At 35.4% G+C, this 57,671-nt stretch carries 37 protein-coding genes, 3 tRNA genes and 1 pseudogene (1 of these 41 running past the window's edge); 12 read left to right on the top strand and 29 right to left on the bottom strand.

Annotated features, from left to right (window positions below; genetic code table 11):
- The 3 genes from WH267_RS20560 to WH267_RS20550 form a co-directional block, all read left to right on the top strand.
- A protein-coding gene (locus WH267_RS20560; protein WP_115973150.1) for an aspartate kinase crosses the window boundary here: on the top strand, positions 1-105 show its 3' portion. The gene continues 1,134 nt to the left of window position 1, outside the view; 105 of the gene's 1,239 nt are visible here — the last part of the coding sequence; its start codon lies beyond the left edge, outside the window; the stop codon is at positions 103-105.
- Positions 106-127: 22 nt separating this feature from the next.
- Positions 128-1,969 (top strand): lysophospholipid acyltransferase family protein, encoded by a 1,842-nt coding sequence (locus tag WH267_RS20555; protein ID WP_115973149.1) that lies wholly within the window; start codon positions 128-130, stop codon positions 1,967-1,969.
- A gap of 109 nt (positions 1,970-2,078) precedes the next feature.
- Positions 2,079-2,151, top strand: a tRNA-Phe gene (locus tag WH267_RS20550).
- A 173-nt stretch (positions 2,152-2,324) separates the two neighbouring features.
- Here the strand turns inward: WH267_RS20550 and WH267_RS20545 are convergent.
- A complete protein-coding gene (locus WH267_RS20545; protein WP_340010666.1) occupies positions 2,325-3,062 on the bottom strand; it encodes a hypothetical protein in 738 nt (245 codons plus the stop codon).
- Positions 3,063-3,323: 261 nt separating this feature from the next.
- Here WH267_RS20545 and WH267_RS20540 point away from each other — a divergent pair.
- From WH267_RS20540 to WH267_RS20530, 3 genes are all read left to right on the top strand, one after another.
- Positions 3,324-3,396 (top strand) — tRNA-Phe (locus WH267_RS20540).
- A 258-nt stretch (positions 3,397-3,654) separates the two neighbouring features.
- Positions 3,655-4,125 (top strand): hypothetical protein, encoded by a 471-nt coding sequence (locus WH267_RS20535; protein WP_123947287.1) that lies wholly within the window; start codon positions 3,655-3,657, stop codon positions 4,123-4,125.
- A gap of 706 nt (positions 4,126-4,831) precedes the next feature.
- Positions 4,832-4,904 (top strand) — tRNA-Phe (locus tag WH267_RS20530).
- 122 nt (positions 4,905-5,026) lie between these two features.
- On the opposite strand, the gene WH267_RS20525 is transcribed toward WH267_RS20530, so the two are convergent.
- The 23 genes from WH267_RS20525 to WH267_RS20415 form a co-directional block, all read right to left on the bottom strand.
- Complete coding sequence (locus tag WH267_RS20525) at positions 5,027-6,691, bottom strand: hypothetical protein (RefSeq protein WP_340010664.1); 1,665 nt, start codon at positions 6,689-6,691, stop codon at positions 5,027-5,029.
- Between the two features lie 2 nt (positions 6,692-6,693).
- A complete protein-coding gene (locus tag WH267_RS20520; RefSeq protein ID WP_340010663.1) occupies positions 6,694-8,043 on the bottom strand; it encodes a hypothetical protein in 1,350 nt (449 codons plus the stop codon).
- An 87-nt stretch (positions 8,044-8,130) separates the two neighbouring features.
- On the bottom strand, positions 8,131-14,385 hold the full coding sequence (locus WH267_RS20515; protein WP_340010661.1) for a hypothetical protein: 6,255 nt from the start codon (positions 14,383-14,385) through the stop codon (positions 8,131-8,133).
- Positions 14,386-14,396: 11 nt separating this feature from the next.
- Complete coding sequence (locus WH267_RS20510) at positions 14,397-21,290, bottom strand: hypothetical protein (RefSeq protein WP_340010660.1); 6,894 nt, start codon at positions 21,288-21,290, stop codon at positions 14,397-14,399.
- Positions 21,291-21,500: 210 nt separating this feature from the next.
- On the bottom strand, positions 21,501-21,989 hold the full coding sequence (locus tag WH267_RS20505; RefSeq protein WP_115969631.1) for a hypothetical protein: 489 nt from the start codon (positions 21,987-21,989) through the stop codon (positions 21,501-21,503).
- 11 nt (positions 21,990-22,000) lie between these two features.
- The gene (locus tag WH267_RS20500; RefSeq protein ID WP_340010658.1) at positions 22,001-25,684 is read right to left on the bottom strand and encodes a hypothetical protein; all 3,684 of its coding nucleotides are present in this window, start codon (positions 25,682-25,684) and stop codon (positions 22,001-22,003) included.
- Positions 25,681-27,870 carry a hypothetical protein gene (locus tag WH267_RS20495; protein ID WP_340010657.1) on the bottom strand — a complete coding sequence of 730 codons (2,190 nt, stop codon included), beginning with the start codon at positions 27,868-27,870 and terminating at the stop codon, positions 25,681-25,683. The genes WH267_RS20500 and WH267_RS20495 overlap by 4 nt, the downstream gene beginning before the upstream one ends.
- 327 nt (positions 27,871-28,197) lie before the next feature.
- Positions 28,198-28,704 carry a M15 family metallopeptidase gene (locus WH267_RS20490; RefSeq protein ID WP_115969625.1) on the bottom strand — a complete coding sequence of 169 codons (507 nt, stop codon included), beginning with the start codon at positions 28,702-28,704 and terminating at the stop codon, positions 28,198-28,200.
- Between the two features lie 626 nt (positions 28,705-29,330).
- Positions 29,331-29,741 (bottom strand): hypothetical protein, encoded by a 411-nt coding sequence (locus tag WH267_RS20485; RefSeq protein ID WP_340010655.1) that lies wholly within the window; start codon positions 29,739-29,741, stop codon positions 29,331-29,333.
- 21 nt (positions 29,742-29,762) lie between these two features.
- Entirely contained in the window at positions 29,763-30,239 is a 477-nt protein-coding gene (locus tag WH267_RS20480; RefSeq protein WP_340010653.1) for a hypothetical protein, read from the bottom strand.
- Between the two features lie 55 nt (positions 30,240-30,294).
- On the bottom strand, positions 30,295-30,870 hold the full coding sequence (locus tag WH267_RS20475) for a hypothetical protein (RefSeq protein WP_340010651.1): 576 nt from the start codon (positions 30,868-30,870) through the stop codon (positions 30,295-30,297).
- A gap of 56 nt (positions 30,871-30,926) precedes the next feature.
- The gene (locus tag WH267_RS20470) at positions 30,927-31,586 is read right to left on the bottom strand and encodes a hypothetical protein (RefSeq protein ID WP_340010649.1); all 660 of its coding nucleotides are present in this window, start codon (positions 31,584-31,586) and stop codon (positions 30,927-30,929) included.
- Between the two features lie 206 nt (positions 31,587-31,792).
- Positions 31,793-32,191 (bottom strand): hypothetical protein, encoded by a 399-nt coding sequence (locus WH267_RS20465; protein WP_340010648.1) that lies wholly within the window; start codon positions 32,189-32,191, stop codon positions 31,793-31,795.
- 352 nt (positions 32,192-32,543) lie between these two features.
- Complete coding sequence (locus WH267_RS20460; RefSeq protein ID WP_340010646.1) at positions 32,544-32,900, bottom strand: hypothetical protein; 357 nt, start codon at positions 32,898-32,900, stop codon at positions 32,544-32,546.
- 72 nt (positions 32,901-32,972) lie between these two features.
- Positions 32,973-33,593, bottom strand: a complete 621-nt coding sequence (locus WH267_RS20455; protein WP_340010645.1) for a hypothetical protein — start codon at positions 33,591-33,593, stop codon at positions 32,973-32,975.
- Between the two features lie 22 nt (positions 33,594-33,615).
- Positions 33,616-35,076 (bottom strand): hypothetical protein, encoded by a 1,461-nt coding sequence (locus tag WH267_RS20450; RefSeq protein WP_340010644.1) that lies wholly within the window; start codon positions 35,074-35,076, stop codon positions 33,616-33,618.
- Positions 35,077-35,729: 653 nt separating this feature from the next.
- Entirely contained in the window at positions 35,730-36,497 is a 768-nt protein-coding gene (locus WH267_RS20445; protein WP_340010642.1) for a LytR/AlgR family response regulator transcription factor, read from the bottom strand.
- 72 nt (positions 36,498-36,569) lie between these two features.
- Positions 36,570-37,892: a RagB/SusD family nutrient uptake outer membrane protein gene (locus WH267_RS20440; protein ID WP_340010640.1), complete on the bottom strand. Its 1,323-nt coding sequence runs from the start codon at positions 37,890-37,892 to the stop codon at positions 36,570-36,572.
- A 12-nt stretch (positions 37,893-37,904) separates the two neighbouring features.
- Entirely contained in the window at positions 37,905-41,234 is a 3,330-nt protein-coding gene (locus tag WH267_RS20435; protein ID WP_340010638.1) for a SusC/RagA family TonB-linked outer membrane protein, read from the bottom strand.
- Between the two features lie 6 nt (positions 41,235-41,240).
- Positions 41,241-43,826 (bottom strand): zinc-dependent metalloprotease, encoded by a 2,586-nt coding sequence (locus WH267_RS20430; RefSeq protein WP_445223281.1) that lies wholly within the window; start codon positions 43,824-43,826, stop codon positions 41,241-41,243.
- Positions 43,827-43,939: 113 nt separating this feature from the next.
- Entirely contained in the window at positions 43,940-45,523 is a 1,584-nt protein-coding gene (locus WH267_RS20425; RefSeq protein WP_340010637.1) for a histidine kinase, read from the bottom strand.
- 272 nt (positions 45,524-45,795) lie between these two features.
- The gene (locus tag WH267_RS20420; RefSeq protein WP_340010635.1) at positions 45,796-46,362 is read right to left on the bottom strand and encodes a cysteine hydrolase family protein; all 567 of its coding nucleotides are present in this window, start codon (positions 46,360-46,362) and stop codon (positions 45,796-45,798) included.
- A 6-nt stretch (positions 46,363-46,368) separates the two neighbouring features.
- Positions 46,369-47,313, bottom strand: a complete 945-nt coding sequence (locus WH267_RS20415) for an alpha/beta hydrolase (RefSeq protein WP_340010634.1) — start codon at positions 47,311-47,313, stop codon at positions 46,369-46,371.
- Between the two features lie 147 nt (positions 47,314-47,460).
- Here WH267_RS20415 and WH267_RS20410 point away from each other — a divergent pair, with 147 nt between their 5' ends.
- The 3 genes from WH267_RS20410 (at position 47,461) to WH267_RS20400 (ending at position 49,804) form a co-directional block, all read left to right on the top strand.
- A complete protein-coding gene (locus tag WH267_RS20410) occupies positions 47,461-47,823 on the top strand; it encodes a winged helix-turn-helix transcriptional regulator (protein ID WP_123318237.1) in 363 nt (120 codons plus the stop codon).
- A 170-nt stretch (positions 47,824-47,993) separates the two neighbouring features.
- Positions 47,994-49,169: a thioredoxin family protein gene (locus WH267_RS20405; protein ID WP_123318236.1), complete on the top strand. Its 1,176-nt coding sequence runs from the start codon at positions 47,994-47,996 to the stop codon at positions 49,167-49,169.
- A gap of 8 nt (positions 49,170-49,177) precedes the next feature.
- Entirely contained in the window at positions 49,178-49,804 is a 627-nt protein-coding gene (locus WH267_RS20400) for a DUF3575 domain-containing protein (protein WP_123318235.1), read from the top strand.
- Between the two features lie 326 nt (positions 49,805-50,130).
- Here the strand turns inward: WH267_RS20400 and WH267_RS20390 are convergent, their stop codons facing one another.
- Positions 50,131-51,327: an exo-beta-N-acetylmuramidase NamZ family protein gene (locus WH267_RS20390; RefSeq protein WP_340010629.1), complete on the bottom strand. Its 1,197-nt coding sequence runs from the start codon at positions 51,325-51,327 to the stop codon at positions 50,131-50,133.
- A gap of 4 nt (positions 51,328-51,331) precedes the next feature.
- On the opposite strand from WH267_RS20390, the gene WH267_RS20385 reads away from it, so the two are divergent.
- Positions 51,332-52,561 (top strand): ABC transporter permease, encoded by a 1,230-nt coding sequence (locus WH267_RS20385; protein ID WP_340010628.1) that lies wholly within the window; start codon positions 51,332-51,334, stop codon positions 52,559-52,561.
- A gap of 113 nt (positions 52,562-52,674) precedes the next feature.
- Positions 52,675-53,658, top strand: coding sequence for a PLP-dependent cysteine synthase family protein (locus WH267_RS20380; protein WP_089737281.1), 984 nt, complete (start codon positions 52,675-52,677; stop codon positions 53,656-53,658).
- A 52-nt stretch (positions 53,659-53,710) separates the two neighbouring features.
- On the opposite strand, the gene WH267_RS20375 is transcribed toward WH267_RS20380, so the two are convergent.
- From WH267_RS20375 to WH267_RS20365, 3 genes are read right to left on the bottom strand one after another with little or no spacing between them, the layout of a single operon-like run.
- Positions 53,711-54,238, bottom strand: a complete 528-nt coding sequence (locus WH267_RS20375; protein WP_340010626.1) for a hypothetical protein — start codon at positions 54,236-54,238, stop codon at positions 53,711-53,713.
- Positions 54,239-54,273: 35 nt separating this feature from the next.
- Positions 54,274-54,576 (bottom strand): chaperone modulator CbpM, encoded by a 303-nt coding sequence (locus tag WH267_RS20370; RefSeq protein WP_115969555.1) that lies wholly within the window; start codon positions 54,574-54,576, stop codon positions 54,274-54,276.
- Positions 54,577-54,579: 3 nt separating this feature from the next.
- Entirely contained in the window at positions 54,580-55,488 is a 909-nt protein-coding gene (locus WH267_RS20365; RefSeq protein ID WP_340010619.1) for a J domain-containing protein, read from the bottom strand.
- A 161-nt stretch (positions 55,489-55,649) separates the two neighbouring features.
- Here WH267_RS20365 and WH267_RS20360 point away from each other — a divergent pair.
- A pseudogene (locus tag WH267_RS20360) lies at positions 55,650-55,946 on the top strand (transposase); the annotation flags it as partial.
- A 180-nt stretch (positions 55,947-56,126) separates the two neighbouring features.
- Here the strand turns inward: WH267_RS20360 and WH267_RS20355 are convergent.
- Positions 56,127-57,485, bottom strand: a complete 1,359-nt coding sequence (locus WH267_RS20355; protein WP_115969551.1) for a S8 family serine peptidase — start codon at positions 57,483-57,485, stop codon at positions 56,127-56,129.
- Positions 57,486-57,671 lie beyond the last annotated feature (186 nt).

Here is a 57,671-nt window from a genome sequence, read left to right as displayed (position 1 = left end):
ACAGTAAGAAATGCGAAGATGGATCACATTGACAGATTTTACCACGAAAAAAATGTATTATTGGAGCAAATTTCCAAGAATACTCTTCAAATGGTAACACAATAATATTAATTGCGACTAAACACACATGAGTTTAATTTCGAAAAACGATCTGATCAAAGCTTCCGGCTTAAGTAAAATCGGGTTCCTTAAGAATCCGGTGGCATCTGCTGTGATGAGCATTGCCAAAATAAATGAAGTAAATAAATTATACGATAAATTAAAAGATAAGGAAGGCAAAGACTTTTTCGACTCATTTGTAAGAGAAAGAAACTTAAGCTATGTGGCTTTTGAAGAGGATCTGGCAAAGATTCCGAAAACGGGACCGTTTGTTCTGGTTTCCAATCACCCGCTGGGTGCTATTGACGGAATTCTGATGTGCAAGATCTTATCAGAGGTTCGTCCGGATTTTAAGGTAATGGGAAATTTCCTTCTGGAAAAGATCAAACCTATGGAACCATACGTAATCGCAGTAAACCCTTTTGAAAACAGAAAAGAAGCTTACAGCAGCTCTTCAGGAATGCGTGAGACCCTCAAGCATTTACAGAATGGAGGCTGTGTAGGTATTTTTCCGGCAGGAGAAGTGTCTAATAAGAACAATCCTTATGGAGAAATTTTAGATAAAGAATGGGAAAAAACGGCACTTAAGCTGATCAGAATGGCTAAAGTGCCGGTAGTTCCTATGTATTTCCATGCCAAGAACAGCCGTCTTTTTTATCAGGTAGCTAAACTTCATCCAAGCCTGCAAACGCTTATGCTTCCTTCAGAAATGATGAATGACAGGGAAAAACCTATCAGAATCAGGATTGGAAAACCAATCTCTGTAAAGGCAATGGATGAAATGGAAACTATTGAAGAATTGGGAGAGTTTCTAAAACGTAAGGTTTATATGATGAAATCTTACTATGAAAAAAGAAAATCTCTGGCTCAAAGTATCAACCTACAGAACCTTACTGTTAAGTTTCCTTTATTAAAAGAAGAAAACATCGTTCAGAACATTATTGATGAAACTCCTATAGAGGATATCGTCAAAGATGTTGATAAACTGAGAGGAACAGAAAAAATGCTGTTCAGCAACGGAAACTACGAGATCTATTTTACAACTTACGAGGAAATTCCTTCTATTATGAGGGAAATCGGGCGTCAGAGAGAGCTTACATTCCGTGCGGTAGGAGAAGGAAGCAATCTTCCTTTTGACCTGGATGAATATGATAAACATTACCATCACCTGTTCCTTTGGGATAATGGCGAGAAAAAACTTGCAGGAGCCTACAGAATGGCATTGGGTAGAGAGGTCATGAAGAAATATGGCATCAAAGGATTCTATACCAGCTCTTTATTTGAGTTTGAACAGGATATTCATCCTTTCTTTAAAAAGGTGATTGAAATGGGCCGTGCTTATATCTGTCAGGAATATCAGCAGAAACCGCTTCCACTTTTCCTTTTATGGAGAGGAATCGTGCATGTATGCCTGAGAAATCCGGATCATAAATTCCTGATGGGAGGGGTAAGTATTTCCAATAAGTTCTCAGAATTCTCAAAATCTCTGATGATTGAGTTTATGCGTTCGAATTATTTTGATTCTGCAGTAGCTCAGTACATTACTCCGAGAAATGAGTATAAAGTAAAGCTTCGCGACAGGGATAAAAACATTTTCTTTGAGGAAATGGAGTCTGATCTAAACAAACTGGATAAGATCATTGACGATCTTGAACCGGAATTGAGATTACCTGTGCTTATCAAGAAATATATAAAACAAAATGCAAAAGTAATCGCATTCAACGTTGATCCTAACTTCAATGATGCAATTGACGGATTAATGTATATCAGGATCAGTGATCTTCCGGAAAACACGATTAAACCGGTATTGGAAGAGATGAGTGAACAAATCCGAAAGGAGCAGGAAAATAATTCGTCTGATAATCAATAGTTTTTTAGGGTTAAGTAAAAAAAGTACGATGAATACTTGCTTTATATACCAAAACTTGCTACTTTTGCATCACTTTAAAACAACGAAGTAAGTCAAACAAAAATATAATGGTTTCTTAGCTCAGTTGGTAGAGCAATGGATTGAAAATCCATGTGTCCCTGGTTCGATTCCTGGAGAAACCACTTTAAAACCTCTGATTAGTCAGAGGTTTTTTTGTTTTCTTATCTGGTCACCAATTCACGGATTATTCATGGTATAGTTATACAGTTGTTCAATACTCTCAGGAAGCCTATTTAAAGGAGATATTTTGTTCATGGCTCTTACAGGACAAGTTTACAGAATAGGCTCATAAATGTCAATTATTACCATCGGCAGTTTTCAATATAATAAGATCCTTTGAAATATTTTGATTTTCGGGTTCCTTCTCTGGATCCCCTTCCCCATTTTCAAAAACATATTCTTTTCCATCTTTATCCAAAAGGCTTATGTGAAGTTTATTCTTTTTCCGAACAGCACGGAATTCATGGGGATTTGTCCATACATCTGCTGAAAGTGTTCTATTTAAAGTGACAACATTTACAAACTGAAGTGCGCTATTATTAAACTCATATACAAAGTAAGTCGCATATTCTTCGGTAAAACCTGGAAATAATAAAACGCCTGATGAATCTGTACCATTATAAAGTAAATGACAGTCCTCCTCCACTGTTTCCCAGGAACTGTCATAATAAAAATTAACATTACAGAACTTCCAATCAGCAATGATTTTATGATCTATTCTATATTGGATATAAGCTCTGTCTTCAATATATCTGATCTTAAAACTGTAATCTTTAAAACTAAAATCAAAGCTCTGCATCGATCCTTCTGCGTAATTGCTTACTTTTTTAACCTTCTTAATTTCATTATATATGATTGATCTATTCTCTTCCTCCATTAATCTTTTAAAAGCACTGCTATCTACGACAACAGCTCTGGTATCTACTGTGATGCTGCTACCTTTCTGAATCGCATCATTGGTTTCAGATTCTTTTTTGCAGGAATAAATAACGGTCACCAGACTGATTAATAAAAGGAATTTTACTTTTTTCATATCATTAGTTTTTTAGATCAATACATCACACTAAATATAGAGGTATTTATCTTATTTTCTGACTGTTCCAATAGAATGATAAAAAAGAGTGGACTTCTGCCATTGAGATTTATTACAACAGAACTCTTATTAGAAGGTTTAATAACACTGTCAAAAGACTTCTAACATTGAAAAAAAAGATACAAAAAGCTTGTATGGTATTATAAAATATTCTATTTTTGCACCACTTTAAAAACGACAAAGTAAATCAAACAATATAATGGTTTCTTAGCTCAGTTGGTAGAGCAATGGATTGAAAATCCATGTGTCCCTGGTTCGATTCCTGGAGAAACCACTTGAAAAGCCTCTGATTATTCGGAGGCTTTTTTGTTTTTATAGTAATCGTATCTGAATATAATAAGAATAGCTACATCCTCAACAGGTTTTTCCTTTTACCTGACATACCTTAAATGCAAATCACCTGGATTTGATTTCAAAAAGTGATCTTTCACTTTGCTTTTCTACCTTTGATTAATTATGTGTTTTTTATTAACTTTCTATTTAAAAACTTTGTTACATTTGGGAAATACGACAAAAAACAATTTTAACATTTATGAAAAATCTAATCTTCCTTTTTCTGCTATCTCCATTGGCATGCATGGCTCAATTAAATTATAAGGATCTTACTTTTTTAGCCAATAATAAAATCGATAAAAATATCAAATACATTCAAAATAAAGGTTATACTTTCAGGCAGGAAAAAGTCACCGGAGATGGTACAAAACAAGTTTATTATGAAAAGGGAAAACTAAGCCAAACAATGGTCGTAATGCGAATATTAAATAATCTAAGCGTTGTTGTATCTTATGTTCCTGAAAACAAAAATAATTTTGAAAATATACAGAATGAAGTCAATAAAACAGGATTTAATCTGATAGATTCTACGTCAAGCGACAGAGATTCCTGCACTTCTTATCAATCAAAAGAATATTTTACTAAGCTGTGTGAAGTACAATTTCCCGGAAGCTCTGAAAAATCTCACAATATTACTTTTTACAGAAATGATATTGCATCAAACAACTAAATGTCATTCCCAACGGATGATGCTGTATTGAAGTCGGTTTATCTTGCTTTAAAAGAATATAAAGTTACTATCGGCTCTGTATATTCATCATCATTAAGTTTCCTTTCTATCAATATTAAATCAATACTATTATCAAAAGAAAATTTTCTATAAACTCTAGATAATGAATTGGAATATTCATTCTTTTTAAAAGTATTATCATAGATATAATAACCGTTTTTGTCTTTATTATAAACAAATGATTTAGAATCAAATATTTAATCATGAATAGAGTTTCACAGCCCGGAATGCAAAGAATTATGCATATAAATGAGCCCGTTCAAAGCATACTATACTATTAGCAATTGCCCGATATAAGTATTATTTTCTTTTTGATACTTATCTTCATTCTTTTATATTATCCAGTACCTACTAAACAGTATCAAGAAAGATACAGCCATTACAATTGAAGATTATATTACGTTTAGTATTCTATTAGTTTCAATAAGATTCCAGATATATTAAATTCACTGATCTTGTCACTTTTGTGGTAAAAGCAAAAAAAATAAAATATAAGCAAATCACTGATGAACAAACGATTGGTATTAAAAGAAAGCCCTGAGCATCTATCTTTTCAAAAAAACATTAGAAAAACCTTGCATGGTATTACAAAATGTTATACTTTTGCATCACTTTAAAACAACGAAGTAATAAACAAAAACATAATGGTTTCTTAGCTCAGTTGGTAGAGCAATGGATTGAAAATCCATGTGTCCCTGGTTCGATTCCTGGAGAAACCACTTTAAAGCCTCTGATTTTTCAGAGGTTTTTTTGTTTTTATATAGATCAATATTTTAATAAAAAAACCTCCCTCAAATTAATTTGAGGGAGTTCTTATATTTAAAAGTTATATTGAATTGTATTATTTTTTAATAATAGCCTTCAGGTTTTCTATTTCTTTATTCTGAGAAATGGCATAGAGTGTTAGCTCTTCAATCTTTTGAAGTAATTTAATCTGAAAATCGCCTAAAGACAATCCGTTATCTGTCATTTCTTTTGCGGAAGGAATTTCAGGAAGATGGCTTTTTTCGGTGATAAATTTTTCAAGATCATGAATTCCTCTTAAGTTATAATCGGAAGCAAAAACATGATCTGCTGTAGGGGTGGCAGATACTAAAAATTCTTTAGCTTCCACCTTGCCCTGGATAGCAACATTGCCATTTTCTTTCCAACTCAAGACATTGAATTCGTTATTATCCTTCTTAATTCCTAAAGCACCACCTGTCCAGCCGTAAAGGAAAGGACCATCCAGCAATGAGTTATCACTATTGAATCTTTTATATTTCAAACCATGAGATGAAGAATGCCCACCTAGCTGGATCGGAGATCCTGCAGCAACATTGATACCTCCTGCGACGTCAAGTTTAGCCAAAGGGTTTGCTGTTCCCACACCTACATTTCCATCTTCTCTTACGGCTAAGAGAGCATTTTCATGAGTTCCTTTTGAAACCAGCCAATATTCAGTACCAAGATTTCCAAAAAACCAATTGTTAGTACCATCCAATAATCTGGATTGAATTCCTTGAGTAAATCCACCAAAATTTTCGCTTCTGTCTAAGTAAATAGTGGGTGAATAATCCGAAACTTTTTGGCTTCTGGATTTTGCTTCTCCATACACGTCAATATTTCCATTGAAAGAAGTCTGCCTATTTTCCGGATTAAATGAAACAATCTGATCTTCGTACTTTCCTATATAATATTTGTAGATCCGGTTCTGTTCTCCTACAGCACCAAAACCTCCTATATTTTGAGTTCCATTGGATGAAACAAAGTTATACCCTCTTGCCCACATTGTGTCATATCCTCGGATGGCGGTACCTCCAATAATAGGAGATTCACTATCAAATAATATTTTTCCCTGGATATCCAATGAGGCAAGTGGATTCTGGGTCTTAATTCCTACATTCCCCTCTTTATTGACTTTTAGTCCCACTTTTGCACTTTCGGTTGACACGAGATCTCCCACCCATAGATTCCACTCTTTGGTCATGGGCTGAAGAGGAATAGAAGCAGGATTATTTCCACGGATTTCCATGGCTGTCCATGCATTATTTTTATTAATAGACCGTATTTTTATAGAAACCTTCAATGGTTCATCTACAGAACCAACGGTATTAACGACTCTGATACGAAACCTTTTTAATCCGCCGTTAACATCAATTGTGAAATTATAATTTGAATCCCAGTCGAGATAATTATTTTTATTGATGGTACCACATTCTCTCCAGATATCCTTATTTGCGTGTGAAACGGAAGCGATATGTGTTGCTGCAGAAGCTATAAATCCTCTCGTATACACAATAGACACTTCAAAAAATCCACCTGCTCCAACCCCAGCTGGACTAAATTCTAAAAAATCTACATAATCTCCCACCTGAAAACCTACCGGAAATTCTACAGTTGTTGAATACTCTGATGATTCATCTTTGTGTACATAACTATCTATCAGATCTCCAAACTGACTTTCAGTTGGTCTTTTTGCTGCCCTGAAATATTCTTTTAATTCTGTATTCGTTTTTTTTGCCATGATTATTTTGATTTTAAAACATCAATCTCTTTTTTCATGGAGATCATGTATAGTGTCAATTCTTCAATTTTCTGAAGGAGTTTGATCTGAAAATCGCCTACTGAAACTCCATTTTCAGTCATTTCTTTTGCGGAAGGAATTTCCGGAAGGTGGCTTTTTTCAGAAATAAATTGTTCAAGCTCACTGATCTCTCTTAAGCTATAATCTTCTGCAAAAACATGATCTGCTGTAGGAGTAGCTGTGATCACTACATCTTTTGCTTCCAATTTACCATAGATAGCCACATTACCACTCTCTTTCCAGCTCAGAACATTGAATTCATTATCCCCTTTCTTAATTCCCAAAGCACCTCCTGTCCAGCCATAAAGAAAAGGGCCATCCAACAATGTGTTATCACTGTTATTCCTTTTATATTTCAGACCATGAGCTAAATCATTACCACCTAACTGTATAGGAAATCCAGCAGCAATATTGATTCCTCCGGCAACATCAAGTTTAGCCTGAGGACCGATGGTTCCAATCCCTACATTTCCAGTATCGGCAATAGTCATTCTAGAACCATAATTATTTCCGTCAGCAGAATAGCTCCAAAACTGTAGCCCGTCGCCATACTCCCCTGTCATATTATAGATTGTCCAGCGTTCAGCATTATTAGGTGCAGTTTTATTAGGATTCTGTAAAACGATAGCACCTCCCTCACTACTATTAACCTTAGATGTAATTGATCCCCTTACGTCAAGCTTCTCCTGTGGATTATCGGTACCAATTCCTACACTTCCGTTATAGTATACTGAATGCTTTCTTTGTCCAACCAATGGTTTAATATAAATATCAGAAAGTCTTGCTTGGTCTATAAATGCTTTCTGACAAGAAAACTGCTTCATTCTTATAGCATATAGGTTTCCTGTGGAGCTTGTATGGTAAATGGTCAGTTTATATTCATGTATAGCTGAATCCCATACAATATCTCCTATATAAATATTATCTACAATAGTTCCTGCTGCTTCTACAATTCTAGCTGTAGTAGGATACCAATCATATCCATCAGGATTAAGTCCAATCTCAAATTGTTTTTTTATAATACCAACACTTGACTGATTTGCGAATGTACCTGCAATTTCAATTTCTAAACTGCTGTTCAGATAGGTATTTCCCAAAAAAATATCTATCGCCATATCAGCCTGTAGATGTGGAAATGTGAAATATAAATCCTTATATTTATAATTATCCGGGAAAATAGTTTTATCTTCTAAATTGGCATAGCTATCTATAAAATCTCCAAACTGGCTTTCAGTTGGCCTTTTCCCTGCTTTGAAATATTCTTTTAATGCTGCAATTGTTTTCTTTGCCATAATTTTTGTTTTTTGGTGAATAGTTCCCCCTTTTCCTTCCGGTAAGGGGGAATTATTTTTGTTATTATTAATTGTGTGAAAGGTTAATTAAGGTCTTACAATGAAAGTTCCCTGTAAGATCATTCCATCTGTTCCGTCATGAGAAATTCCACCGATGTCGGTCCATGTTTCTTCTTTATAAATGGTAAGAATCTTTTCTTCTGTACTGAACATATTGGATGTATTCTGAGATACCATTTTGAAATGATGATACAATACTCTTCCTTCTTCATCTTTAATTTTCATAGGATCCAGTCCTAATTTTTCTACAGGAAGGAAAAACTCATTTCCGGTCATATCAAATGCTTCTGCAAAGAGCCATTCTTCTGTATTGGTTGCCGGATTATTGCCATACACATAGAGTTTTGCTTTTGAGGTATCTTTTTCATCTGTATCTATTCTGGCAATCTCCTTCCAGTTCCCCGTTGGGCCCATTTTATAAAGATGATATTTCCCTTTATAGCAAACCTGATCCCAGGATAAAATTACCCAATTGATCACATCAGATTCAACCGGCTCTGAATGATACCTTAACACTGGTGCCGGCGGATTATAATTTTCCACCAACATGGTTACCGTTGTCTTTGAAGGTAATGATGGAGCCTGCTCCTGTACCGTTTTAGTAGCAGGTGGTGATACATTATAATCGGTTGTGGTATACTCTACTTTTCTGGAAGCCACTACACGATAGAAAAGCGGATCGCCATAAGGTTTCTTATCCAGATCTTCAAATTCATCATATACCGTCCATGACCCGTTTTCAGGGTTCACTTCTACATCAGCAATCTTCACTGTTTTAATGTGTTTCATACTTAAGATGGAATCTGCATCCAGTTTGTTGGTTGCCCTGTAAATAGAAATCTCATTGATCTTGTGTACATCAGTATAAGAGTTCACTTCAATCCTTACTTTTGCAGAGATTCCTAATGTTGCATTGTCTACAACCGGCAATAAGCTTAAGATCTTTGGCGGTTCAGCAGGATTGGTATTCACCAGTTTAATAGGACCCTGAAATTTACTGAACTCACCCATCTGCATTTGATTTCCTAATTCTCTTACTCCGTAGAAGTAGAAGTTATCCGAAGCACCATCAAGCGTAAAATCGGTAAACAATGTTGAATGGGCAGTTCCTCCTTGGCCTTGGCTATATACAGCTGCCATTGGAGCCATGTCAAAATCCTTATGATCAGTAGGTAGTAAATACCCTGAAGCATCCCTGACATTCTGCTTTTTATTTTTAGGTCTGTGCCCTTTCAGACTGTTGAAATCAAAATTATGAATCTGCTGATAAATAATAGGAACCTCCGTAAGAGGCAGGAAACAGTTGATCATTGCTTCTTTGATAAACTGGCCCAGACGTAGCTCACCAGACTGGCCAGATACTGCCTCAATCACAATGTGATTAATTGGGTATTCTCCTTTTTTCCATTTTGTTTCATCCAATTGATTAACATATCCACTTTGCCCTACTTTCAATTTAAAATGTTCGTTATGATTTTTAATAAAAAAGTTAATGGCATCAAATAATATTTTACTATTCGGAAGCGGCATGGTAAAGTTTACAGGATTATCCGGCGGAAATGCTTCAAATGATGTTTTAGTATTATCTTCAAGCATTTTGAAGTCAACAAAATTCATCCATCTGTCAGTAAAAAACTCTTCATCATTCCCTCCAAGAGCATTAAGACTGTTTTTAATTTCCACAATCTTTTCCGGTTCATATAAGGAAGCCAGTAATACTGCATTATTCGCTCTGAAAAACTGTACTGAATATGGTTTATGATCATATTCTGTAATAAAGCTATAGGTTGCCTTTCCGAATTTATCCGGTCTGGTGGCATATTGAGAACCTTTTGGCTTTCTAGGCGCCTTTGGTTCCACAATTCTATTGGCAAACATTACAGCAGGAACACTGAATTTAGACTTATACTGAGCTCCCTGCATATCTACATTGTCATGATCTACACTCTTGAATCCAAAGATCGAGTATCTTACATCCTCATTTTCGGGAGGTAAAACAGCATCCTCAATTAAATTATTGGCTTCATTTTTATACAGGTATACCCTGTAAGAAGGATAGTAATTGACAAGAAGATTTTTCCCCATAATAGGGTCTGTAGAAAGTGGTACCGGATCCATAACGGGATCTTCTAGACTAGGTTCAAAATTGAAAATCGGTAGATGAGTAGTATCATCCTCCAGGATTCTGAAGTTCTCATCATAGATATAAAGTACAAGATCTTGGTTGATGTTGATATTTTCAGTTTTCACCACTTTAAAAATAGACCTGGATTCTTTAGGAACTCCATTATTATAGTTTTCCACGGTGAACAATCTCACAATACCATTAAACCATTCTACAGAGTTGGCATTCGGTAAATACTGGGAATTCTGTGCAAGTTGGAATCCTGGGAATGTAATCCTATACACTCCCCTGTGAACCTTACGGCTATTAGCTGGATTATCAATAACCTCACCTTTTTTATTCTGATATTTGTCTAGTAATTCGAAATGCAGTTCCACTTTTGCATTTTTCCAGAACCCTCTACTCTTTTCAAGGAATCTCTGAACAGATCCGTCTGATTGCTGAGTATGAATAATCTCTCTATGGATTTTCCAATCATTAGTCCCAATCTTCACCTTCAGTGAGTTCGGATTTTTAGGACCCCAGGTTGGTGTATTCTGCATGTTTTCAGTGGCGCTGAACAACCCTTCAGTTCCGGGACTGAATGCAGGAAGCACTAAACTGCTCTGATCGATTACTGGTGAAGTACCGGAAATAATAGCCGCACTTGGTGCTTTTTTAAACACCGTAAATTTCAATCCTAAAGGTTTTACTTCAATACCATTAATGATATAGCTTTCACCATCCAATAAGAAAATTCCTCCGATAAAATCATTGACGGTAGTTCCTGCAGGAATTTCCGATTTTAAAGTATTCTCCTGAATTGAAGGTTGGGCAGGGTTAGCAGATCCTGAAGGAATAGTTCCTCCTGAACTTGGAAGGGTATAATCTACCGTTTCAATCTCAGCCAAAAGTTGATTATTCGGGTGATGGTTGATACTTGCGACCTTCGCAGAAATCTCCTTCATGGTATAATTTCTGTAGAAAATCTCCACTTCATCTGCCATTACTTCTTTATCATCCGGGAAGATGACATCCGGATCCAGGTAGTAATCATCATCTAACGTAGAATCAAATGGAATAGGATATACAATTTCGTCCTGATAAATGTGATGATCAAAGCCTAATCTTACCAAAGTCTTATCCGGATCTGCGATGCTACTTCGACGGGTTTGTTCTCCCCCAGAAGTAAGGGTTACCGGATTTTCTTTCTGAATAAGGAAAGCTGTTGTTGCCGTTGGAGGTAATAACCTGTTGTTGGGTTTAATCTTGGTATCTATTGACAATTCCTCTCCTCCTATCTGTGCTCTTGAAAACCAGTTGATTCCATATCCTTTATAAAAATAAGTTCCGCTTTTATCCTGCTTATGCATATACAATGGTGCATAAGTATTGGGAATCTGAAGAGGTAAGGTTTCATAAGAATTAGGGGAATTATCTACATTAAAATATTTTGTATCATGACATAATTCCGGTTTTATCCATGTGTAATCATCTGCTTTCCCAGGTTCTACAACACGGTATTCAAGACCTGCATATACAGGAACCGTGAATGAAGATGCATCAAATTTCTGAGCTGATCCAAAGAAAACAGGATTTACTTCAAGTTCAGGAATCTGGTGATTATAAATACTGATGTAACGGTATTTTCCATTATGAGAATATCCTTCTGCATCATATAACCCTGCAGACTGCGGATTATCAGCATCCATTCCTTTATTCAGTTTCAACAGTTTTACAGGCAGTGAAAGTCTTTCGATTTCAGTAGAAACAGGAAGAGACATTGAAAGCAGCTGATAGCTCTTATCCTCTGAATTGATATCCAGATTTTTATTGGTATAGTATTCTGCGATGTAAATAAATTCTCTTCCGAAAACATCTTCTTTGATATCAAGATATCCTAACCCCAACATTCTTGCTACATGGTAATCCAGGGCAGCAATATTTAAAATATCCAGATTGGAAACCTGCATATCGCCTTGCTCAGGAAGGTTCGTGCTAACTTCAACCACCTGCTGTGAGCCTGTAGGTGAAAGGTTAATTGAAATGGTTTCATTCGCTTTTGGATTCTGCTGATCATTACTCAGCTCTACATATCTTTGAACTACCGTTTGAATATCTCTGTCTAAAGGCCCCACAGATGAATGTTCCCATTTTTTATGGTAGTTCCCGATATTTACATAAGCTTTATCATTATATCTTAGCCATGCTCCATCAACAGGATTCTCACCAGGTAAGGGATCTAACCTTTCAAAAGCGACATCTGCTTTATCCGTAAGAGAGAATTCTCCCATTAGTTCCCATGCGTTAGCCTGATTTCTATTGATGATAAAATCTGAATAGAACTCAAAGTTAATTTCAGTAACCATACAATTGTTAGCTCTGAAACGCAAAGTTTTTCCGTTCTCTACATTAAAATAAGTGTAGTTAAGATCGTTCCCGTAAGGCATTGCTCTATATGAAAGCTGCTGTTGGGATGTGTTATTCGGTTCTCCTACAGAAAGCGCCTCCAGCTCCAGACGTGAATCTGTCTGCGAGTCTATTTTCAGCTCTGCAGCAAAGAAAATATCTGTTTTACAAAGAATCTCTATAATTTCATAACCATATAGCTGCATGAATTTAAGAGGATCAGACATTGGATCTACAGACATTCTTACCTGTGCATATTTTGTTTTATTTTTGAAATAGACATAAAAAATTCTACTGTCATTATTAAACTTATACACCCACATTTTCTTATTGTCATCAATAAGCTGAGGAACCTGTGCAAATTCTAAAGTGAAAATCTGCTTTTCATAAGGAGCTCTGTATACATTTACAAAGTCACTAGGTTTGTTGAAATTGTTTTTATTGTCTGTCAATTTTCCTTTAGGAAGGTGATTTTCTCCTAATTCACCTCCAAATCCCCATCTCAGATGGATTCCTTTGGTACTATCTTCTCCTTTGGAGCCGGCAGCCTGGAGATAGAAATTAGGGGTTTGCAGCCCCGAAAATTCATTGAAAGGAATTGTAATTCCATTTCCACTACATGCATCGCCCTGAGTACGTAATTTGTTTGTGATATTAAAATGAAAATCCTCTCCCTTCCGACCTATTCGAGCAGAACTATAAGGAGCATTCTTCAGTTCAAGAGTTTTTTCTGATAACTGGAACTTATTATCCTGAGAAGTGTTACAGGTATTGATTGTATTGTCTACAAGCCCTGTAAAATAGGAGTTATAAAACCCTCTAATTGTCACCTCATTATCAACAATCTGATCAATAACCATTTCTCTGCCATTGGCTTTTTTAACCCATATTGGATCATAACCCGATGCAGGATCTGCATATAAAGAAAAGCTAAAATTACGTCCCTTTTCTGTCTGAGCATAGAAAAAGTCTTTTCCATAAGTAAATGTAGCTGGTTTACCTTCCCAAGCTCTATATAAAAACACATTTTTTTGATTCGCTACCAATGCAGGAATATTGTCAACGTTACCTGACATATACAACTCATATGAACTATTAGTCTTTCTGCAATAGATCCCATTCAGAACGATAGGTGTCCCGCCTGCTGAAACATATTTTCCAGAAGTTACAGGGTAATCTACACTTCCAAATAAGCACACTCCACGTTTTTCTCCTTCGATTGTTTCATTCGCACTGATAAAAATCAGTTCACTGTAGGTACTAATCCCGGTAACTTCCAGAATTGCTCCTGGAGCACCGCTATTAATAATATCTCCTGTTGAGCTTGGGTTTACCCTTCCATCCGAGCCCATTACAAGAGTTCCGATGGTATTTGTTTTTATATGATCAAAAGTAATATGAACTATCACATCATAAAATATTGTAGCATAAATATGACCTTCAGTTCTTTTAATAGATGGAAAATTTTTGCACCATACTACTTCTCCATTGCTTCTGATTCTCATCACAACAAGAGTTGTATCGGAAACCGTTCCCAGAACAATAAAATCTCCATTGTCAAATGGTAGTACTTTGGTAAATGTAGTAGATTCATTTCCCTGAGGAGACTGAAAAGCTTTACTCCACTGCGGATTGCCACTTTCGTCAAGAACTGTAATCAGTCCCGATGAATCTATGGTTCCTACCTCCATTACATATCCCTGATTCTTCGCAGAAGAATTAATTATTCCACTAGAACCTGGATAATTATAATTTTTAAAAAAACTCATTTTAGATTTAATTAATTGTTTAGTTTTAATTCGTTGATTGTTACCGTAGATTTCACCCCATATTGGGTTCCATCCCAAGATTTGTAATTGAACTCTAATGCTAATTTTGAATCTTTGATCTTATTGCTCTTGTGTACCACTAAAATCTGAGAATAATCTTTAGCATAAATGAGTTCGAAACCTTCACTATGTTTGTTTAAAGCATTAAGAACCTTAAGACATTCCTTCATATCACCCAATGGAATTCTCGGATCATTGAATGGTTCCGGATTCCTTATCAGTAAAGCAACCACATCATTATTGGTATTTACTATTTTGACAAACTCTGTATGGGTAGGAGGGTTTAATGGTTTTAATCCCATTACTCCTTCAAAAGCACGATCAAATAATTCTGAATAGGTATTAGCTAATGCTTTTAAATTTGGATTTTCAGCACCTTTTGAAGCTAAGATATAAAGGTCATCAAGCTGCTGCTGTTTAAGGTCCGCTTTCACTTCATATATCGCATCTTTTTGTCCTATTACCACATTATTATCATCGTATTCTTTCAGCTTATAGCTTTCTACCTGTTCTTTGAAGTCCCTGTATCTTGAAGTCCTGAATACAAACTCATGGATCTTCTGGTTTTCTTCATATACTTTCTTAGGATCTTCCACTGTTGGTGCAGGTTGTGTCTTATACTTTCCGTCTCCATCATCATCAAAGGCATTAAAAACCATTGCTGTATATAATTTTTCCGGATGCAGATCTGTAAGCTCTACTGAATACTTATATGATTTTGGCTTAACAGGTTTTCCCAGATCAATGCTACAAGCTATACCAGAGTTCCCCTGGTTAACATGATTCACATAGTTCAGCATCTGCTGAATACCCAATGGTAGATTTGGATCATTTTCACTCCAGCCTGGAATCACTCCCGGTACTGTTTCATTTTTCTTCCAGTCTTCAGGTAAAGGATATGGAACGCTCACATTCGTTACAGGATCTTTGATCACCATATTGATACTTCCTATAATTCCCTTCACTCCCATTCCTGTATGTTCAGACCAGTTCTTAAGCATATTATAGATATAAGGCTTGGTAAAGAAGAATTCTATTTTACACTGCTGATGACCATAGAATAATGGTTTTGACATTAAAAGATCTCCGTCCACATTAGGATATGATTTTTTCAGATCGATATATGATTTTAGAGAAGTAATAGGATATTCATCTATATTTTTCTTTTTATTCGTCAGGTTTCCATCAGCATCTTTAAGTTTTTCAATGTATTTGTCATTTTTCTTCTCAAAATGTCCGATAGGTCCAGCTGTTTTAAAGGCAAAATAATAATCAATGATATGTGGTGTATCTCCATTTACATTATCTTTCAGTTTAAGATTGATATAATATACACTGTTTGGTCTCCAAACCGGCTGCACCACTTTACTCATAGCTTCCTGCATCAACTGCATATCTGCCTGTACAGCAAGTTGTGATGGAATAGTCTGTTGATATTCGTGCTCTTCAGCTGTAATCCATTTCACTTTATGGAATAAAGTATAACAATTTGTCACTGTATTTCCAGAATCGTTATTGTCATCACTGCATCCGCAATTTCCAAGATTAAAGATGATATTATTAATTTCCTGTACTATTTGCAGACCTCTGTCCTTTGTAGCTCCTGGGGTATATAGGTATTTATCCAATTTGGCTAAAAGATCTCTTACATACCCCGGATCCTTCTTAACCAAACCATAGTCATAATTCCCACTATCAAACCTATAAATCATTGATATATAAGTTTGAAAACACTTTTCATAATTAATCAGCGCGTCTCCTTCATAATAAGAAATACAATTATACAGTTTGCTAATAAGCTCTTTAAGGAAATCACAAAGTTTCGTATCTTTTGTACATGGCTCTTCTTTTGGAACACACCCACAATCAGGAGTAAACTTCAGGTTCAGAGGTTTTTGAGTCGTTTTACTTACTTTAATGATCACCGCCTTATTAATCTGTTCTTTCGGATAATCACTTGAGTAGCAAATATCAATACCTTCTGCCTTATCTGTAATTTTTTTAATAACGCTGTTATACTTAACCAAATCATTACCAGAGTTTCTTGGTAAATACAGGAAGATCACAGAATGGGTATTGAAGTCCACAAATGGCGGAGTATCACCTCCTGTTATCATTTTATACGGAACTTCATAATCTTCCCATTTAGTCGCTATTCCGGACATGCTAAAGTTCACAGGTCCATTTCCAAATCCTCTATAACCATTCTGCACATGCATTACATTGAAGTCAAGCTCCTTACATTGAGAAGTCGTACATCCTCCTGATTTCAGGTATTTTAATTTCTCAAGAAGCTCATTATATTTTGCCTGTTCTCCCGGAGAAAGTACAATGCTGGTTACTTCACCAGTTGTATTGGCTGTTGCATGGGCCCAGATCTGATCTATCTGTGCGTTGATATCATCAATCTCCTGCTGGTTGACATTATATGGAATAATTTCAATCTTACTCACATATTGACCGCCATAATCAACTGATTCATATGACAGCTCTGATGCCAGTTCCGCTTTCGTTTTGGTTACTTCTGCAATCAATTCATAATTCTGATAAATCGCAGTAGAGAATACATCTTTATAGTATCTGATGGTTACCGTACTTGCCATCGTAGAAAGCAATAATTTTACTTTTGCAGATGATTCAGGAAGCAGAACAACCATTGTATTTCCATTGGTCATCTTCAACGACTTCGGTTCATTATGTGGATTGGAAGCATTAGAAACCACCATATAGTCTGTAGTATCCGATAATGTTCCCAGGAGGTTATAATACGCTCCATTAATGAAGTTATATGGTGCTCCTGCCGGCTGGTTATAAACCGTTCCTACTGTTTTGTCCAGTACATTAGACTCATGCCATACATCTTCCGTTTTTGTACAGAATAATGAAGAAGCTGTGATTCCGTATTGTTCAGGAATAAACCACCCCGGCTGTGCAGCATCTAAGAATGAGAATGGTGTAGACGCCAAAATCCTGATGGTATCATATTTACCATTTATTTTCTGCCAGAATCCTAATTTGAATTTATCAATATTAGTGATGCTGTTGGCTTCATCCTCAGTCAATACAGCTCTGTAAGGATTGTATTTATTCCAGGCAGTCCCCTGCTGATTAAGAACCTTAATCTCTACATCTTCAATAGAATACTGGTGTTTTACCTGACGGAGTACATGACCTCCCGGCTGGGTTTTCTGAGGCGGGATCAAATCTGTATATTCACTTGCTCCGCTGGTATGTCCACCAATTTTCTCACCTGCAACCGGAGTTGGAATAAGCCCCTTTTCGATTTTAATATCAATATAGGTATCCAATGGGATTGTTGGCAGATCAGGATTGTCTTTAATAGATGGTGCCGGTGCATTAAAAATCTCAACTACCGGAAGATCAAAGGTCTCATTGGTCAACATGTGAACTCCTTTCACCGCATTATTCAATCGTGCTTCTTTCGGGTAATCAATTTCTGGTCGATCCGATTCATAAGTAAGAGGCGGTACAGCACTTGTATCTACCTTATCATTTTTTTCCCATTTGATACTTAAATGAACTCTAAGCGTCATTTTAAAGAAAAATAGCTTTACCCTGACCTCTACTTTAAGTTCTGCCATGATCAGGAACGGGAATATAAGCTCTACTCTGAAATAAATCGAAACAAATAAGGCTACACTGATAATGAAAAGATTGATCTCTGCTCCTCCTTCTACATAAATATATCCTCCTACCTGAGGTCTTTCAAAACTGATGTGAGCTCCTACTTCAATAGCAGCATAGACTTTTACAATGATCAGATTCAGGTTAAAATCTACCCTTGCTCCGGCTTCAATTCCTTTGGCAGCAATCATCAGATAAGACTCTGCCCTGATATTCACGGAATCTTTAAACAGACTGGCTCTGATCGGTTTTTCCCTTGTTCCGAAATTGACATACCATGGTCTTTGATTTTTAAAGAAGAAGCCCATCTGAACCTCAGCCTTAATATCAATAAATGACCCGTTATTTTTGTTGAGCTGGAAGTTACCTCCTGCTCCAATTTCCAGTGAATTGTCCCCTACGATAACAAATGCATAGAATGGCGGAACTTTGGGGTCATCTTCTGTCAGCCCAAGACGTTCACTGATGATTGTTAATCCGGCATCAATGGCAAACATACTTGGTACTGAAAGCAATACCATTGCACGTAATGAGGCAAGACGTCCATCTAAGGTTGCCAGGGATGCTCCTGCTCCGAAGGCGAATGGTGCACTATACTCCTGGGTAAACTGAGGTCCGATAAACTTATCGGTATTGATTCCTCGCTGCGGATGTACATAATAATCATACCAGGTATCACTTTCTGTCATTCCGATAGCCTTTTTATGAGCAACATATCGGTATCCGATCAGTCCTCGGAATCCGAAAATACCAAATGAACCTAACGGAATCACAAATGGCAGTTCAACACTTGCATCTACCAGGAATCCCGGGTATTTAGGATCGAAAGCCATTTCTGCAGAACCGGAAATATTCATTTTCGGCAGCTGAAGAGAAACCTTCCCTCTATATTCTGTAGATACCCCTGGTTCCGGAATAGTAAGAGCTCCTTTGATAATGGCTACTGCAGAAGTTGCACTCGCCGTTCCAGGAATTACCAAGTCAACTTCTAAGGTTGAGATATGGAAATAAGAATCTCCAGCACCACCATATTGATCGTTATCAGCAGTATAATAGTATTTAACCCCATTCCCTCTTACATCAAGACCTAATGGGTTGATATTGATTCCCCCATCAAATCCGATATAATTATAGGTACGCATATTGCCGTCATACATACGCTGTATGGTTCCCATATGGACAGCTGTAACCGCCATACGTACCGGTCCTAAATTCAGGTGAAGGTTGGTTGGAATAATAGAACTTCCTCCGGCAATTTCAAATTTACCATTGGCGTAATAACGGATAGCCGGCAGATCAATTCCTTCTTTTCCCAGTAATCTTTCTCCAAATGTACCCTTAGGGAAACTGATTTTGGTATCGGCTTCAATATAGAAGTTATCATCTTTCTTACCAATTTCTATTCTCTGCAAGTTAAAGATCAGGAATTTAAACAGGTTCATTTCCAATCCTTTTGGAAGAAATGCAGCCGCAAGCTTAAAGTTTTCTTTACTTTCCCATTCTCCATCTACGGCAATGATTAATTCGGAATCTCCATCAGCACCTTTAAATTTTTTGATCTTCAGTGCAGCACTCAATGAGGAACGTACCACTTGTCCCTGATGGAAATCAATATCAAAATGACTGAATCCTAATTCCCATGCTTTTTCAGGATCTTTCCCAAGATCAAACCACAGCGTACGGTCCTGGTCCGAAAGGCTGTCTACGGAAAGGCTGGACAGAAATTTATAATAATCTTCTTCTTTCTGGAACTCTTTATACTCTCCCGCAGTAGTTGTTAATCCGAAAGGATATACAAACTTAAGCTGAGATGGTGAATCTAATCCATTTATGAAAGTCTTCAGTGCCTGCATATCAGCAATAGTATGCTCCGTAGGATCAGACATTGATTTCACTTTTAGATTTTGATACTTAAGGGTGAAAAACTCACTGAAATAGTCTACCACTTCGGTCTGTGTTCCCACAGCTTTAACGGCATAGCTAGGTCTGATGGCAATATTTCCTGAGAGACCTCCGGTTCCAATCAGCATATGATTGGCTGAAATACCGATGGTCTGTTTCTTATCTAATGCAGGATCTTTCTTTTTAAACCATTTTTTCGGAAGGAAAATCTCGGTATACTCCATGTATACTCCCATAAATTCCTTGGGTCTTCCGTCGGCATCAGCTTCTGCAATATTTTCCGTTTTACTCAGGTCAATTTTCAGGTTGTGAATATCGATCACAAAACCTGTATTTCCGATCTGAGCAGGATGGCTCATATTCAGAACCAAATCCATATTATATCCGAAACCTTTTTCTGTATCGGCATAAAATAAAGCCTCTCCAAAACCGATGGTCACTTTTTGAGATTCATCCTCTATAACCTCTAAAGGAGCAGTCGGGTGCTTTAGTGGGTGAACCGGTTTTAAAATACTTCTTGGAAATTCAATCGCTGCAGACAATACTAAAGTTGCCTTAAATTTCGGAACAACCACTTCTTTGATGAACTCATCAATATCCTGCGGCATCAGAGATTTAAAGAATGTTTTTACTTTATTTCCTGTTTCCTGAAGATCGCTTGTTAACAAATAAGCTCCAAATGCTGCTAAAGAAGCATACTTCCCTGCTCTTGAAAAAATCTGTTGTACAACTTCAGTAATTGTTGTTGCATTGGTAGGAACAGGAATTGGATTTCCGGACCATCCTCCATATACTGCATTCATATCTTTAACGAACTGCATCAATGGAGTAATATCCTGGTTTTCAGGTTTCACAAATGTATTCACAAAATGAGCAATGGCCTGTTCTTCCGTTACATTGAGCACTCTAAGTGCAACCTCGAAGATCTGCTGGGGTTCAAAGGAAAAGTTTCCTAAGCTGAAATAGCGTAAATACGCCAGGATCTTCCATTGGTATTCAACGGTGATGGGAAATGCTGAAATTTTGGAATCATTGTCTTTAAGATCCGGATTCAGAACCAAAGCGATTCCTGTTCCGGGAATTTCGATATCGATTCTTTTCGAAACGATCGATAAACTGTAAAAAGCCGAGTCTCCTTTTGGCCCTTTACTATACTGTAAATCTTTATAATAGATTTTGTCGAGGAGGTTGGTGACCCCATCTTTTATGAATCCCAGCATATCCGGGATGTCGTCTTTTGTAACCACAGAGGATAACCTCGGGTAATACCTGTGTGTTACCGGTGTTTGATTTGACATAAAAATAATTTTGTGTTTGGGTGAGTGGAAGGCTTTCGTTTAGGCAAACAAAAGCCTTATTAAGTAGGGTTTACTTAATTTTCTCGTGGTATTTATATTCTTTCGATAGAATAATTTCAAAAGAATAGAATTTTTAATTTCCTAAAAACACATGACACCACTCGAATAATATTTATACATTTAATATTTTTGTGAAAATATTATTATAATTTAATCGAAATAACTCACCAACATTGGGGTGTTCAAACTTAAAGATCGCTGTAAAAGCATCTTAATTTCACTAGCAATATCAATATAGTATTCCATACTTTCTGGTACATAATCAGATAATATACATAATTCTGAACTCCAATTATTAGCTGTATTATTATTTATCTGTGCTTTTAAAGAAGCAAATCCTCCATATTTCCCCCACATATCTACAGTTTCATTTTGCATTGAAGGAATAAGAACAGTAGTTATAAAAGAAATCCCATCCTGCAAAAATGATGTGTTAAAGTAAGCAGGTAAATCTTCAGATGGATCTAGATTTGTATTAATATCATTTAATAATTCGTACATCGTCTTCTTTCTTAATGAAAAAAAAAGCTTTGATGCAATATTATCATTTATATTCTTTGCATAAAAAAGAAAAACAGATATATCTTCAGCTCTCAAGACTGTATCAAGGTTATCTATTTCATATCGTATGTCTGTCATAATTATTAATTTTAATCAGTTATTATTCTGTAATATAAACTTTCTATTAAGTCTTCTCTAGTGGTACCAAATGTATTAGGATTTATCTCAGTAAAATCACCTACAACATACGGAGTAGGTTGCAATTTCTGTTTAAATTGTTGTAGTGACATAAACTGTTCAGCATTATTCACATCTATATATCGTATTTCTATATAATGAATCTGTGAAAGCATATTTCCTTTTTTTACTTGTCCCCATACATTTTGCTTTTGCCCAATTATAAACTGCTTTGCCTCATCTATATTAATTGGTAAATTCCTAAAAAACTCTAATTTCTGTGCGTCTGTATATGCAGTTGAACCTTTACCTTTAAAAGATTTTTTTACATCCATCTTTGCACTATATGGAACCTTTATTTTATTTGAAGTCTTATCGATTAATAATCCATCAATATCCAACATTTCACGTTTTAAAACTCTTGAATTATCTGCTTTTCTAAATACAATATCTACACTAAACATTAATTCTTCATTCACATCTAATCTATCTTTTAAATAAATTCGCATTGGCATTTCTATAATATTTCCTTTTTGAAATTTAGCCGTTTCATTTAATAACTTCTCTGCCTTTACTTTATTTACTACATTTAAAAATAAATCATTATCTTTAAATACATCTACAGCATCTAGAATATCATCTTTAAACGAGTCTATATATTCATATCTATAGTTATTACTTAACCAGAAGTTTTTATTATCTTCTAATAATTTCCTACTTGCAGCATTTTTACTAATATATTCAGTTATTTTACCAGAATTTCTTCTAAAGCCATCAAAAAGTTTTTTTTCTAATCTACCAAACTTATTACAAAGTTCAATCTTATCAGCTATACTACATGCTTTAAACTCATCTATTAGATTCGGTTCAAATCTAAGCTGTTTCCAAGAATCAACAAAGTATATGTTACCTTTAATTTCATTTATCTGAGTAATAGAAGCTGTTTCAAATTCATCTAGAAATTTCAATCTTTTTTGAGTACTCAGCGCAGAAAGTGCTTGTCTCGTTTTGTAAGATTGATAAAAGTTAATAATATTATTTGTTCTAACATTATCTTTAATAACCTCAATTAGATTTCTATCAATAATATTTGCTGTATATAATTTATCCCAGTTTGCAATTACGTCTGCATTATTCATTTGAAGCAAAACATCATCCGGAGCATTTTTAAAGTCATCAAAAAACACATTCTTCTTTCCTTCTCCCCAAAGGTCAAATTTTGATGTAATTTCCTGATGAGCTCCAATTCTATTTTGGCGGAAGTTTTCAATTTGAGCAACTTCAACACCTGCTAAACTATTTACAGAATTTCTTACTTCTAATGGAAGGCTATCAAAATAAGATGCTCCTTTCACTAGTTTAGCTTGGTTTATAGCTAAACTCTTCATTGCTAAGGATGCTCCAGCCCCTAATATAGTCAAGTAAAAGAACATTTTATGTAAGGCTTCATACTTGGTAGTATCTTCTCCAGCATCAGCTTTTTCTTTCATAAAATCATAATATCGTGTACAGGTTGAGCTTAATAAAGTAAAAATCTCAGCAGCTGAACCCATTCCTTCTAATACAAGCACCGTATATGCAGCTCCCTGACCTGCTTTAAAAGCTCTACCAATTACAGTAATATACCTTAAATAGCTAAAGCTTTTAATAATACCAACTCCTCCACTTATGAAAAACAAACCAACATCGAATGCAACCCCTAAAGCAAAATTGAGTGTGGCATCCATTTCTTTCATTAGCTGATAATCTCTCGTATAATACCATAAGAATGCTGGAATATAAGGTACAGTAGGAAAGTTAGCTGATAATTTTTCATCAATTTTTAAACCATGTAAAGTTATAGGCTGATAAAGATGGAAAATTAAAGGTTGAGGAAAACCAACCGTTCCAGGTTTAACATCACCATCTGAACTGGTATAAAATGTATTATTAGACATTGATGATTGCAGAATAATTCCCTTTATAATAGGATCTGTATAACTTCTTACAATTGATCTTACCACCTTAATATCTTCCTGATTGGAATAAGGCTCACTATTTCCCTGCCATACAGTCCCATACTCAATAGTAAGATTACTAATCCTATTATCAACGGCATCATTATAATAATCCAATCCCTGCCCAGGGGTTAGAAAGAATGACTGTGTATTAATATTATTTTCAGGATTCATACTGTTGGAGAAGTAGTACATATTGTATTTAGATCTTTTCCATAGTTTGTATATCAAGAAAATATAGTTTGTCCTGTAATCTTTTTTTTGTAAAAAGAACCCAATAATAGGTGCAATTCTCATTATTCTTCCTACACTGAATTTCTTTTCCAGGATCTCAAAATTACTAAGATTATCATTACCTATCTGTAAAAGAAAATTGAGAAACGATTCCCCATCTTCCGGTACAGAATAAAAAGAAGACATAATTCTCAGACACTGATCTTCATCTTCTTGCGAAAATACAGGATTCTTTATAAAATCCTTGATAAGTCCCTCTCTGATTGAATAAGGGAGTAATGACAATGCTGAAGGAGGTAATATACTTTTTAATACTTTCAACCTTTCATCACTTCTCCACTTAAGTAATGCTGCCCCTTGTAATGGAATTGTAAATGAATTATGATAACCCAAATAGTAAGGTGAAGGATACATAAAAGAGTAATTGGATGGCGGCGGATTAAGCGGAAATAATCCATCTTCATTCTTCTCTCTTAAATTATGATAAAAATTATCCAGTGCTGAACTATAGTTAGAAAAAGCTTCATAATATCCATCATAGAAATAATCATTTTGAGGAATAGGAATAAGTTCTCTTGTATTATCTAAACCAGCAAATCCCCAGTCTCTTAATAAATGCCCTATAACCCGATCAATCTCTTGAAATTTATATTCTTGTCCTATTTTCTGGTCAATTGTTCCATTTTTGGAAGCTTCTTCAATACTCGCAATAGGATCCATTGCAAGGATATCCAATACTTCTTGTCTAATCCAATAAATTGCAAAACAAATATTCATCATCTTCATGTAAAGTACTTTTTTTGCCGACAATTGAAGATTTGTTGAAGTTCTTATTTTATTGAAATTCTTTTCAAAAAAATGGCCTTCTTCTGTATTTAATCTTGATTTAAGAGAAACTGTTCTGACATTATATTTCGGACTTTGCAAATCTCCATTTACTATAGTAGGATAGGTAGTATAATCATTATACTGGATAGTATCATCTCCCATTTTAAAGGATTGATCTAAAAAAGTATAATAGGTACTAAGATTATCATCAAAAATAAGTCTTCCTATCTGAAAAATGTCACCTGTAGATCCTAGCTCCAAATGATTATCAAACCAAACCGAATCTATGGTATTTATATTATGTAGCTCTTGATAAACTTTGATGGGATTATTCTTTAATTTTATAAAGTAAGATTTTTTTAGAAAACCTTGCCTTCCCTCTTTTCTTTGTGAATCTAAATAATAATGATTTCTTCCAGTAAATATATAACTGTTTTCCAGATTAGGTACTGCATCATTGACAGTAAACTCGACTATTTGCCCTTCTGCATCAAATCGCATATTTGTCAAAGAATATGTAGCATTTTGTTTTCCTAATCTATCTATACCACTACTTTTTATTACTTGCCCCTTAGGCGTTAAAAATGCTGTACTCATATCTGTGGTAATTTCATGTTTTCTGATGCTCCTGAAAAATCGTAAGAAGAAGGCATCCATTTTGCGTATTCGTCCGAAGTAAATGTTACATTATCAAATGTATAAACATATACTTGTTGTGTTGGCGCTACTATAATTAATTCACCTGCCTGATCTTCTCCAATAACTGACAAAGAATACTTCTTATATACTCTTTGTTCCTGAGAAGTATAACTTGCATTAGGATCTTCTAATAAATTCCTAAAATAGAATTTAGGATTGTTAATTTGTTGCTGATTAATTAATGGAATAAACAAAGAGTTTTCAGTAAATGTAATCCCTAATATTTTTTTACTTGAAACACTACCATCTTCGAGATGTAAAGACAAACTGGTTACTCTTTTTGCCTCATTATCAGTATAAGCAACAGGCTGTAAATAATATGGTTTTTCAGGAGTGTAAAAATTATTTATCTTATCACTATAGGAAACTGTGCCGCTGTTAGAATTATCCTGATAAGCAGCTCTACTTTCAAAAAATGCTCCTACATTCTGTCTAATATTATTCAACAGCGTTTCATAAGTAACTCTCTTCAAACTTTCCGTATCATTTTTCATGATCACATCCTCTACTTTCTTGGTAGTCACGGTTGCAATGTCTTTTCCGCCTGCTTTATTTTCAAAATCAATCAATAATAAATTCTGATCGATAACATAGGTAAGCTCATTTCCACCTTTAGACTGAACTTTCGGAGTCACATTAATCAATCCGAAGATGTCATCAATATCTTTCAAATCGTAAGCTGTGCTTACAACAGGATCACCCGGATTTGGGCCAGGAGTTTCAGAAGTAATTTTCACGGTTTTCCCTTCATAAATCAGCTGCACAAACGAAGCAACCGTTTTATTGGCACTTGTTTTACTTAAACTGAAGGTAATAGGTTTGGTAAAATTGGTATCTACTCCATTTCCCTCTTCCTGAAGCAAGTTTTTTCCTCTGATAAAATAATCTTCATTAGGAGTATCTGCATGTAGAACACCTTGTTTTACATACATCGCAGCGGCATCATTGTTATCGGTAGTCAACTGAATGACTAATAATGGCTGTGCCACCAGCTCTTTTACCGGCCAGCCTGCTTCAAACTGTTCTAAGGAAAGGTTATCAGCTGTTGGTCCGATTTTAATATTATGGGTACCTCCTTCCAGATTCTGATTTCCATAGAAATTGTAGGATCTCTGTCTGCTTCCCTGGATGTACAGATAGGTTGTGTCAGCTGTTTTAAAGCCTGAAATCTGACCGGCAATTTCTTCTGTCGTTTGCAACACAGAATTATCACTCATATGAACCTTCCCTTTTCCCTGCGTATGTAAGCCATAAAAGGCTGCAATATCTAAGAACTGAGTAGCGGTTTCCTTAATCAGTTTCTTTTTAAAAGGTGTATTCCCAATAGCCTGATCTAAGACGTGGTCAGCACTTCGGGCAAAAGCCAGATTTAGTTTAAAAGGGTTTGGATCATTGGCTACCGTGTAATCTCCTTCATTCAGTACGATATCAATTCCTACACTTCCTGTAGCATTTCCAAGATGCGTTCCTCTTGGGATCATCGGCAGCTCAAAAGCTTTTTTGGAGTCTACCTCAGTAGTGGTAGTTCCGGTAGTCTGAACTTTAGAAATCTTAAGGAAATAATCATCAATAAGGTCATCTGCTGACTGAGAATTCCCTACTGGAAACCCAATATGCTGAGCAGTAAACGGAGGGACAGTAATCCCCAGCATATTATAAAGACCCGTAAACTCTTTTTTGATGACGTCTACAAAACCAGTTGTAGCTGTTGATTTGATAAGATCTCCTTCAAAGAAATCTGATCTGTTCAGGCCTCTGTATACGATATATTTGATCGCAAGTCCTTTAACCGGCTGATTAAAAGGCTTCAGGATCGCATTTACTTTAGTGGAATCTCCTCCACAAGGTTGTAAAAATACCTGTCCCTGGCAAATAGTATATATTTTGCCGGTACCGTTAAGGCTTACTTTGGAGGTGGTCCTGAATACAGTTCCATTGGCTCCAAATTTCCCGTTCGTGTCCTGACTGAATGTCTGCCCTTTCTCCAGAAAGAAGAAAGACTCCGGCAGAAGATCAGGCCGTACGTTAAGCCCTTTGCTGTCGGGAGCTGTTGATAAGCTTCCCGATGGAATATTTTGTGGCATTTTTGTAATTTTTGGTGTTAATAAAAGATAAGACGGAGTAATGATAGGTCTTATAAAACCTGAAAAGTATCTGAACCCTTAAGGTTAATGAATGCTGTAAGAATAATGAGCCTGGTTATTTTTTAAAGAGTGTTTTCCTAAAAATTTGATGTGATTTTTCTTCATGCATCTTAGCGGCTTCAATAATTTTTTTATTCAGAGTTTTTTAGGTTGCAACAAGTGTTCAATAAGAAGCGTTTTATTTTTTTCCGGTAAAGACAAAACCCTTCCTGTACAATCATTCCGGTTGATTGTAGTATTGATTTTCACTGTGAAATAATCCTAGGATTATTGGGTGAAAATTACATATCCGTCTTTATCTTTTGGTAAATTCTGTAAGTTTCTCCAGGTTGCGTTGATCTTACGCTCTCCTTTCCAGATAAATCTGCGCTCAAAGTGAGACAGGTCTTTGAATGTTTTCCAGTTTCCGCCCCATTCCCAGCCATGTCTGGCAAAGATCTTTACACATTCGTACCAGTCGGCTACGCCATCATTATCCCAGTCTTTCGCAGTGTCCCAACTTGCTATTTTTCCGTCGATAATCAGGCAGATATCTACCGCTAATCCGTAATTGTGAATACTTTGACCGGCTTTGGCATTGGTGACTTTCTTTCCGGCTTTTGTTCTTCCCTGCGCATATAATGCATCTTGTTCTTTAAAGGATCTTAATCCCTGGGTAATTCTTACTTTTGCTCTCCCGGTAAGGGCTTCATCACACTCTTTTACAATCTGTGTGACTTCTTTCCTTACCAATGGATGGAGATTTTTTATTCTGTTTTCACTTGGTTTATCCATGGATGATTACTATTTTGTGATTTGGTGTTTGATTCTTAAGCAAAGCTATTTCAGGCTGACGCCAAAACTTGACGTGTTATATTTTGTAATTAAAAAAAATGAAAAGTTTACAGTCCTTTGTTATGATCTTTGATTTTCGGATAGGTGAATATCATGTTCATAAAAAGTGGTATCATCATTATAGCTTGTTGTTTAATTCTGACACAAAAGTATAGGCCGCTAACGTCAAAACTTGACGTATTATATTTTTTTTCGATTTTCTAACAGATTTATCAACCACATTTCCGGCTGTTGCTGGGGGCTCATTATACCAGTCTACTCCCCACAGGCTCTCACATTCGTTACAAGCAATCTGAAAAACAGACCTATAGAAGATTATGTGTGATACCCAGGGATCAGCAAAAGCTTCATGAAACCGAGGAGAAAAAAGTGAACTGATATTTCATTTCTCTGAATTAAAGTATAATTTTCCAGAAACAGTTCTGTTTTTTGGAAGTCATTTTTATGAAAACGCAAAGAAAAATATTCAGATGTTTTATTTTAAGGGGGCTAAGGTTTATGGTAAATAGCTGATGAAGCGATAGGCCATGCATCCATGTAATCAGTAAAGTGAAATTATTGGATAATTATTCGCTTAAAATATGCTTCCATTGTTGTAAAACTTCTATAAACTCTTCCAATGGCATATCAATAACAGCTTCGTTAGGAAGTAGAGAGTTTTCAAGATAAAAAGTTTTGGTATCAACATTAATATAACCTCCGAGATCTTCAAATTTGAAAAATGTAAACCAGTTTCCTGTTACCTTAAAATCCAGAAGGTCCTTCCAATCCCAATAACCGCCTTCTTTTTCTATAAATGCTTCTCTAACCGCTATATCTTCCCAATTTTCAATCAGGTTTATCAGTTCGGTTAAAAATTGGGTTACAACTGAGGTAGTTTTAAAATCGTTATTCAATAAATTTTCCAGATTGGCGTAATATGGATTATTAAAACTTATTTGGTGACCGATAAGGGTAAAGTTTTTTAAGTTCATCATTAAAACTGTGCTAAAAATGGATTAAAATGGATCACGATACTTCTTCTTCATATCAATCCTATGATTTATAAAAGCAGATAATCTGCATAAGCACGAAATAAAAGAAGCATTGTATTCTTCGCAATACAATTCAGCATGCCGAACTATAGGATCATCCCCTTCATCAAGATGAACAAATAAGAAAGATTCTGCAAAATCACAGATTTCAATTACATAGAACGGGTGGTTAATTGCTTTATTATTCTCTTCCATCCATTCTCTGGGATCTTCCTGAAATTCATTAATTTCAAGAATATTATGTTCCAACACATAACAGTATTTCCCAGCCAGAAATAAAAGCTCCCGTAATGCTTTAGGAAAAGGTTTTCCATTATTATAGATCATTTCATGGTCTTGAATTTCAGAGAAAGACATTGGTTGTATTCTGCCTTCATATTCCTTATTCTCTGGGTAAGCTGCCGGATTGTCTCTTAAATAAGTTAAAATTTCAATTTTCACAGTGTTTAACTTTTGAAATGTTCAGTAATATTGAATAGATGAATAGGCTGGTAAGCTACTTTTCAAATTCCCAGTTTCCATTTTTTTTCTTTAATCTCAGCCCAATAGTCCCAAACCTTACTTGTTCTTCGGGAAGATCAATCTGAATATAGGCTCTTTCTCTGCTTTTGTCGAACAAAACTCTATGGAATGTATAATGTCCTACATAATTCTCATTCTTGACTGCTTTCGCCACTTTTTTAAGATTTTCAGGATATTCTACCTTGCTAAAGTCGATCGGAACAGCCTTGTCTGATCTATTTTCAATCTCATTAAAATAATAGCTCTGATGAAGAGCATCCCAGTTATCTTTTGGAATGTTCACAGGAACAAGTGTGTCAGACATTGTGAAAGTATATTTCTCTTTTTTCCTATAGCTGTCTATAATCGATATAGCCTCAGGGCCGCTTATCTTATATTTGGTTGCCGTATCTGATATAGCCCTTGGATCTAATTCTTTAAAGACAATTTTACTTATTGTTAAATTTAAAATCTTGTATTCATCATTATCCAATGAACTACAGGAGAATAACAGTGGCAATAGAGATAAAGCTATTAATGTATTTACTTTATTTTTTATTAGTATTCTCATACTTTATTTTTATTGTTTTTTAGGTTACGTTTTGATTTTATGGTTACTGTTTTCATTTAAAAATTGGGAACAAGAGGCTCTATATGAGTATAGTAGTATAATTCATCATCAGACCCTCCCATTTCCTCAAAGAAATTCCCTGCTACCTTAAAGAAGGAACTTGGTCTATAGATGGGATCATTTCCAAACATTATATCCGTTGTAAAAATACTTTCGAGTTCTCCATTTTCATCAAACCTGAAATGAATTTCAGAATCTTCTTCAAACAGATTTCCTGAAGATCCCCAAGGAATAGGTTTATTTCCGTAATGATATATCTTAAGACCTGTTGTTGCCTGGAGGGTAAAACTATCATAAGTTATAAAGGCTATTTCATTTTCTTCAGCATCTGAAACAATTCTTGTATAAGTGGCCTTCTGTACCAGATTATCATAACTTTTACAATCCCAAACTGTATAACTATTCATAACCTGTTTATTATCTTTAATGGTCCAATTCAGATTTTGCCCCAATGCGATCAATACCTCTGTAACATTCTCTTCAGGTGATAAATAATAAACTCCACCCCAAAGCTGATTTTCTCTATAGGCTTCTTCTTTTTTTAAAGCATTATTGATCCATATATGTTTTCTATAGTTCCCTATCTCCTGTGCTTCTTCTTCAGTAAGAAATTCTTCATCATAGGCAGTGGTAAAAAAAATCATTTTTGCGCTCATTTCATTAGTTTTTTATTCGTTGTAGGATGAATACTTATTGTTCCGTTACATTTTGAATCTCTTGCCATAATTCATTAACAAGTTAATATTTTGAAATTTGATTCATAGATATCAGTGAGAATTTGATTCATTATATATATCCAGATATCTTTTTTAGGAGTAAAGTATTTCGTAAAAACATCTAATATCCGTAGAAAATTTCATATTCAAAGACAGTTAAAAATCTGACGCACTTTAGCTGCACCTGATGGAGTTGTCTTCAGGAAATTCCTCCATTCTGTAACAATTTTTTTAAAATCCTGCAATGGAATACTACTTACATATCCTTTAACATCATCATAAAAATCGACCTCATTCCTGTGCATAATGATATCTACCGTCGCAGAATCACTATCAATTTCTTCATCCGGATTGTTCAATGCATCATTAATATCCGGTAACAACGAGGCATTGATCTGTTCTGCAGAGTTCCAGCTGTTCAGAAAAATGGCTAAATATTGATTGTTTGTACTTACAATTTTATTGACGCTCTTCCCTTTTATTCCCCAGTCCTGTACTTTATCTTCAAAAGTGAGATTGTACTGATCTGCTATATTATTATTCATTATTTTTTCTGCTATTAATTTCAAAGTTGTTTTGTCTACTCGATTATAATCCACTATGCAAGCCCCATATCCTGGATATCATTTATTTCAAAATATTCTGTCCATGCCATTAAAATTTGTTTTAAATCTAATGTAGGAATTTCCAATGGTACTTGTTTTCTGATACTCATCATATTATTTTTAAAAACCTTTCCGTATTTAATTAAATGCACAATGCAATTAAAGTCTCAATTCCTGTAAATGTTTATAAATTATTTGCACTCACAATTTTATGGTTCATATTATTGTTTTCATAGAATTACATATATAAAAAGACATTCATACACTTGCATTTTAAATCTAAATGCTGTATTTAAAGAAAATATTTCCAAAGCAATAAAATAGCTTTATAATCACTGAATGAAACTTCCTGGATAAAGTTATCTTTCTCATCTAAAAAAAGTGCAGTTGTATTGGTATATCTAACTGTTAAACTAACCAGATAAATTTCAAGACAATATTCCGGATCATATTCTCCTTCAGACAGTATAAAATCAACATCTCCAATAATCTCATCAATGTCTGAAAGGGATTTAAAATGGTTTAAAAAATATCCCAAAAAATCATCACCAACATTATGAATAGCCATCTTTACATTAATTTTCTCACCAGAATCAAAGATTATTATTTTATTGGTAAAGCTTATATTATAATTTTCCAGTATACCCATTATTTTTTTATTTATTCCTACTCAGAATTGAACTGTAATTTTCAGATTTTGCAGAACTGTTCATATTTCAGGTTAAATACAATCCGACTCCGGTAAAAAAGGAACCGCCGAGTGAAAATAAGGGTGTTCATCCCACGGAAAAGCTCCTATACGAGCGTCCACAATAATCAATTCCTCCTTATCCATTGGCCAGCCGCCATCCAATCCCCAGGTATCTTGCTTATCATAAGCATAAACCAGTTTGTTTTGAGAATCATAATCTATAGTCAAAAGAAGAATATCATCACTGTTATAATATTTCTTTGTAGCTTCCTCCATTTGACCATTAGAGATATCTATTGAACAATTGAAAATCTCTCTGTTTTTTGAATCAAGTACCTGTTTCCCTTTAAATTTAAGATTCCCTTTCTCTCCAATATCCTCCGAATTCCATAAAGTATAACCAAATGCAGCAGATTCCTGAGTATAGAACACCCATCTGTGACCACCTTCTATGCATAATTCCTGTATCTTTTCCTGAAGATTCTCTGTGGCATCCAGATAATATTCCCCCATGAAATAGTTAGGACTGATATGATCAGTTTTTTTGATTCTTCCATCTACGAAATAGCTGATATAAAAGTGATCCAATTGACCAGCTTCCTGTTCTGTGATTTCTTCGAAGAATTCGTTATAATATTTGTTATAGTTCATGAGGATATATCTTCATTGATCTCTATTTTTTACACTTACTGTAATCTGAAATAATTCTGATCAGATTTTCCTCATTCTTAAGATCAAGACTTTCATTTTTCAGCTGATCAGCAACAGACTTACAGTCTTTAAGATAGTCTGCCAGCTTTTCGGAAAGCTTATCATTGGATCTGTTGTCCAGCATTTGTCCTTTAGGCTGCAGATCTGTTTTGATTACATATTTCCAGTGTTCAACAGGATCCCGCAGTAACATTATTTTATTTTCTTTGGCAATCAGCCTGTAGAAATAGGCATTATTTCCATGCATGCTTCCATAATTCTGAAGCTTTTTCATGAGCTCTCCTTTTACATCCAATCCGTAGTAACATTCTTCGTTTCCATTCGGAGAAACACAGAAATGGACTCCTGAGTCGGCATCATACACTTTGGTAGCCATACTGTTCATACCTGGAAGTTTTTTCTTTAAAGTTACCTGTTGACCAAACCTGTCAGCTCCGTCCTGAGGTAATTTTTGTCCGGTTTTTTCCGGATCCAGCATTTCAAACCAGATGGTCATTGCTCCTTCTGTTTTTTTCCCTGATTTCTCAACCAAATATCCCGGAACGTCATATAAATTGATGCTACGGTTCACTGCATCATTCATTTTTGCCTGATGAAGTTCCTGATTTTTATAGTAAGCCTGATGTTCAAGAGTGTAACCTTCAATAAAAAGATTAGCTACAAATTCATTGATAAACGCATAATCTGAAGGTGCATAAGGTCTTGTGGCTGTAAAGGTAAATTCATTATTATCAAAAGTTCTTACCAAATACGTCTTTAATCCCTGATTGGTCTGATACATAGAGGCCACCTTCACACCATCCAGATCACTTACTTCCAGACATGAGCCGGTATTATTGAATCCTACACAATTAAACGCTCTTGAATATCCAATAATTTTAGATTGATAACCTCCGCTATTGATCAAAATTTCTCCATTGGATCCCATTCTAGGGTTATAAAGACTTCTGATATTATCCAACCTGCTTTTTCTTGCATTATCTTCTGCAATACTATTGGTTTTTGCAGCCAGATATTTGTCACCCAGATTTTCTCTTGAGGTGCTAAAGAACTTTTCCAATTCTGTTTTATCAAAACCGTTTTCATTGAAAAGGTGATATTTTACTGCCAATTGATAAGCTACAATTCTATCTACCTTAAATGAGGTAACCAATACTTCATAAGGAATCTGAGTGGTTTTCCCATCTGTAGATTTCATATCGAGATAATAAAGAAACTGCTCTTTTGCTAAGGTCACTCCTTTTAAATCGGCATCAAAAACCTTCTCATTCGCCAGGTTATAAAACTCAAAGTGATCTCTGTAAGGCGATTTCAGAATTCCCACTTCCTTTTCATTGAATAAAATCTTATCTTTTTTCAATTGTATCTTTTGTGAAAATACGGCTCCCGAAAGCATTACAGTAAGAAACAAGTATATTTTCATAGTCCTGAGTTTAAACAATTAGTTTTAGCATGGAAAATACGAAAAAAATGAATAGGGGAAGGATGGGAAGCTGGAAGAGGGATGATGGAAGTTACTGTTCTATTATGAATGTTTACTTGTCTTTTGATGAACTTGGAGCTATATTCTATTTAGTTCATTAAAAATACATATAACGCTACAAGGGTGACAAAGTGCAAATAAAAAAAACTTAATCAGATATACTGACTACAGGTACCTCCAACATCCAGCATCTTTTCAACTAAAAAAATAACCACAAAAGTCACAAAAGACTTTAAACACTTAAGTAAGTTTAAGTTAAAAACATTGAGTATAAGAAGTACACATAAGTTTTAGAAAATCTCTGATTTTCGTATCCGCAAAAATCTGTGGGAGGTTAAAAATCATCATAATACTTTATTTATGAGCTATGATGAGCAATTTCATCATTGATAAAGCTATATGATTCTTATGTGGTTAATAAAAAAACTATATAATCCAGCGAGGGTAATCTGGAAATGAGATGGCGAGATTATTCCTTTGTCAGAAATCGAAGATTCGGCTTAACCAATAACAAGTATGGAAATTCAAAAAAAACTTAATGATATATTTTAACTACAAGTACTTCCCTCTTCCAGCATCAAGCTTCCAGCCTTTTACTGATTTTTCAACCAGTTCAGACACTCCGTGATCTGCATTTTACTGATAAACACCTCATCACTTACTTCAGGTTTAGGAGAGAGCTGTAATTCTACTTTCTGACTTGAATGTTTGATGATTTCTGTAATCGCCTCTTTATTGATGATAAACTTACGGTTCACTTTAAAGAAAACCTGTGGATTTAGTTTTTGAATAATGTCTTTGATGGTATCATCATAAATATAGGTCTGATTATCCATTGTGGTAAGGAAAAGATATTTTCCCGAAGCAAAGAAGTAGGCTGTATTCTGCTCATCTACAGATCTCAACTTATTTCCTTCTCTTACCATAAAGCGTTTCATCACCTCAGTATCTTCTCCCTGACGTAATGTGGAAATGGATTTCAATAAAGGTTCAGGATCAAAATTATTTCTGATGGAAACAAATTTCTGTAATGCCTGATGAAGATCTTCTTCTTCAAAAGGTTTCAGTACATAATCTATCGTGAAATGTTTGAAAACCCGAATAGCATACTCATCAAATGCCGTAATAAAGATAATGGGAGCAAAAAGTTCTACCTGTTCAAAGATCTCCAGGCTCATCCCGTCACCAAGATGAATATCCATAAAAATAAGATCGGCAGCATCGTTTTCAAAAAAGTCTATTGCCTTTTTTTTGGAACGAAGAACCACTGTTTCCGTGACAGGAACTATGTTTTGTTTATCTAAAAGATCTTTCAGATAATTAACAGCCAGCAATTCATCTTCTATAATGGCAATTTTCATAAATGCAAAAGTACAAAAAAACCGCTAGAACGATTAAGTTCTAACGGTTTCAAGGGTTGTTAATATGAAGTGTTATAAATTAGGATTATTCTTCTTTGCACTTTGTGGATATGCAATAGTATATCTCGGATCATTCTGCTCAAGAATAAAATCCTTTCCTCCTAGCTTATGAGTAATCTTTTTCTGATTTGCTCTTCTTAAATCAAACCAACGATGACCTTCCACAGCAAATTCTCTAAACCTTTCATCCAGAATAAAATTCATGAAATCTGTAGTATTCATTGAAGCTGCATCATTTTGAACTGATGTATATCCTTCAGGAGTATATCTGTTTTTTAATACTTTTAATAAAGTCTCTTTTGCTTCATCAAGCCTATTCAACTTTAATAATGCTTCAGATTTGATAAAATACATTTCAGATGTTCTGAAGGTTACTTTAAAGTCTGAATCTCCTTTTTTAATTATATTATAACGGTCTGGAGCTTTTTCAAAATAAAGTCCAAATCTCTTATCCGTTGTTTTATTATATGCTGAAATCAACTCAGGAGCAGCAAAAGATAAATTATTCTTTACAGAACCGTCAAACGCTTTTTCTAAGGCAAGGATTGATTCTACAGAAGCATAATGGTGAGGAGCTACATTGGTTGCATTTAAATCACTCAATCCATCTTTGATTGTAAGCACCTGCTGTGAATAATCTAAAGCTCTGTTCCAATCTCCCTGGTACAATGCCATTCTTGCCTGTAAAGCCTTTAAAGAAATTTTGGAAAATCTGTAATTAATTCCTGCTGACTGCTGTTGTTCCTGCATCAATACCTCAGCTTTTGCAATATCAGAATGTACCTGATCATATACCTGCTGTACAGTAGAAGGCTTCAGTACAGCTTCTACATCAATTTCTAAACTAAGTGGTACTCCTTTATCAGTGGATGCAGTAGCAGCATTGTATTGCTTACCATATAAATTAATCAAATCAAAATAAGAATAGGCACGTAATGCATATGCTTCCGCCAATATTTGCTGCTTCACAGGAGAATCCGTCATGGTCTTACTTCCTTCATTGATGATCTGGTTCATGTAAAAGATCACGGAATAGAATCCTACCCAAGGAAATTCTGTCGTGTTTGAATCATAACCGGTATCTTTCCACATCGCAAGTTCACGATTGTAAGCAAACCCACTGGCATTTTCATCCAGACTAAGCTCATCTGTACGCAATGCCACTAAAGATTTGTGAGTCGGATATCTTGAATAAGCGGATGTAAGTACCTTTCTGTAATCCTCAGCGTTTACAGGAACTACTTTACCTTCCGGCTGTATATCTAAAAATCTATCACAGCCAATACTGGTAAAACTAAGCGCTGCTAATGCGATAAATGTTGTTATTTTTCTCATTTTTTTCAAGTTTTAAAAAGAAACATTAAATCCAAAGGTCACTGAACGAGAGATAGGTTGTGCGTAAATATTTCCATACGTTTCCGGATCGAAATATCCTTTATAGCCATTACTGAATACAAACAGGTTACGCCCTTCAACACTCAGTCTCAAACTACTGATTCCCATTGGGCTGGTAAATTTCTTGGGAAGCGTATATCCTAAACGGATACTACTGATCCTAATATAGCTAATCTCCTTCGCCCATATATCTAACAGATTATAGACGTTATAGTCGTTGTTAAGAAGCCATTTATTCCCCATCCATCCAGGGTTACTATCTGCTTCAGGACTTGTAATCCCCGGAAGTGTAGTTCCTGCCTGATAAATATCTCTTGTATAGTTTCGCCCTCTATCCAACTCCATTCCTTTGTAAGACGGTGTCTTCATAACGGTCTGCTTAAGATTGAACGTTGCAGAAACCGTCAGGTCAAAGTCATGTATTTTAAAAGTATTGATAATACCTCCTGTAAATTTAGGATCTCTGTCTCCCACATATGTAAACAACTCTCTTAATTCTTTACTTGAAAGCTTTGACTGTGAGAAGTATCCAGGAAGGAAATCTTCATAAGGATCATATAATCCAAATAGATCTTCAATTTTTACTTTTTCATTACCTTTCCAGAACATTGGGTTTCCGTTTTCATCCATTCCTGCAGTTTTCAATGCAAAAACAGCATTTACAGGAAGTCCTTCTCTGGTAGGAAGACGGGCATTATCACGAGGCTGCTCCGTTATCACATTACTTTTGTTATGTGCAAAATTGATCGTAGTTGACCACTTGAAGTTTTCTTTATTAATATTTCTGGTAGAAATAGCCAATTCAAAACCTTTATTGGTAAGACTTCCCCAGTTTGCCATCGTATATTCGAATCCTGATTCAAGAGGAGTTGATCTCATACTGATCATATCCGTTCCTTTTCTGTTGTAAACATCAGCAGTAAGGTTGATTCGGTTTTGGAATAACCCCAAATCGATACCAAAGTTGGTATTCGTTGTTTTCTCCCAACGAAGCTTGTCATTTGGCGGACTGATTACGTTGATCACATTTTCATTTACTCCAGGTAATATGGTTGTATTATTATATTCTCCGATAAAGAATGGAGAAGTATTACGATCAATATTTCCCTGTAGTCCATAAGACGCTCTCAGTCTAAGATTAGAGATAACAGGAACATTGCTCATAAAGTTTTCCTTTGTTACCAACCAAGACCCTGAAAGTGCCCATATCGGTAAATATCTATACTTTTTATTTACCCCAAATAAGTTTGTTCCATCATATCTCACACTTCCGAAGAAAGTGTACTTTTGATCATAAGTATAAGAAGCCGTGGCAAACATTGATGCATAAGCATTCTCTACAACAGGCATTTCACGGTATGTTTCATACTTCTTGTCTGCTGCAAAATCTGAACTAGGAAATACAATAGGAATACCTGCCTTAGTAAGACTGTTGAATCCAAAGGCTCTTGTAAGTGTAGTATTATCTTTTGTTCTTCTGATTTCTGTTCCAGCCATCACATCAATTTCATGTACTGAATTGATCTTTGTGCTGTACATCCCCTGTAACTTCCAGTTATATTGGAAATACTCATTATCCCAATTCTGCTTTATACCTCCTGCAGGTAAGAAATATTGGTATCCTCCGTTTTTGAAATAAGAGGTTCCTTCTCTGAATTTTCTTGTAAAATAAGTATTTTCAGCAGCATATTTCTCTGTCTTATTGGAGTCATACTGAAGTCCCAACTGTGAAGTAAACTTCAAACTTTTTGAAACCTTATATTCTAAATCCAATATTGCTTTTACCGAATGATTTTTCAGTGTATAGTTTGTATTTTCTCTTTCCTCCAGGAAGTTGAAAGGAATATATACATCTTTGTAACCATCCATATCCTTATCATATCTGTAGCTCCCATCAGCATTGTAAGGAGACAGATAAGGATTGGCATTTCTTGAATAATTAACAGGGCTTGCAGCAGCATCCGCATCTGTCATAAACGACTCCTTCTCACTTTTGGTACCAAAAATGGAGACCCCCGCGTTTAGTTTATCGCTTATTTTATAATTGTTTTTTAAGGTGAAGTTATAACGCTTAAAACCTGTACCAATTGTTGTTCCCTCTTCATCATAGTACCCTAGAGACAGGTAATAATCAGAACGGTCACTTCCTCCTGAAATACTTAATCCGTATTGCTTATTCACTGCATTTCTATACAGTAATTTACCCCAATCGGTATTGTTATTTCTTAAAGCATTAATTTGTTGTTGTGTCAGTAAATTCAAAGCCCCAAAACCTCCGTTTCTGAAATTCTCCAACTGCTTGTTCTGAGTTAAAATTCTCATTACTTCCCCTCTATCAGAACGATATGTTAATCCTGCATTTCCAGCAAGGGATAATTCAAGGTCAACTTTTTCTGAAGCGTTCAGAAGATTAAGTTTATCAAAATCAGGACGAGCTGTAATAAATGTATCTGCTGAAAAGTTTAATCTCAAGTTTCCTTTTTTCCCTTTTTTTGTGGTAATAGAGATTACTCCGTTGGCTGCTCTTGCTCCATAAATTGCTGTTGCTGCAGCATCTTTAAGAATCGTAATATCTTCAATATCGTTTGGGTTCAATCCTGCAATAGAAAAGTTCTGAAGCTGGTCAATATTATCCTTATCGCTGAAATTAGGTACATCATTTCCTTCTAATGGAAGACCATCAATTACCCATAACGGATCCTGTGGTCCGGACAATGATGCTGTACCACGAATTCTGATTTTCGCCGGACTTCCCGGAGATCCTGTTTCAGGAGTAACCACTACTCCGGCAATCTGACCAGATAGCATCTGATCTACACTTGCTACCCCAGCCTGGCTGATATTATCCATTTTAACTGTAGCAACCGCTGAAGTTTGCTTACGTTTTTCAATCTTCTGGTATCCGGTAATGATAACTTCCTGAATCTTGTTTTTATCTGAAACCTCAGCAGTAAGTCTTACCGTATAATTGGTTTTGTCTTCATTGATGAGAATAATTCTGGATTCATAACCCGGATAGCTTACCAACAGGGATTTTGTTCCTGCCGGGATTTCCAGTGTAAATTTCCCGTCTTTATCAGCCACCGTACCTACGGACACACTTTCGATAATGCCATCCAGGTCGGTTTTGGTAGAAACGGACTGTGCTTCAATTTTTATAGATGCTCCTGCAATTACGCTGGAAGTATTACCATCTTCTACCTTTCCGGTAATTGTTTTCTTTTCCTGAGCAAACGCAACCTGAGCAGCTAAAAGAGGTAAAAGGATTAGAGTTTTTTTCATTGCTGTTTATTTGTTTAAAGCCTCTTCAATACGAATAATTAAATCTGTGTAATGCGCTCTTGAAGCGTCATCACCTCTGTATCTGGTGCTGTTCAGGAAGTTCAGAACCTTTTGTAGCTCTGCTCTCTTGTACGTTGTTACTTCAGATACTCTTTTCATGGATGAATAATTGATGTTTCTAAGGTTTCTACCTTCTTCATGATAGTTGCAGATCATTGGCATATTAAGCGTCTGATCTGTTTTTAATGTTTTTACGGCTGTTTTTTCGAATAATTTGTTCACCGAAACAATCAATGCGTCCACGTAGTTTTTCTGTGCCATTTTTTCAAGCATCGTAAGGCTTCCTTTCTTATTAAAAATGGCTGTTCTTACCTGTTCAAATAAGTTTTCTACAGTGTAGATCTTATCTTTTGAACCTGAAACTTCATGCTTCAATTCGTTCTCAAGGAGTCTAAGCAATCTGTCATCCATAAACAGTGAATAGATATTGGCATACTGCATTCCTCTTGCAAGGGTATATGGAGTCTGCTCAAAAGGTCCCATCGGAGAATTTTTCACCGAATATGTTTTCTCTGTAATCGGGTTAAAGAATAACCATTCCGGAAGGTTGATCGAGTTTTTAACCAGATAATCAACTGCTCTTTTCTGGGTTTCAGCAGGCACTGCTTCATAGGCCTTTTTCTTATTACCAAAAACAGTATTGTTCAGGTAAATTCCTCCTACATTAGCCATCACATGTCCTGTATAAAGATCCCATTGCCCGATCACTCCCATATATAACCTTCCTGCATCTGTATAATCTTTACCGTCTTCATAGGTCCATTTTAAAAGATTATTAGATACAACTTTCAGGTTTTTCATTCCATATTCGCTGGCTTTCATCGCATCATCACCCAAATCTTCAGACTGTGAGCGCGGGTCTATTGTTTCCAGATAGCTTTGCTGTTCACCATAGAAATACAATGGATCATCTTCATGCTTATCTATCAGATTTCTAAGTGCTTTTTTCTCAACAAATTCATCCGGATACCAACGGTACCCCCATTCAATTGCATATTTGTCATAGATTCCGATCTTTGGAGTGATAGCTGTAACTCCATCTTCTGGCTGAGCAACATAATTGTAACGGGCATAATCCATAATGGAAGGTGCTGTTCCCCCCATCTTATCGGTAAATTCCTTTGAACGGAGAGATTCTACAGGAAATGCAAAGGAAGATCCCATATTATGCTTCAATCCGAAAGTATGTCCTACTTCGTGAGAGGATACAAAACGAATCGCTTCACCCATATATTCATCACTGAATTTATTATCTCTTGCCCTAGGATCTATTGGTCCTATCTGAATTCTCATCCACTCCTGAAGAGAAGTCATTACATTGTGCCACCAGATAATATCCGCTTCAATAATTTCACCACTTCTCGGATCCACTACAGATGGTCCCATCGCATTAGATTTTGGAGAAGCTGCATAGGTAATCACAGAATATCTTACATCATCAATATCAAAATCTTCATCTTTTTCATCCGGCATCTTAGCGATGACAGCATTTTTGAAACCTGCCTGCTCAAATGCCACCTGCCAGTCATGAACTCCTGCAATGATCTTTTCACGCCATTGTTTTGGTGTTGAAGGATCTATATAGTAAACGATCTGTTTTTTCGGTTCTACCAATTCACCTCTCAGATATTTTTCTTTGTCTTCATCTTTAGGCTGCAGATTCCAGCGGGTAATGAAAAATTTCTCATCCATTTTCTGTTGATGATCATTAAAGAACCAGTGCTTTTCACTGAAAAAACCTACTCTTGCATCTGCTACCCTTGGTTTCATAGGAACTTTAGGAAGTAAAACAATATTACTGGTCACCCCAAGCGTTACAGGCAGATCAACACCTCCTTCGTTCACTGAAGTGCTCAGTTGGGATTTCACCACAAGGTTTTCCGGAAATGTTTTTACCCCTTCAATAAAAGAAAGACTTGATTTTACGGATCCACCAAGGCCTACATTTGCTAAAACATCATTAAAGCTTTTCTGGTTACCGTCAAAGACCTTGTTCACTTTAATAGCTACTGAAGTGGAATCATTATTCTGAGCTTCAATATCAAAAACTTCAATAACGGATTCTGAGAAGTTATCTTTAACAGATTTTGTAATCGCATCATTTTTAGGGGAAGAAACTTTCGCTTCGGATGTTTTCACCCATACTTTTTTAGCAACTCTGTCACGGTGAAAAGAGATGATCTTATTTTCATAATTCATTCCTTTATTCAGACCTGCTTCGTTCACCTGCATCGGCACCTGAGAGAGTTTATTGACAACCAAAAACTGGCGCCCCATCAAACTGTCAGGAATTTCAAAATAAACATCCGTTTTTACCTGAATCGTATTAAAAAGTCCTTTTTTGTAAGACCCTTTTTTGATCAGTTCGTCAATTTTTTTTGCTTTTTTTGATGATGAAATATCTGCTTTTTCAGTTTTTTCCTTGGTCGTTTTTACAGTATCCTTTTTCTGAGCAAGAACTGCGGGCGATGCCATGGCTAGTCCAAGATACAGAGCAAGTCTGTAATTCTTCATTACAATAGTCCGATTCATTCCAAATAGTAAATATCTTAGTTTCAGCTGGCAAAGCTATAGGTATAGTGAATTATATAGAGTGTATTAGGGAGTGAAAGGTGATTATTCGGGAGTGAATGGATTTTTTCATTTTATTTCATTAATGGCAAAAAACATATAAAATATTCACCGTCTACAGAAATATGAAGTGGATTTTCTCTAAAATACTCATAAACCTGATTCAAATAGTCAATTCCAAATTTCTCTCCCTGAACAATTTCTGTTTTGGGCTGGTACGTATTCTTTACCGTAATTCCGTTTTCTTCTACTTCTATTGTAATTCCCAAGGGTTGATCTACAGTCGCAATATTATGTTTTACAGCATTTTCTGTCACGATTTGAAGAGACAGATAAGGAATACGTTTTTCTAAACCTGCAGGGTCTTTGATAATAAGCTGAAAATTCAGTTCTTCATCAAACCTGCTTTTCAAAAGTTCCATATATTTCTGAATAAAATCAATCTCTTTGGCAACAGGGACAATATTTTCCTTTGGCGGAACAATCAGGTATCTGTAGATTTTTGAAAGATTCATGGTGAATTTCTGGGCATTGTCTTTATTAATTCCAATCAGCATATACAAAGAGTTCAGAGAGTTGAACAGGAAATGTGGATTGATGTTATTCTTAAGTTGCTGCAACTGATTAATCACCTCTGCTTTATGCATCTTTTCATTCTCTACCAACAATAGATTTTTTTCAGACTGTATCTTTTCTTTTTCTTTGTAAGCCATACTTGTAGACCGTTGGAATAAAATAAAAACAGTGACAATCAGAAATAAAGCAGCCAGAAATATATAAACTGTATAAGCTTTTACTTTATCTATATTCTCATCCGTAATAAAATTGACATAATTCACTACTGCATATCCGTCAAAATTGTCGGTTTTCAAAGGTTTTATAAAACGTGTCACACCTATTCCCAGGTATTCAGATGTGGCAAGGCTTTCTGTATGTCCTGATTTTACCTTACTGCACAAAGTATCATTTGCCTTGATATCCGTGAAATCGAAAACATTTTTCCCGATGTACTTTTTCTCAGGATGGGTAATACAAATTCCTTCCCTGGTAAAAACGTAAGCGTAGGTATTTGAGCTTTTATCTACATTGGTAAAATATTGATGAAGATCATCTAAACTTACGGTAGAACCATAGTACAGTATATTTTTCTCTGGTAATACAAGAGAATCATAACTCACCCAGAACATGCTGTCTTTACGGCTTATTAAAAGATCTTTAAAATGTCCGGAACCGCTATTTTTTATGGAAACAGATCCTTCTGCTTTGTTTCTATCCTTGAAAATGCCGGATAATGGGTTATTACTTTCATACTTTCCTGTTTTATTATTGTCATAGTAATACCAGCTATATGTTAACAGGTTTCTTTTTTTATTTAAATCATTTAAAACCAAAGAATAATCTCTGTAGTTTTTCAATCCGTCTTTTTGAATCAATTCACGAAGCAGATACTGATAATCTTCAATATTCCTGAATTCACTTTCCACAGATTCATATTTTCTAAAGAAAGTTTTTTTCGCAAAGTCTTCATTATTTTTACGGTTATCTTCAGCAATTAAATGACTTAAAACGGCAAAAGCCACTACTGCAATTAAACAGGTGGATAGGGCGGCAACGTAAATAGATTTTTGGGATAAGGCGTGTTTAAAATTAATACTCAAGGTCTTCTACATTCTATTCTCGTACACAGAAAACCTTAATTACGCTATAGTAAAGCCTGTGTTTTTAAGATCACCTCTGTAGATAAATTATTCGTTTGCAAAGATATAACAAAGATTTCAGGACCATTGAGTGAAATAAAATTATCTTAAAACTAAGCTAAATACAAATGATTACTGACAAAAATATTTAGAATAAAAGATTTCCTTTCTAAAAAATAAAAACTGCCATACACGTACAGCAGTTTAAATATATTCATGCTTCTAACTCTTTTCTACAAATCTTCAAATAATTCTTCACTATTCAGGACAGTTGCAAATTCTTCATTCAAATTGGCTAATGCCATGAGATGAACTAGTTCTGCATCATATTTTTCTCCATGTATTCCTATTCTGTCAAAAGCTGCTGTAGCATCTGAAATAACATAGGTTTCATATCCGAAGTTCCCAGCCATTCTTGTTGTTGTAGAAACACAATGATTTGTGGTAATTCCTAAAATAACGACTGTATTTATTTTCTGAAAATCTAGTTTTTCTTTTAAATCTGTTCCTATAAAAGCACTGTTTACATTTTTAGTGATAATACATTCCTCATTTTGAGGTAGGACATTATCATTGAATTCAAATCCCGGATCAGATTCATGCAGTTTAGATTGAGGATTTACTGAACTGTGCCGGACATGAAATACAGGCAAATTCAATTCCCGCCATCTTTCCAGTATTTTTCTGCTTATTTTTTCTGCGTCTTTATTATTTCTGTTTCCGCCCCAATAGTTTTCATCAAGAAATCCTTTCTGAATATCAATAAGAAGCAACGCCGGTTTTTTATCTCTTAATTTCATCTATTCTTATTTAAAGAGCCTGCTCATTAAAAACTTTTTATATTCATCAGTCAAAGGACAGCCAAAGAGATCGAATACATGTACCGCTCCGGGAACCACCCATAACTCAGTACTAACACCTGTCTGATATAAAAGCTGGGAGAATTCAATCCCTTCATCTCTTAAGGGATCAAGTTCACAAGCTACAATTGTAGTCTGAGGCAACGCAGAAAAGTTACGATAATGAGTAAGGTCTGAATAAGTTACTCTTTTGTCTCTATTTTCTTCACCCAAAAAATGCTGCCATGCTATTTCAGCATATCTTCTGCTCCATAATGGAGAATCTGTAAACTCCTGCATAGAAGGTGTATCCAGTCCATTATGGATAACAGGATATAATAAAAACTGGTGTTTTATATTATTAATATTCTGGTCTGCAGCCATCTGAGCTACTGCTGCAGCTAAATGTCCTCCAGCACTTGCTCCCATTACGGTAATCTGCTCAGCATTTACTCCAAGCTGGTTTTCACCTTCTTCAATCACCCATTTCAAGGCATCAAAACTATCCAAAACAGGTACAGGGAAACGATATTGAGGCGCTAATCTGTAATCTACAGATATAATTGTTGCCTTTAATTCATCTGCCATTTCAAACATTTGGCTGTCTACCTGTTCCGGCAAACCAAAAACATATCCCCCACCATGAAAATAAATCAAAGTATTATTCCTTTTAAATTCTTCAGATTGGTAAATATGCAACCGTATTTCTTCACCGTCCACCGAACTTCGGATAAAAATATCCTTCACCTTGATATGATCCGGCCGCTGAACAGGATAAGCCTTGGTAAATTCTATTCTTTCCTTCTGTATTATTTCCGGAGCATTCAAAAATATATTTTCATCGATCTCCAGTGAATATGGAACGCTTTCTATACTAACCCTCAGCTCCTTATTAATTCTATTCAAATCCATAATATTACTATATAAAAAATCTATAATAAAAGTTTATGAAACCAGGATATACATCCTATATTTCCCGTTTTATTTGTAAATTTAAATCATCAGTACTCTATAGTACAAGTGTACAATGGGTTGTATGGAACGAACAAAAATGTTAGTATGAGTATTAAAGAATCATCCACCAATAATGAGAATAAAAAAACGTTGGAATCCAGCTGTTCTGAAATTTATGCAGTGAATCTCATCAGTGGCCGATGGATTCTTTCTATCTGTTATCATCTCAAACAGGAAAAACTAAGGTTTTTTGAACTGAAAAACAGAATTCCCAATATTTCCGAAAGAATGCTTACGCTACAGCTTAAAAAAATGGAACAGGAAAATCTGATTGTAAAAACAGTATATGCTGAGATTCCACCCAAAGTGGAATATGAATTATCAGAAATAGGGAAAAAACTATTGCCCGTCTTAAGCCAATTGGAAGTTTGGGGTAAGGAGCATAAAGAGTCTTTAAACAAAAAGTAAGCTTTTTTTATCAGGAAACTTTAGTGGTTCTTCTGTATCTTATTAGATAACTTAGAGTAACCGGATCAAAAAATATAAGTCTTAAAATTAGTTAATAAATCATTCAACCTTCAGATTCCCTCCTTTATATTTTGAAAATTATTTATCTTCGCTACAAATCTTATTTGAAAATGAAGAAGATCATCTCAGGGATATCTATTGTTTGCTCTATCATGATCTCCGCTCAGGAGACTATACAGTTCCAGGAACTACCATTTAAGGATATTATAGCCAAAGCTAAAAAGGAAAAAAAACTGGTTTTCATTGATGCTTATGCTTCCTGGTGTGGACCATGTAAGATGATGGAAAAAAATGTTTTTCCTCAGAAATCCGTAAGAGAATATTTCAATACCAATTTCATCAATGCAAGATTTGATATGGAAAAAGGAGAAGGAAGAGACCTTGCTTCTAAATTTGGAGTCCGTTCCTATCCTACTTATCTTTTCCTGAACGGTGAAGGTGAGCTTGTTTCCAGAAACACAGGCTATATGGAAGAAAGTATGTTTGTGGCTATGGCTCAGGATATCAATTCACAAGGAAATAAAAAAGGTTCTCTGAAAGAGAGATTTGCCAACGGAGAAAAAGATCCCGAATTTCTGATCAATATAATGAGGCTAAACTCTGATACAGATTACGAGTTTGCTAAAAAGGCCTCCGAAAGGTATTTTGAAAACAAAAAAGCAGCTGAACCGCTTTCAAAAGATGACATAGGATTCATGCTATTTTTCTTAAAATCAACTGAAGATTCCAATTACAAAGCTTTTACTTCCAGAAAAGCAGAGATTGTCAAATTTCTTCCTGAAGAAACATATAATGAATTTGATGCTCAGCTTAAATTATCGAAGATCATAGAACAGTCCATTGATGACAAAAATAAAAGGATCAACGATGAATACTTTATGAAAATGGCTGAACCATTGGTAGGAAAACAAACAGCTACTACAAAACTCAACCAGACAAAGCTTAACTATTATGAGCGAAATGCCAATTTCCCTGAATACGAAAAAGCAGCATTGGATTATTATAAAACCCCGGATTCATTTAATCCTGATGAACTTTTAAGAGCAGCATGGGTATTTGTAGACCATGTAAAAACACCATCTTCATTAAAAAAAGCAACAGAATGGGCAGAAAAGTCCGTAATGAGAGGAGAAACTTCTGAAAACACTTATATCCTTGGTAAACTTTATTTCTTAACCGGAAATAAAGAAATGGCAAAAAACTACGCTGAAATGTCTAAAAACATGGCAGTTCAGGCTAACAGAGATTCCAAATTAGCTGAGGAATTATTAAAACAAATAAAATAAACATATTGATGAAATACAGAGTATTAATGGGAGCTTTGGCATTTCTGAGCATAGGATCTCTAAAGGCTCAGGAGCAGGAACAAAGCGAAGAGAAAAGTTTGTATGTAAAGGGAAATGCTCTTTTTTTACCGGTAGGTGTTTTTAATCTGGGTGTAGAAAAACAGATTAGTCCTAAATATACCCTTCAGGGAGATGTGTTTATCTCACCATGGAAGTCTTTTGCAGGACACGAATTACAGTTTTACTCTGTTTCTGCCGAAGGAAGATATTACTTCCAAGAGGCTTTCAAACATTGGTATATAGGAGCAAATATTGCTTTTGCTGCTTATAATCTTCAAAAATGGAATTACTGGAAAGACGGATCATTTACCAATGATGCTGGAGAGGTTTTCCAAAAAAGTAATCTTTATCAAAAAGGATATTCAATCATGCTAGGAGTAACAGGTGGATACCAGTTTCAATTATCAGAACGTTGGAATCTTGATCTATATGCTACTATCGGAACTTCCCAGGGATTCTATAAAGGCTATGATAAAACAACTGGTCAACGTTATGACGGCGCTGACGGACTGAACAGAAGTGGTGAAATCATCCCCTACAGAGGTGGAGTCATGATCTCTTATAAATTTAAATAATACAATGAAGCTTTTCGGAAAAAATCATATTATCATTTCAGTGATCACTTTTGTGATCCTTTTTTTAATGAATTATCTGGGAAATGATCTTCCAGACAAATTACAGAGAGCCTTATTAACTGCTTTTGCAGGAGTTGTCGGCTTAACTATTGGATTGTTTATATTAAATAGGGGCAAAAATGATAAAAATCCACCCCAAAATTTTGATTAATTAAAAGTTGGAAGCTGGAAGTTACTTACAGTCGCATTATCACTAAATGGTCTTTTAAAAGAATAAATGTCACACTTTATGACCTTTATAACTTCAAGCTTCCTGCCTATTCTAATTAATCTTCGTACGTCACATATCGGGTTCTGATCTTTTCAAAATCCTCCAGATCCTTTTTCCATGAAGCCTTAATTTCAGGAATTGATTTTCCGGCAATAATCTGTTTTCTGAATTCATCAGTTCCCGAAAGGGTATCAAACCACAGATTCTTCAAAAAGAAATCCAGCTGCGGATTTTTATAAGCCTGATAAGCCTTGATTACCCATTCAAGATTCAGTTCTCTCAGGTCCTTAGGATAGCCGGAAAGGTTTTCTCCATAACACAGCTTCCCGTTCAGAAATGGATCCTTAGCTCCATAGCTTGGTTTAGGGGTAAATTTATAGGGTAAACTTTCCGTCCACGGTGAGCCATAAATCTGAAAAGGCTGATCAGTCCCTCTTCCTACAGAAACCTGAGTCCCTTCAAAAAAACATAAGCTAGGGTATAAATTAATCGCCTTATCATTAGGTAAATTTGGTGATGGTTTGTCTAATATCGTATAGCGTTGCTTTTTATGGTAATTTTTCATTGGAATCAGGGTATATTTTGCCTGAACACCATTTTTCAGCCACTTTTCTCCATTTACCATATTTCCATATTCCCCGATAGTCAGTCCATAAACTACCGGAACTTCGTGCATTCCAACGAAACTGGCCCATTTTTTTCTCAAAACAGGGCCGTCTGTATATCCGTCATGCGGATTGGGGCGATCCAGAACCATTACTTCAACCTTATTTTCAGCACCTGCTTCCATGAGATAAGTTAGAGTAGAAATATATGTATAGAACCTCACTCCCACATCCTGAATATCAAAAACAACAATATCTATTCCTGCCAATTGTTCAGGTTTCGGCTTTTTATTACTGCCATACAGGGAAACAATGGGAATTCCGGTTTTTACATCCACCCCGTTTTTCACTTTTGCTCCCGCATCAGCATCTCCTCTGAAACCATGTTCAGGGGCAAAAATAGCTTTGATCTTCACCCCATTTTTGACTAAAAAATCTACGAGGTGAGTTCTGTCACTCATCAAACCTGTCTGATTGGTTACTACTCCAATCGTTTTATCTTTTAATAAGGATAAATAAAGCTCAGGCTGATCTGCTCCGGTTTTAAAATCCGGTTGAACTTGAGTTTGAGAATAATATTGGTTGAATACTCCTAAAAAAATTAGGCAAATCAGAAGTAAATTTTTAATTTTGAAATCTAAATTCATAAGCTTGAAGTTTCCTTTATATTTCTCTAGAAAAATAGCATTTTCCAAAGATAACAAAAATAACCTTTCAAGGGTTATCATCTTCATTGGCAGGCTTTCCGTAGCACTGGGAATCATTGTTTCCCTGATTACTGTAGCCACTGGATTCGGTTCCAAAAAAGCTATTAAGGAGAGACTGGCAGATTTCAGCGGACACATTACGGTAAGATCTACCCGATCCAATTCCTCTTATAACACCTCGGTTTTAGATAACCAGGGATTGAATATTGCTAAAATAAGGGAACTTCCTGACGTGGAAAGCACCCAAAAATATGTGACTGTTACCGGGATTATGCGTAATGAGCATAATTTTGCAGGAATTATATTCAAAGGAATCGGAAAAGACTTCGACAGTTTAAGGTTTAAAAAATTCCTTATCGCCGGAACTACTCCCAAGGTTACAGAAGTAGGCTTCAACAATGATGTGGCCATTTCACAAAAAATAGCCAAAGATCTCCACCTTAAAGTAAACGACAGTATCGTTACGGTTTTCTTAAAAGCAGATCAAAAACCACTTTATCGTAAATTCAAAATTATCGGAATCTATAGAACGGATATCAAACTTATTGATGAACAGTTTGTGATTGGTGGAATTAATCATGCCAGAAAAATTCAGGATATGAAGCCTGATGAGATTGGCGGAATCGACATTTTCCTGAAAAACGTTAATGACATCGACAAAGATTTTCCTGAAATCGAAAAACTGATCGGCTATAAGAATTATGCTGAAAAAGCAACTGAAAAATTTCCACAAATCACGGACTGGATCAGTATTTTCGATACCAACATCGCTCTGATCATCATTATCATGCTGATTGTAGTGGTTATCAATATTATTATGGTTCTTCTGATTCTTATTATTGAAAGAACCAATTCCATAGGTTTGCTGAAGACTTTAGGAGCTAGCAATGCGCAGATCAGAGCTACCTTCATCAATTATACACTTATCATCATGATTCCAGGTCTTTTATATGGTAATGCCATTGGATTAGGATTAATTCTTATCCAGAAATTCTTTGGAATTATTAAGCTTAACCCGGAAAATTACTATGTGAGTACAGTTCCGGTAGACCTTAACCCTGTGGCCATTGTATCTATTTCATTAGGAATTTTGGCTATATCTGCTCTTGCCTTAATTATTCCGAGTTATCTGATCAGTAAAATTTCTCCGGTGAAGGCAATCAAGTATAATTAAACTCAATATCAAAATTTAAAGTTTTTGCTGATCTGTTTTTGATCTTTAAAGACGTATGATCTCAATACAGATAATTTTAAAAGCATTATCTTTGCACCGCATATAAAACATTTATGAAATACGCAAAAAACATCCTTGAAACTATAGGAAATACACCATTGGTAAAACTTAACAATGTATTAGGTGAAGACTTTCCTGCATTAGTTTTAGCAAAAGTTGAGACCTTCAACCCCGGAAACTCAGTGAAGGACAGAATGGCTCTAAAAATGATCGAAGATGCCGAAAAAGATGGCAGATTAAAACCTGGGGGAACCATTATTGAAGGAACTTCCGGAAATACAGGAATGGGACTGGCGCTGGCTGCTATCATCAAAGGATACAAATGTATCTTTGTAACCAATTCCAAGCAATCTAAAGAAAAGTGCGATATCCTTCGTGCTGTGGGTGCTGAAGTAATCGTTTGCCCTACAGATGTAAAACCTACAGATCCGCGTTCTTATTATTCAGTATCTAAAAGACTGGCTAAGGAAACAGAAAACGGATGGTATGTAAACCAATATGACAACTTATCCAACAGAACCGCTCACTACGAGTCTACAGCGCCTGAGATCTGGGAGCAGACGGAAGGCAAACTTACTCACTTTGTAGCAGGAGCAGGAACAGGAGGTACCGTTACAGGATGTGGAACATTCTTCAAGGAAAAAAATAAAGATATTAAAGTGATTGGAGTTGATACTTACGGTTCTATCCTTAAAGAATTCCATGAAACCGGAGAATTACACTACGATCACGCTTATACTTATATCACTGAAGGAATTGGTGAAGATATCATTCCTGAAAACTACGATATGTCTGTTATCGATCATTTTGAGAAAGTAACTGATAAAGATGGAGCCATCTATGCAAGAAAACTGGCTAAAGAAGAAGGAATCTTCTGTGGATACTCTGCAGGAAGTGCTATTGCATCATTGATTCAGATGAAAGATCAGTTCACTAAAGATGATGTTATTGTAGTATTGCTTCACGATCATGGTTCAAGATATGTAGGAAAAATCTACAATGACGAGTGGATGAAAGAAATGGGGTGGCTGGAATAAGCGAAAGACAACATTATAAAATAAAAAATCAGAGCGTCTTGCTCTGATTTTTTTATGATTTTATATTCTCTTTTAAAATGGTCTTAAGTAAAGAATATTCTCTTTCACTCATTGCCTTTCTGGGAAACATATAGCTGTATTTTCCTTCAAGGGAAATGAAATCATTGTTACTGTCAAAAAACTCAAAGTCTTTCCATTCACTGGTCTCTTTTTCACCATCAATATTGACTGTAAAAAAATTATGTTCGATTCTGATTTCGTAAATCTTACATTTTTCCAGAGTATTCAGGTAATGATTTACCTGTTTTTTCCATCTTGAAACCTTATTAACACTTACAGACAGATAAACAGCACAAAGCAGTAAAATAAAGCTGAAAAAGTATAAGATACCTTGACTTTCTTTACTAAAATTGTCTTTCAGAAGTAATGCAACCAATAAAATGATGGCTGCTGCAATTGTAGTTATTGTTTTACCTTTAGTGGTAGGAGAAAAAAGCAGACTTCCCTGATTTCCGCTAAAATAAATATCTTCAAAATTCTTTCTCTCAGGTTTTAATGTAATTACTTTTTCCTCACTCATAATACATGGTTGCTTTAAAAAGCTACAAAACTAAGCTAAATATCTTCATATTGGTCACTGATTGCTGAAAGTTTATTCATCAGCTCTCTGTTTCTCCGTTTTAAAGCGTCCAGTTTTTTCAGCATATTATGAATAACTTCCAAACCGGGAAGATTGATTTCAAGGTCATAATGCCAGTTGGCAAATTTTTCCAGATCCGGCAGGTCTTCATACATCAGATAATGAACTTCATTTTCAATGTATATGTTCAGCAGACCATAATCTACAAGCTCATCAAAAAAGGTGATTTCTATATTGTATATTCTTACGAGTTCTTCCCGTGATATTCTTTCACTCATAGCCTAGGAATTTTTAAGTTGTTCAAAAAGTTCTTTCTGCTTATCGGTAAGGTTAACAGGCAGTTTCACTTCGTAGGTGACAAAAAGATCGCCATGTTCCCCATCTTTTTTATAGACAGGGAAGCCCTTTCCTTTCAGTCTTACGGTTATTCCGCTTTGGGTCTCCGGTTTTACTTTAAGATTGACACTTCCATCCAGTGTATTCACTTTTACGTCCCCTCCTAAAACTGCGGTATACAAATCAATAGAAATCTTCGTCTTAAGATCATCCCCTACTCTTTCAAAATCAGGATCTACAGGAATATTGAAGATAATATAAAGATCTCCGCTTGGACCGCCATTTACTCCCGGATTCCCATGGCCTTTTAATTTGATTTTCTGCCCATCATAAACTCCGGCAGGAATCGTAATTCTTACTTTTTTGCCATTAATTTCAAAAGTTTGCGGATGAGTTACAGCAGCATCTCTCAACTTCAGATTAAGTTCAGCTTGTACATCCTGTCCTTTAAACTTTCCTGAAGCTCTTCCTCTTGAACTTTTACCAAAACCGCCAGATCCACCAAACATATTTTGGAAGAAATCTGAAAAATCTTCGCCTTCTCCAAAGTCCGCACCGGAGAAACCTCCATCATGGTTCTGTTGCTGGTACTGTCTTTGCTGCTGTTGCGCTTTTTCATACTCTTCACCATGTTTCCAATTTTCTCCGTATTTATCATACTTTGTACGGTTTTCAGGATTGCTGAGAACTTCATTGGCTTCGTTCAGCTCTTTGAATTTTCTTTCTGATTCTTTATCATCAGGATTAAGGTCCGGATGCAGCTTTCTGGCCAATTTCCGATATGCCTTTTTGATATCATCCTGGGTTGCGCTTTTATCTACGCCTAAAATTTTATAGTAATCTATATAAGCCATAGAAACGATATTTACTCAAATTTATGAAATTAATCTCTGAAATCCCATAAAATAATAACAAACAAAATATAATCTTCAGTAGGAAATTGGCCTTTAAAATAACAATTGAATTTATAATAAAAAACAGATGAATTACTGAGGTCACTGAAAGATAAAAAGGGGTTGAAAAATGTAAAATTTGTTCATTAAAAGAAGGTTGTCACAAAGAAGGTTCTAAAACAAAAACGCATTCAGTCTCTATAAAATCAGAATTACATCAAGATCAAATGGCTTTTCAGAAAAGTGATTATTACAAAGAAAAACCAAAGTATCGGTATAGAATTGAAGCTAAAAACAATGAACTAAAAAACGTACATGGGTATGACAGAGCAAGCTCTTATGGCATTGAAAATATACAAATGCAGGGAGCAATGGCTATTTTCGCAGTCAATTTAAAAAGAATATTGAAACTTATCTAGAAAAAAACATATTCATCAAAGCAGACTTCAAAAAAGCTCAAAAAAAAAGAGCTTAATACGAGGTTTAAAATCACGTAATAAGCTCTTAATTTCTTACCCGAAATATATGCATTCAAAATGAATACACTTTTTCAGTGGTCTTGAATTACTTCATCCCTTTTTTATTTAATTTATTAAACATTACCTATGAATAATATTGTCAATTACACCATCTTTATCAGAACGGTAGTCTGCTAAAACGTAAGTATTTGTCGGTCCATATTTACCTGTATAATATTTGCCAAATGTTCCGTTAGTTAAAAATCCGTATTTATATTCCCAATAAGCAGATTTCACACTACCGTCTGCTTTTGGTGTCCCCAGAAGCAACACACCCGCAGCATGTGGTGATGCCATAGAAGTTCCACTAATGGTATTGTAACCACCATTCAACCATGTTGATTTTACTTGATAGCCGGGAGCTGCATAATCCACACAAGTTCCATAATTAGAAAAAGAAGCCCAGTAATCGCCTTGGGCTACAGCAGAAATCGTATAAATATTAGCATGATTAACAGCTGCTGGCGAATAATAATTAGCATCGTCATAGGAATTCCCTGCTGCTATTGCTATTTTAATCCCTTTTTCAGCAACTTTTAACACGGCCTGATCGGTAGTAGAAAGTCTAAGTCTTCCGTTTGCAGGGCCTAAGCTCATATTCACTACATCATTTACTGAAGCATTGGCATATACATAATCCAAAGCAGAAACAGTCCATGAAAAGTCACCAAATCCATCATTTTTCAAAACCTTTAATGCAACAACTTTTGCTCCAGCTGCTACACCTACCACTCCAATGTTATTATTAAGAGCTGCTATAGTTCCTGCAACATGCGTCCCATGCCCATTTCCATCATCAGGATTATTATCTCCTGCAAAAGAAACACTTCTCTGTGTATCTACATTAAGATCTGGATGATCTAAATCTATACCTGAATCAATAACCCAGGCTGTTTTTCCTGTCCCATCACCTGCCCCACCAATTCTGGTAATTCCCCAAGGGGTTTCTTGCGAAGAAACAGCTTGTGTAACAGCTCTGGTTGACGTCCCTAAAGAAACTTGATAATCTTGTTCAACACTTTTGATTCTAGAATCTTTTTTAAGTGTTTCAACCTCTGCATCTGTAAGGTTTTTAGCTACAAATCCTTCCAAAGCATAGCCGAAAGCATTAGAAATTTTTTGATTATCAATACCTAGTTTCAAACCATCACTATTTTTTAATTTATCTAATAGTACTCCGGTTTGTCTTAAATAGCTATCTCTGCTATTATTCGTCCCTTTAGAAACAGTAAATCCATTTTTTTCCAAAACACCATCATTTAAAACAACAACATATTGTCCGGGAATAGGCTTAGCATCACCAGAAGCTATAGCATCAGAATTCACTGCAGCATTTGCATCAGGATTAGATTCGGGACTATCACTAAGTCTGTCAGAGTTACAACTTACAGTGATTGCTGCAGCAAGCAACAATAGCGAAATTTTGTTTTTTCTTTTCATAATTTACAATATTTTTTTATTTGTGTTTTATAAAAATATCACAAACATTTGAAATAAAAAAAAAGAATTTATTAATATTTTTTGAAATAAATTGATGAAAACCAATAATATAAACACATAAATTACATATTAGATAATTTAAATATTTTCATTAATTTCAATTTTTAAAGAAAAAAAATATATAAT

The organism is Chryseobacterium sp. MYb328, assembly GCF_037572595.1.
In the GTDB taxonomy this organism is placed as follows: domain Bacteria; phylum Bacteroidota; class Bacteroidia; order Flavobacteriales; family Weeksellaceae; genus Chryseobacterium; species Chryseobacterium pennae.
The sequence above is the reverse complement of the archived record's forward strand: the minus strand, read 5'-3'. Positions and strand labels throughout refer to the sequence as shown.

Coding starts and splice junctions, on each gene's coding strand:
- WH267_RS20435 (WP_340010638.1), bottom strand. CDS start 41,234: ATGAAAAAAACTCTAATCCTTTTACCTCTTTTAGCTGCTCAGGTTGCG.
- WH267_RS20380 (WP_089737281.1), top strand. CDS start 52,675: ATGAAATACGCAAAAAACATCCTTGAAACTATAGGAAATACACCATTG.
- WH267_RS20445 (WP_340010642.1), bottom strand. CDS start 36,497: ATGAAAATTGCCATTATAGAAGATGAATTGCTGGCTGTTAATTATCTG.
- WH267_RS20485 (WP_340010655.1), bottom strand. CDS start 29,741: ATGATGAACTTAAAAAACTTTACCCTTATCGGTCACCAAATAAGTTTT.
- WH267_RS20375 (WP_340010626.1), bottom strand. CDS start 54,238: ATGAGTGAGGAAAAAGTAATTACATTAAAACCTGAGAGAAAGAATTTT.
- WH267_RS20450 (WP_340010644.1), bottom strand. CDS start 35,076: ATGAAAATATACTTGTTTCTTACTGTAATGCTTTCGGGAGCCGTATTT.
- WH267_RS20500 (WP_340010658.1), bottom strand. CDS start 25,684: ATGAGTACAGCATTTTTAACGCCTAAGGGGCAAGTAATAAAAAGTAGT.
- WH267_RS20515 (WP_340010661.1), bottom strand. CDS start 14,385: ATGAGTTTTTTTAAAAATTATAATTATCCAGGTTCTAGTGGAATAATT.
- WH267_RS20410 (WP_123318237.1), top strand. CDS start 47,461: ATGAGTATTAAAGAATCATCCACCAATAATGAGAATAAAAAAACGTTG.
- WH267_RS20505 (WP_115969631.1), bottom strand. CDS start 21,989: ATGACAGACATACGATATGAAATAGATAACCTTGATACAGTCTTGAGA.
- WH267_RS20355 (WP_115969551.1), bottom strand. CDS start 57,485: ATGAAAAGAAAAAACAAAATTTCGCTATTGTTGCTTGCTGCAGCAATC.
- WH267_RS20400 (WP_123318235.1), top strand. CDS start 49,178: ATGAAATACAGAGTATTAATGGGAGCTTTGGCATTTCTGAGCATAGGA.
- WH267_RS20370 (WP_115969555.1), bottom strand. CDS start 54,576: ATGAGTGAAAGAATATCACGGGAAGAACTCGTAAGAATATACAATATA.
- WH267_RS20440 (WP_340010640.1), bottom strand. CDS start 37,892: ATGAGAAAAATAACAACATTTATCGCATTAGCAGCGCTTAGTTTTACC.
- WH267_RS20405 (WP_123318236.1), top strand. CDS start 47,994: ATGAAGAAGATCATCTCAGGGATATCTATTGTTTGCTCTATCATGATC.
- WH267_RS20470 (WP_340010649.1), bottom strand. CDS start 31,586: ATGAGCGCAAAAATGATTTTTTTTACCACTGCCTATGATGAAGAATTT.
- WH267_RS20365 (WP_340010619.1), bottom strand. CDS start 55,488: ATGGCTTATATAGATTACTATAAAATTTTAGGCGTAGATAAAAGCGCA.
- WH267_RS20545 (WP_340010666.1), bottom strand. CDS start 3,062: ATGAAAAAAGTAAAATTCCTTTTATTAATCAGTCTGGTGACCGTTATT.
- WH267_RS20415 (WP_340010634.1), bottom strand. CDS start 47,313: ATGGATTTGAATAGAATTAATAAGGAGCTGAGGGTTAGTATAGAAAGC.
- WH267_RS20455 (WP_340010645.1), bottom strand. CDS start 33,593: ATGAACTATAACAAATATTATAACGAATTCTTCGAAGAAATCACAGAA.
- WH267_RS20525 (WP_340010664.1), bottom strand. CDS start 6,691: ATGGCAAAAAAAACGAATACAGAATTAAAAGAATATTTCAGGGCAGCA.
- WH267_RS20510 (WP_340010660.1), bottom strand. CDS start 21,290: ATGTCAAATCAAACACCGGTAACACACAGGTATTACCCGAGGTTATCC.
- WH267_RS20555 (WP_115973149.1), top strand. CDS start 128: ATGAGTTTAATTTCGAAAAACGATCTGATCAAAGCTTCCGGCTTAAGT.
- WH267_RS20460 (WP_340010646.1), bottom strand. CDS start 32,900: ATGGGTATACTGGAAAATTATAATATAAGCTTTACCAATAAAATAATA.
- WH267_RS20475 (WP_340010651.1), bottom strand. CDS start 30,870: ATGAGAATACTAATAAAAAATAAAGTAAATACATTAATAGCTTTATCT.
- WH267_RS20390 (WP_340010629.1), bottom strand. CDS start 51,327: ATGAATTTAGATTTCAAAATTAAAAATTTACTTCTGATTTGCCTAATT.
- WH267_RS20535 (WP_123947287.1), top strand. CDS start 3,655: ATGAAAAATCTAATCTTCCTTTTTCTGCTATCTCCATTGGCATGCATG.
- WH267_RS20430 (WP_445223281.1), bottom strand. CDS start 43,826: ATGAATCGGACTATTGTAATGAAGAATTACAGACTTGCTCTGTATCTT.
- WH267_RS20490 (WP_115969625.1), bottom strand. CDS start 28,704: ATGGATAAACCAAGTGAAAACAGAATAAAAAATCTCCATCCATTGGTA.
- WH267_RS20420 (WP_340010635.1), bottom strand. CDS start 46,362: ATGAAATTAAGAGATAAAAAACCGGCGTTGCTTCTTATTGATATTCAG.
- WH267_RS20495 (WP_340010657.1), bottom strand. CDS start 27,870: ATGCCACAAAATATTCCATCGGGAAGCTTATCAACAGCTCCCGACAGC.
- WH267_RS20520 (WP_340010663.1), bottom strand. CDS start 8,043: ATGGCAAAGAAAACAATTGCAGCATTAAAAGAATATTTCAAAGCAGGG.
- WH267_RS20465 (WP_340010648.1), bottom strand. CDS start 32,191: ATGAATAATAATATAGCAGATCAGTACAATCTCACTTTTGAAGATAAA.